Consider the following 55,111-nt stretch of genomic DNA (forward strand, 5'->3'; position numbering starts at 1 on the left):
CATAAAAGACTGCCGAGAGTCAGGGGTATCAACATATCTGGCGTTGACTTTTGGCACGCTGTTGAGTTCTCAAGGAACGGACACTTCCTTCGTACTCACCCCGACCATTCAGCCGAGGCTTTCCTCCGGGCGTTTCCCTTCGGTGTTTCCAACCTTACCAGACGCTTTCCGTCCCGATTTCCGGTCCGTATTTCATCCAGTGGCCGTTGGAGAGCCATACCTATTCAGTCGCCTTCCGGCTCCCTTTCGGTGTCCCTCACGTTAGCGGAATTCCCTCCGGACTCATAATCGAGTCCCTTCGGCAGATTTCGGCATGCGAAAGCTGCACCCGGTGAAGGGGATGTGCCTAGTGAGTGGGTTCGCCGCTCCCGGTGGTCGGCTGACTGCCGGACCGGTTCAAGCGGCTCGGAGTACATTACGGGGCCCCGAAGGTCGGGTCAAGTTCGGCGTTTACGCGGGGCGTGTGCGCGGTAGGGGCTGACGGTCGGGTCCCCGTCGATCCAGAACCGCCAGGGGTGCACCCCGCCTTCGCCCGCCACCCCGGTCCGGGGCCCCGTACGTACCAGGTCGGAGGGTGTGGGCGTACCCGCGAGGACGGACAGCGGCGCCTCGGTGGAGGCGCAGACATCGGCGCCGTCGAGCAGGCGGTCGACATCGAGGGCGGTGGCGAGCCGGGCGGGGCCTTTGGCCAGTTCCTTGTCGTTGCGGGCCGAGAGTCGCCGTCCCCGGGCGGCTTCGGTCCCGCTGAGGATCTCCCCGGCGCGCAGCAGCACCCCGCCGGCCACGCCCTCCTCGCCGCAGACCAGGTTGAGGCAGTGCCACATGCCGTAGGTGAAGTAGACGTACGCGTGTCCGGGCGGGCCGAACATCACCGCGTTCCTGGCGGTCCGGCCGCGGAAGGCGTGGGAGCCGGGGTCGATCTCCCCCGCGTAGGCCTCGACCTCGGTGAGGCGGAGCTCGATCGTGCCCTCCGGTGCGGTGCGGACGAGGGTCCGCCCGAGCAGGTCGGGGGCGACCTCCAGGACGGGGCGGTCGAAGAAGTCACGGCTGAGGGGCGTACGGTCGGGGGCCACGATCATGGCGCCCAAGCCTAACCCCGCCTCCGCGGCGGCCCTCGGGGCACGGAACCGGGGCCCGGTGGAGCGGAACCGCCCGGGCCCGTATCGCGTTCTAGGGTTTCGAGGATTGAGTCGTCACCACAGGCTGGGCCTGGGGAGGAGAAACATGGGGTTCAAGAAGCTGCTGGCGAGTCTGGGTGCCGGCGGGGCCTCGGTCGAGACGGTGCTGACCGAGGCGAACGTGGTGCCCGGCGGTGTGGTCCAGGGCGAGGTGCGGATCCAGGGCGGCTCGGTCAGCCAGGAGATCGAGGGGCTGTCGGTCGGCCTGCAGGCGCGGGTCGAGGTCGAGGGCAACGACCAGGAGTACAAGCAGGACATCGAGTTCACCAAGGTGCGGCTCGGCGGGGCCTTCACGCTGGCCGAGAACGCGGTGCACGCGGTGCCGTTCGCCCTGGAGATCCCCTGGGAGACGCCGATCACCAGCATCGACGGGCAGCAGCTGCGCGGCATGAACATCGGGGTGAGCACGGAGCTGGAGATCGCCCGCGCCGTGGACTCCACCGACCTGGACCCGGTGGACGTCCACCCGCTGCCCGCCCAGCAGGCCATCCTGGACGCCTTCATCCAGCTCGGTTTCCGCTTCAAGAGCGCGGACATGGAGCGCGGGCACATCCGCGGCACCCGGCAGAAGCTGCCCTTCTACCAGGAGATCGAGTTCTTCCCGCCGCAGCAGTACCGCGGGCTGAACCAGGTCGAGCTGAGCTTCGTCGCCGACGACCGGGAGATGGACGTCGTCCTGGAGATGGACAAGAAGCCGGGTCTGTTCAGCGAGAGCAGCGACACCTTCCGCTCCTTCAAGGTGGGGCTGAACGACTACCAGGCGACCGACTGGTCCGCCTATCTGAACCAGTGGCTCTCCGAGGTCGGCAGCCGCCGCAACTGGCTCTGACCTCACCGCGGTCCACCGCCTGAGCCCCGGCCCACGGCACGCAGCGAGTCCTGTGCCGTGGGCCGAGCGCTGTCCGGACTCCCGTACGACCGGCTCCCGTACGACCGCCTGCCGCGGGCACGGCGGGCGCGCGACCCTCTAGGCTCGGCCCGCAGAGTGTTTGCCGATCAGTGAGGTGCGAGAAGTGACCGAGCTCAACAGGCCGCCCCTTCCCCATGACTTCCACCCCGAGGTGCCCGCGTTCACCGTGGTGAGCGACGATCTGGCACCGGGTGGCACGCTCAAGGACGATCAGGTCTACGCGGCCGGGAACACCTCGCCGCATCTGCGCTGGGAGGGGTTCCCGGCGGAGACCAGGAGCTTCGCGGTGACCTGCTTCGACCCGGACGCGCCGACCGGCAGCGGCTTCTGGCACTGGACCGTCTTCGACATCCCGGTCTCGGTGACGGAGCTGCCGGTGGGCGCGGGCACCGGCTCCTTCGCGGGCCTGCCCGAGGGCGCCGTACAGGTGCGCAACGACTACGGCACCCACGACTTCGGGGGTGCCGCCCCGCCCGCGGGCGACCCGGCGCACCGCTATGTCTTCACCGTGTACGCGGTGGACCAGGAGAAGCTGGGTCCCGACGCCACGGGCTCGCCCGCCTTCGTCGGCTTCAACCTCCGCTTCCACACCCTCGCCCGGGCGCAGCTGCTCGGCGCGTACGCGGCGCCCGCCGGCGGCTGAGCCGTCATCGCACCGTTGCCCGTCCCCAGTCTTGAATCCGACCGGGGGCGGGCATTCTTCTGGCACCGGGACCGCCGCGCTGCCCGGAGGCCCGGATATTGCGTTGTCCATCCCGGCGTCCCCGGCCAGAGTTGATCCCGGCCCGCTCACCGATCGGGGGGACGGGCCTGTGCACACGGGAGGTGGGCGGGATGCGTGACACGCTGGTGCTGAATGCGAGCTTCGAGCCGTTGTCGACGGTGACGTTGAACCGGGCCGTCGTTCTGGTGCTCCAGGACAAGGCCGTGGTGGAGCAGGCCCACCCCGCCCTCCGTATGCGCGGCGCGGCCGTCGATCTGCCGGTGCCGCGGGTGATCCGGCTGTGCCGGTACGTACGGGTGCCCTTCCGAAGACAGGCTCCGTGGTCGCGGCGGGGTGTGCTGGTGCGTGACCGGCACCGGTGCGCGTACTGCGGGCGGCGGGCGACCACCGTCGACCACGTGGTGCCGCGTTCGCTGGGCGGCGCGGACGCCTGGCTGAACACGGTGGCCTCCTGCGCGGAGGACAACCACCGCAAGGCGAACCGGACTCCGGAGCAGGCGGGCATGCCGCTGCTGCGCCAGCCCTTCGAGCCGACTCCGGCGGACGCCATGCTGCTGACGCTGGCGCAGGACGACCTGGAGTCGCTGCCGGGCTGGCTGTCCAAGTCGGCGGCCTGAGGGGCCTGTCGGGCACCGGAGAGTGCGGATACGGGAAGGCGCCCGTCCCCTGAGGGGGCGGGCGCCTTCCCGTGTACGCGGTCGCGGGCCTCGGTGGAGAGCTCCGGATCGGCCGTGCCTCAGTCGATCGACGGCTTCTCCATGCGGTCCGAGCCGCTCGGGGACGGGGACGGGACGCTGGGCGAACCGCCGCCCATGGGGCCGAAGTTGCCGATGGCGCCGGAGAGGCCCTTGAGGGCGTCGCCGATCTCGCTGGGCACGATCCAGAGCTTGTTGGCGTCGCCCTCGGCGATCTTCGGGAGCATCTGGAGGTACTGGTAGGAGAGCAGCTTCTGGTCCGGGTCACCGGCGTGGATGGACTCGAAGACCGTACGGATGGCCTGGGCCTCGCCCTCCGCGCGCAGGGCGGCGGCCTTGGCCTCACCCTCGGCGCGCAGGATGGCCGACTGCTTCTCACCCTCGGCGCGCAGGATCTCGGACTGCCGGACACCTTCGGCCTGGAGGATCGCGGCGCGCTTGTCGCGGTCGGCGCGCATCTGCTTCTCCATCGAGTCCTGGATGGAGGTGGGCGGCTCGATCGCCTTCAGCTCGACGCGGTTGACGCGGATGCCCCACTTGCCGGTGGCCTCGTCGAGGACGCCGCGCAGGGCCGCGTTGATCTCCTCACGGGAGGTCAGGGTGCGCTCCAGGTCCATGCCGCCGATGATGTTCCGCAGCGTGGTGACGGTGAGCTGCTCGATGGCCTGGATGTAGCTGGCGACCTCGTAGGTCGCGGCGCGGGCGTCGGTGACCTGGTAGTAGATGACCGTGTCGATGTTGACGACCAGGTTGTCCTGGGTGATCACCGGCTGGGGCGGGAAGGGGACGACCTGTTCTCGCAGGTCGATCCGGTTGCGGATCGAGTCGATGAACGGGACGACGATGTTGAGTCCCGCGTTGAGGGTGCGGGTGTAGCGCCCGAAGCGTTCGACGATCGCGGCGCTGGCCTGCGGGATGACCTGGATCGTCTTGATCAGGGCGATGAAGACCAGCACCACCAGAATGATCAGGACGATGATGATCGGTTCCATCGTGGATGCCCGTACCCTTCGTGCCTAGAGGTTCGCGGAAGACCGTCCGTACGGACCGTGCGGACCGTACCGAAGATCTTGCTGGTCGAGTCTGTCAGAGAGCAACTCGGCTTGCCCGGTGTTCCGTTCACGTCCCGTCACATGACGATGGCGGTCGCGCCCTCGATGTCCACGACGTCGACTTCCTCACCGGCCTCGTAAGTCTGCCCCGAATCGAGCGAGCGGGCGGACCAGACCTCGCCGGACAGCTTGATCCGGCCACCGTGGCGGTCGACGCGCTCCAGGACGATGGCCTGTTTTCCCTTCAACGCCTCGACGCCGCTGGTGTGTTCGGGCTGCCGTCGGCGGCTGCGCGCGGCCAGCGGTCTGACCAGCGCGATCAGCGCCACCGAGACGACCACGAAGACCAGGACCTGCGCCACGGCTCCGCCGCCGGCCCCGGCCGTGATCGCGGCGGCCACGGCGCCGACGGAGAACATCCCGAACTCCGGCATCGCGGTGATCACCAGCGGGATACCGAGCGCCGCCGCACCTATGAGCCACCACACCCACGCGTCTATGTCCACCGGTTCATGGTAGGTCGACCGGTTGCTCCCGCGACAGGGTGCGATCAACTTCCGTATACGGCGGTGGACTTGGCGGAGCCTCAGCTCATCGGCAGGCCGCGGGCGGTCCAGCGGTCGCCGGACTGCTCGACGAGGAGCGGCAGTCCGAAGCACAACGACAGGTTGCGCGAGGTGAGTTCGAGTTCCAGGGGGCCCGCGGCCAGCACCTTGCCCTGACGGATCATCAGGACGTGGGTGAAGCCGGGGGCGATCTCCTCGACATGGTGGGTCACCATGATCATGGAGGGGGCGAGCGGGTCGCGGGCGAGGCGGCCGAGGCGGCGTACGAGGTCCTCGCGGCCGCCGAGGTCGAGTCCGGCGGCGGGCTCGTCGAGCAGCAGCAGCTCGGGGTCGGTCATCAGGGCGCGGGCGATCAGGGTGCGCTTGCGCTCGCCCTCGGAGAGGGTGCCGAAGCGGCGGTCGAGGTACTCGCTCATGCCGAGCCGGTCGAGGAAGGCGCGGGCGCGCTGCTCGTCGACGTCCTCGTAGGACTCCTGCCAGCTCGCGGTCATGCCGTAGGCGGCGGTGAGGACGGTCTGCAGCACGGTCTGGCGCTTGGGCAGCTTCTCGGCGAGGGCGATGCCCGCCATGCCGATGCGCGGGCGCAGCTCGAAGACGTCGACCTTGCCGAGCCGGTCGCCGAGGATGCTCACGCCGCCGCTGCTCGGGAAGAGGTAGCTGGAGGCGATGTTGAGGAGGGTGGTCTTGCCCGCGCCGTTGGGTCCGAGGATGATCCAGCGCTCGCCCTCCTTGACCGACCAGGAGACCTGGTCCACCAGAGCACGGCCCTCGCGGACCACGGAAACGTCCTCCAGCTCCAGTACATCGCTCATGAGCGCGTTGTCTCCCATTGCAGTCTCGTCCTCGCGTCCGCCTGTGTGCACGCGTTCCCCAGGGAAAACCTACGCCACCCGCGCCGGGGCCCGGTCCCCGAGGTCGCCCCGGGGTGCGGACGGTGGCGCCTCGGGCGGGCCCGCGGGGCCCGTAGGCTGAGGGGCATGTTCTTCGAACCACGCTCCGGCCGGCTCGCCGCGTGGGGCAACGCGCTCCTCGCCGGCCTGGTCTCGCCCGACGACGCGGTGGCGGCCGTGGTCGCCGAGGACGCGGTGCACCGGGTGGCGGGGCTGCCCGGGGAGAGCGGCCAGGTCGGCCTGACGCTGGCGCTCGGGCGGCTGCGGGCACTCGGGGTGCGCGGGCTGCGGGTGGCGCTGCCCGCGCCGGGGCATCCGCTCGGCCTCAGCGGGCCGCCCGAGTTCAACGCCCGTGCCCTGGAGGCGGAGGAGGCCGTGGTCTGCCACGGCACCGCGCTCGGTCTGGTGCCCGATGTGTACGAGGCCGGGCCGGTGGAGGGCCTGTCCACCGAGGTGGTCTGGCACTGCCTGGAGGTCAGGCAGGCGCCGCCCGCCGATGTGCCCTCCCTCGGCGAGGCCGAACGCGAGCTGGCCCAGGCGCTCAGGGAGGCCACCGAGACCCTGGCGCGGCTGGACGTGGCGGGCTCGGGGCCGGTGGCCGAGGCGGCCGTCGACGCCTACCGGGCGCGCGCCGAGCGCGGCCGGGAGCTGCTCGCGCCGGGTTATCCGCCGCGTGCGGTACGGGTGTTGGAGCTGGCCCAGCGGGTGGCGCTGCTGATCGACATGGCCGAGGAGCACGGCCCCGGCGCCGCCGTCAGCGCCTCCGCGATGGACGCGCGGTCGCGGGCGCTGCGGCCGGTGGAGCGCACGGCGCGCCGGGCCCAGGTCGCGGCGTACAACGCGTATGTGGAGGAGAGCGAGCGCGGCGTCCGCTGAGGTGGGGCGGGGGTCGTGCGCCCGTGTCCGTTCCGGCGGGGACCGGCCGGGCGGGCTCAGCCGGTGACGCCGTGGCGGACCGCCCACAGGGCGGCCTGGGTGCGGTCGGCGAGGTCCAGTTTCATCAGGATGTTGGAGACGTGCGTCTTGACGGTCTTCTCGGAGAGGACCAGGGCGCGGGCGATCTCCCGGTTGGAGCGGCCGTCCGCGATCAGCGAGAGCACCTCGCGCTCGCGCTCGGTCAGGGCCCCGGCCCGGCCGCTCGTCCCGCCGCCCGGCTCGTCCTCGGAGAGCAGCGCCCCGGCGACCTCGGGCTGGAGCAGTACGTGCCCGGCGTGCACGGAGCGGATCGCCCCGGCCAGCGCCTCGGGGTCGACGTCCTTGTAGACGTATCCGGCGGCGCCCGCGCGCAGGGCGGGGACGACGGTGCGCTGCTCGGTGAAGCTGGTGACGATCAGCACCCGGGCGGGGTTGGCGAGTTCGCGCAGCCGGCGCAGGGCGGCGACGCCGTCCATGCCGGGCATCTTCACGTCCATCAGGACCACGTCGGGGCGCAGCCGCTCGGTCTGGTCCACCCCCTCCTCGCCGTCCGAGGCCTCCCCCACCACCTCGATGTCGTCCTGGACCTCCAGGAAGGTGCGCAGGCCCCGGCGTACGACCTGGTGGTCGTCGACGAGGAGCACGCGGATCCGGCGGTCGTCCGGGGTGCGCCGGGCGGGCTCGCGACGGGGGTCCGGTCCTCGGGCCGGGGGCGGCGTGGTCTCAGTGTGCTCAGCCACCGGGGACCTCCATGTCGATCGTGGTGCCCTCGCCGGGCGTGGAGTGGACGGTGAGCCTGCCGCCGACCCCGCGGGCCCGGTCGCGCATGGAGACCAGTCCGAGGTGGCGTCCGGCACGGCGTACGGCCCGGGGGTCGAAGCCCTTGCCGTCGTCGGTGACCCGCAGGGCGGTGCCCGCGCCGCGGCGTCTGAGGGTGACGTCGACGCGGGTGGCCCCGGAGTGCCGCAGGGCGTTGTGCAGGGCTTCCTGGGCCACCCGGAGCATGGCCTCCTCCTGGGCGGCGGGCAGCGCGCGGACGCCGGTGCCGTCGAAGGTGACCTCGGCGCTGTGCGCGCGGTCCAGGACGCGGATCTGGGTGCGCAGGGTGGCGACGAGGCCGTCCTCGTCGAGGGCCGCGGGGCGCAACTCCACGACGGCGGCGCGCAGTTCGTCGGCGGCCTCGGCGGCGAGCGCGGCCACCTGCTGGAGTTCGCCCTTGGCGCGGGAGGGGTCGCGGTCGACCAGGGCGGCGGCGGCCTGCGCGGTCAGGCGCAGCGAGAAGAGCTTCTGGCTCACCGCGTCGTGCAGGTCGTGGGCGAGCCGGGAGCGCTCCTCGACGATGGTCAGCTCGCGGCTGCGTTCGTAGAGGCGGGCGTTGGTCAGGGCGATGGCGGCGTGCTGGGCGAGGATCGCGAGGAGTTCCTCGTCGTCCTCGGTGAAGCCGCAGTCGGCGTCCGGCGCGGGGCCCTTCTTCTTGTTGGCGAGGAAGAGGGCGCCGATGATCTCCTCGCCGTCCTTGATGGGCAGCCCGAGGAAGTCGCTCATGTCGGGGTGCGCGGCGGGCCAGCCGCCGAAGCGGGGGTCCTTGCGCACATCGTCGAGCCGCTCGCGCCGGGCGTCCCTGAGCATCGCCGCGAGCACCCCGTGCTGGCGCGGCAGCGGGCCGATGGCGCGCCACTGCTCGTCGCTGACCCCGTCCACCACGAACTGGGCGAAGCCGCCGTGGTCGTCGGGGACGCCGAGGGCCGCGTACTCGGCGTCGAGCAGCTCCCTGGCCGAGGCCGTGATCGTCTTGAGGACGTCGCGGACCTCCAGGTGGCGGCTCATGGCGAGCAGCGCGGAGCTGACCGCGGACAGGCCCGAGCGGGGGGCGTTGCTCATGGCCTCACCGTACCGGCGCCCGGTGACCGTGCGTATCGGACGTGTGGCGGCCAGGGCCTGCGACCTGCGGCCTAGGCCTCCGGCCCCGGGAAGGACCCCGGCGGCGCCGTGGAAGGGGGCGGGTCACCGGGGTCGCCGGACAGCCGTGGGCCCGGGACGAGCCCCATCCCGCGATTTCGGGAGAAAAGGGACGGAAGGTGTCCTGCGGCATCCCGGAATTCCCTCACGGAGCGAATTGCCACCGCAACAAGGAGCGAGAATCGCCGTTCCCGCCTGTGACGCCCGGCATAGGATCCAGGTCACGTACGAAGTCGGCTAGTGGAGACAAAAAGGACCGTAAAGCGGCCCCCATGCCCGTTCAAAAGGGACACCTCGGACCCCTGATCCACTAAGGCGGTTCGTACGTCACGCCTTTGCCACAAATTTTTGCGACCGCTAAGAATTACCCCGTCGCTCGGCGCTGCGGCTGTCTACCCGCGGCGTTGGTGCCGGAAACACCTGTCCCCCGCCGGACCGAGAGCGACCTCCGCTATTCGAAGAGGTCACTACTGCCATGCGCAAGAACATGACGATTCCCGGTCTACGCAAGCCGCTCACCCGGACCCACCAGAAGTACGGGGTCGCCGGAGTCGCCGCCCTCGGCGCGGCCGCCCTCGCCCTCTCGCTGGCCCCGAACGACTCCGGGGCCGAGACCGAGGACGTGTCCGCCGCCCCGGTGGCCGTCACCAGCGCCACCGGCGAGCGGCAGATCAAGGATGTGCACGCCGGCATCACCGACCAGCTGGCGCAGGCCGACCAGCGGGCCAAGGACGCCGAGGCCAAGCTGAAGGCCGAGCAGGCGGCGAAGGCGAAGAAGGCCGCCGCGGCGAAGGCGAAGGCCGACGCCGAGGCCAAGGCCGAGGCGAAGAAGAAGGCCGAGGCGAAGGCGAAGGCCGACCGCGAGGCGAAGCCCGCCGCCAACCGCTCGGTCGCGCGCAAGCCGGTCTACGCGAACAACCTGGACGGCTGGATCCGCGAGGCCCTCGCGGTCATGAAGGAGAAGGGGATCCCCGGCTCCTACGAGGGCATCCACCGCAACATCATCCGCGAGTCCGCCGGTGACCCCCAGGCCATCAACAACTGGGACATCAACGCCATCAACGGCGTCCCCTCCAAGGGCCTGCTCCAGGTGATCCCGCCGACCTTCCAGACGTACCACGTCGAGGGCACCTCCTGGGACATCTACGACCCGGTCGCCAACATCACCGCCGCCTGCAACTACGCGGCCGACCGGTACGGCTCGATGGACAACGTGAACAGCGCCTACTGAGCCCGGCCGCCGAGGCGGTACACGCATACGCCTCAGGGCGGCACCCCGTGCGGGGTGCCGCCCTGAGGCGCGTGGCGTGCGGGCGGATAGCGGCCCGTACCGGCTAGTTGCGCATGACCTCGGGCTCGTGGCGGCGCAGCAGGCGCTGCACGGCGAAGCCGCAGGCGAGGGCGATGACCACCATGGCCAGCATGTTGATGGTCCACTGCCCGGCCGAGGCCTCCCACAGCGGGTCGAGGTTGTCCTTGTCGCTGAGGTCCCAGGGCGTCATCACATGCGAGAGGTCCAGGGTGCTGCCCGCCGCGGCGAGCGCCCAGCGGGAGGGCATCAGCCAGGCCAGCTGCTCCAGGCCGAGCTTGCCGTAGATCTGGAAGAGCGTGCCGGTGAAGACGAGCTGGACGATCGCGAACATCACCAGCAGCGGCATGGTCTTCTCGGCGGTCTTCACCAGGGCGGAGATCACCAGGCCGAACATCATCGAGGTGAAGCCGATGGCGATGATCGCCAGGCAGAGCTCGGCGGCCGGCGGCAACAGCAGGCCCTCCTCGGGCAGCTCGCGCACCGAGAAGCCGATCGCGCAGATGATCACGCCCTGGAAGGCGGTGATCACCCCGAGCACGATCACCTTGGACATCAGATAGGCCGAGCGGGACAGGCCGACGGCGCGTTCGCGCTCGTAGATGACCCGTTCCTTGATGAGTTCGCGGACCGAGTTGGCCGCTCCCGAGAAGCACATGCCGACCACCAGGATCATCATGATCATGCCGGCACTGCTGTTGTACGTGTCCTTGTCGCCCTTGGTCGGATCCGGCTTGACCAGGCCGTAGTCCGAGGGGATCACCACGCTGACCACGCCGAGGACCACCGGCAGCACCACCATCAGGCCGATGAAGCCGGGGTCGGAGGCGATGACCGAGACATAGCGGCGCACCAGGGTCCACAGCTGGGAGCCCCAGGTCTGCTGCTTCTGGGTCCTGACCTGCTGGGGCTGGATGTAGGCGGGCTGCGGGGGCGCGACCGCGTCGATGTCCGCGGCGTACATCCGGTAGTGCTGCGAACCGCGCCAGCGGCCGGACCAGTCGTAGTCGCGGTAGTTCTCGAAGGCGGAGAAGACGTCGGCCCAGGTGTCGTAGCCGAAGAAGTTGAGCGCCTCCTCGGGCGGGCCGAAGTAGGCGACGGAGCCGCCGGGCGCCATGACCAGGAGTTTGTCGCAGATCGCCAGCTCGGCCACCGAGTGGGTGACGACCAGGACGGTGCGGCCGTCGTCGGCGAGGCCGCGGAGCAGCTGCATGACGTCGCGGTCCATGCCCGGGTCGAGGCCCGAGGTCGGCTCGTCCAGGAAGATCAGGGAGGGCTTGGTCAGCAGCTCCAGGGCGACCGAGACGCGCTTGCGCTGGCCGCCGGAGAGGGCGGTGACCTTCTTCTCCTTGTGGATGTCGAGCTTCAGCTCGCCGAGCACCTCGTCGATCCGGGCCTCGCGCTCGGCCTCGGCGGTGTCGCCGGGGAAGCGGAGCTTGGCCGCGTACCGCAGCGCCTTCTGGACGGTCAGCTCCTTGTGCAGGATGTCGTCCTGCGGGACCAGGCCGATGCGCTGGCGCAGTTCGGCGAACTGCTTGTAGAGGTTGCGGTTGTCGTAGAGGACCTCGCCCTGGTTGGCGGGGCGGTAGCCGGTGAGCGCCTTGAGCAGGGTCGACTTCCCGGACCCGGACGGGCCGATGACCGCGACCAGGGACTTCTCGGGTACGCCGAAGGAGACGTCCTTGAGGATCTGCTTGCCGCCGTCGACCGTGACGGTCAGATGGCGGGCCGAGAAGGAGACCTCACCGGTGTCGACGACCTCTTCGAGCTGCCCGCCGACCAGGCGGAAGGTCGAGTGGCCGACGCCGACGACGTCGTTCGGGCCGAGCAGGGCGGTGCTCGACTTCGCCATCGGCTGGCCGTTGATGTACGTGCCGTTGTGGGAGCCGAGGTCGCGGATCTCGAAGCGGCCGTCCGGCGTCGCCGTGAACTCGGCGTGCAGGCGCGAGACCTGGAGGTCGGAGACGACCAGCTCGTTCTCCAGGGCACGGCCGATGCGCATCTTGCGGCCGAGGGCGAGCTGGTGGAACGTCGTCGGGCTGCCCTGCGCGGGCGGCCCGCCCTCCGGCCGGCCGGCGCCCTGACCGGGGCCCTGCTGCTGCGGGACCTGCGGCTGCGCGTGCTGCTGCGGAACCGGGGCCTGCTGCTGGTGCTGCGGCTGCTGCCAGCCCTGCTGCTGCGGGGGTTGCTGGTGCTGCTGCTGCTGCCAGCCTCCCTGCTGCGGCTGCTGCTGGGGCGGGGCCTGCTGCGGCGCCTGCTGGGCCCAGCCCCCGGCCTGCTGCTGGTAGGCCTGCTGCGGCTGCGGCTGCTGCTGGGCCTGCTGCGGCGCGGCGGCCCCCGTGGTCAGGCGCGGGCCGTCGTTGGCGTTGCCGAGGTTCACCACGCTGCCGGGGCCGAGCTCCCACTGCTGCACGCGCTGGCCCTGCACGAAGGTGCCATTGGTGCTGCCGTGGTCCTCCAGGACCCAACTGCGCCCGTTGAAGCTGATCGTGGCGTGCCGCCACGAGACCCGCGCGTCGTCCAGCGCGATGTCACCCTGCGGATCGCGGCCGAGGGTGTACGGCCTGGACGGGTCGAGCGTCCAGGTCCTTCCGTTCAATTCCAGTACGAGTTCCGGCACTCCAGCCCCACTGATTTGTCCCCCGTGATGCCCCCGTCACGGGGAGCCAGGGTTGGCGAACATCGTGGGGAACTATTTCAGGCTCCGGCCCCTGACCGAAAGCCGGGCCTTGTGAAGACTGCGCACGAAGGTGTCGCGGTTTGACCTCGGCCAGTGCAAAACCACCCCGGTCGGTGGTAAGCGTCCCCACCGACGGGCGAATTGCCGCTACTTCGGACAAGAGGCGCGAATAGGCGGCAGTTGACGCGCGTCCACCGCTGTCCTTTTCTCCGTGGCCGGTACATCCGGGCGCTTTCGAGGGCCCGGAAGGGCTGGTCGATCGTGACGAGGTCGTGACGTGCGGGGCGCGGCGGGAACGGCGGGCGCGCGCCGGGCGGCGTGAGCGGCCTCGCGCTCGGCCGCGCTCCGGCTGTTCGGTGAGTGGGGTGCCGGCCGCGTCCGCAAGGCGGGCTCCGGCCATGATCGGGCCGCCCCGGCCCCTCACGGGCGGTACCGGTGACCGGCGCTGTCCGGTCCTCGGACCGCCGCCGCGCGCCGTCCCGGGCGGCGGATACGGTGGGAACACCATGAGCGCTTCGCAGAATCCCGACGCCCCCACGCTTCTCGTCAAGATCTTCGGCAAGGACCAGCCGGGGCTCACGGCGGGACTGTTCGAGACCCTCGCCGCCTACTCCGTGGACGTGATCGACCTGGAGCAGGTCGTCACCCGGGGCCGGATGGTCCTGTGCGCCCTGGTCACCCAGCCGCCCACCGGGGCCGAGGGCGATCTGCGGGCCACCGTGCACCACTGGGCGGAGACCCGCCGGGTCCAGGCCGAGATCATCTCCGGCACCGGCGACAACCGCCCGCGCGGCCTCGGGCGCTCCCATGTCACCGTCCTCGGGCACCCGCTGACCGCGAAGTCCACCGCCGCCATAACGGCACGCATCAGCGAGAGCGGCGCCAATATCGACCGTATCTTCCGCCTCGCCAAGTACCCGGTGACCGCGGTGGAGTTCGCGGTCTCCGGCACCGACACAGCCTCCCTGCGCAGCACCCTCGCCCCGGAGGCCGCCGCGCTCGGCGTGGACGTGGCCGTGGTCTCGGCGGGGCTGCACCGCAGGGCGCAGCGCCTGGTGGTGATGGACGTCGACTCCACCCTCATCCAGGACGAGGTGATCGAGCTCTTCGCCGCGCACGCGGGCTGCGAGGACAAGGTCGCCGAGGTGACCGCCGCGGCCATGCGCGGCGAGCTGGACTTCGCGGAGTCGCTGCACGCCCGGGTCGCGCTGCTCGCGGGCCTGGACGCCTCGGTGGTGGACGAGGTGCGCAGCGCGGTGCGGCTCACCCCGGGGGCGCGCACCCTGATCCGTACGCTGAAGCTGCTCGGCTACCAGGTGGGCGTCGTCTCGGGCGGATTCACCCAGGTCACCGACGCGCTCCAGGAACGCCTCGGCCTCGACTTCGCGCAGGCCAACACCCTGGAGATCGTCGACGGCAAGCTCACCGGGCGGGTCACCGGGGAGATCGTGGACCGGGCGGGCAAGGCGCGGCTGCTGCGGCGCTTCGCCGAGCAGGCCGGGGTGCCGCTCTCGCAGACGGTGGCGATCGGCGACGGCGCCAACGACCTGGACATGCTGAACGCCGCCGGGCTCGGGGTCGCCTTCAACGCCAAGCCGGTGGTCCGCGAGGCCGCCCACACCGCGGTGAACGTCCCCTTCCTGGACACCGTGCTCTATCTCCTCGGGGTCACCCGCGAGGAGGTCGAGGCGGCCGACGCCCACGCCGACTGAGCGGGGCGGGCCGGCCGGGCGGGGCTCGGCAGCCGGTGCGCCCGGCAGCTACGGGCACCCCGCCCTCGTAAGGATCCGGTACGCGAGCGGGCCCGGCGCCGCCTGCGCGGTGCCGGGCCCGTGGGTGTTCCGGGCGGGTTGCGGGAGGGGTCACTCGCCGCCGGGCGCCCAGTAGTCGACGAGGGTGCCGACGCCGGGTTCGAGGGACTTCCAGGGGCCGGTGAAGGTGAGCACGGCGTAGGCGGCGGTCGGGAAGCCGCGGGCGGCCATCCGGCTCGCGGCCTCCGGCTCGGACTCCCCGGCGAGGATCTCGGCGAGGGCCTGCACACCCGGGTTGTGGCCGACGAGGGCGAGGGTGCGCACCTCGTCGGGGGTCTCTTCGAGCAGGGCGATCAGCTGCCCCGGGGAGGCCTCGTAGACCCGCTCCTCGTAGACCGTCTTCGGGCGGGTGGGCAGTTCGGGGACCATGAGCTTGAAGGTTTCGCGGGTCCGGGTCGCCGTGGAGCAGACGACCAGGTCGGGGACGATGTCCGCGTCGGCCAGTTTCCGGCCGGTGACGGGGGCGTCCTTGCGGCCTCGCTCGGCGAGCGGGCGTTCGTGGTCGGAGACCTGGGGCCAGTCGGCCTTGGCATGCCGGACAAGAACAATCCTGCGGGATTCGGCGTCGCTCATGCACTCCAGCTTCGCACGAAACGCGCCACCGGGCGCTGGGAGTTGAGCGGCGGCGCCCACCGGGACCTGCCGGGGCGGCGGATCAGGCGCCGCGGCTGGCGACGGCCTCCTGGAGGCGTTCGAGGAGCTGGGTCAGGGCGGTGCTGCCGCCCGCGGCGTGCGCCTCGGCCGGGTTCAGGAGCAGGAGCAGCAGGGCGCCGAAGGCGACGGCGGGCAGCGCGACGGACCACCAGGGCAGCTGGATCTCGATACGGTCCTGTCCCTGGTCCCGTGCCGGGGTGTGCGCGGACATGACGCCTCCGTGGTCTTCGCTCCTGGTGCGCCGCGTCCTCGCGGGCACTCTTCGAAGCTACGGAATCCCGGGGCGGCGTCCCATCCGGTGACCCACCCACTCCACCCTGACCTGGCCCCCCTAGGGGACGGGGGGTTAACCCCACCATGGGGGCGGGGAGTTCGGCCTCCGGGGCCGGGGCGGGCGGGCCGCGTCCGGTGCCGGGATCAGGGCGAGGCGAGGGTGGCGATGATGCCGATGACCACGGTGATGCCGATCATGGCGCCGAAGACGAGCAGCAGCTTCTTCTGGCCGTTCGGGGGATGAGGTTCGAGCACTGGCATACCGGCAGTGTCCCACCCCCGGCCGGTGCGCGGGCCCTGGGGTCGGGATCCCGCGCACCCGGCGCCCGGCGCCGCGTCAGGCCCGGGCGCGCGCGGCCTCGTCCTCGATGACCCGGGGGCGGCCCGCGAGCACCCCGACCGCGATCTGCGGCAGCATCAGCGCGCCCATCAGCGCCAGCGGCAGGGACCAGCCGCCGGTGTGCTGGTAGAGCACGCCGACGAGGAGCGGGCCGGGCAGGGAGATCAGATAGCCGGTGCTCTGCGCGAAGGAGGACAGCTCCGCGACCCCGGCGCTGGTGCGCGCCCGCATGCCGATCATGGTCAGGGCCAGCGGGAAGGCGCAGTTGGAGGCGCCGAGCAGCACCGCCCAGAGCCAGGCACCGCCCGCGGGGGCCGCCCACAGCCCCAGGTATCCGGTGAGCCCGCACAGGCCGAGGGCGACCACGATCGGGCCCTGGTGCGGCAGCCGGGAGGCCAGGCGCGGGATGACGAAGGCCAGCGGCACCCCCATCACCATGGTGACGGCGAGCAGCAGTCCGGCCCGGCCCGCGGGGACCCCGGCGTCCCGGAAGATCTGCGCCATCCAGCCCATGGTCACGTAGGCGCCGGTGGCCTGGAGCCCGAAGAAGAGGGCCAGCGCCCAGGCGGTACGGCTGCGGAGCAGACCGAGGCTCTTGCCCGCGGCGGGGGCCTCGGCCGCCCCGGGCGCGGGGGCGGGCGCGGCCCCGGTGTCCGCGGGGTCGGCGAGGCCCTCGGCCTCCGCACCCGGGGCCGCGTCCCGCCGGAGCCGGGCCAGTGGCAGCCAGGCGACGAGGGCGAGGGCGGGGAGGGCGGCCCAGGTGGCGAGGCCGCGCTGCCAGTCGCCGCCGAGCGCCTCGGTGAGCGGGACGGTGGCGGCGGCCGCGGAGGCGGTGCCGAAGGCGAGGGCCATCGAGTACAGGCCGGTCATCGAGCCGACCCGCTCGGGGAACCAGTGCTTGACGATCACCGGCATCAGCACATTGCTGACCGCGATGCCCATCAGGGCGAGCGCGGTGGCGGCGAGGAAGCCGGGGGTGCCGCCCGCGTAGGGGCGGATGAGCAGGCCCGCGGCGATCGCGGCCATGCCCGCGCAGACCACGACAGAGGGGCCGAAGCGCCGGGCCAGCCGGGGCGCCATGATCCCGAAGACGGCGAAGCAGAGCGAGGGCAGCGAGGTGAGCAGCCCGGCGACGGTGCCGCTCATGCCGAGCCCGTCGCGGACCTCTTCGAGCAGGGCGCCGAAGCTGGTGATGGCGGGCCTCAGGTTCAGCGCGGCCAGCACGATGCCGGCCATGACCACCCGCGGCAGCCGGCCGGGCAGGCCCGTGCCGTCCGCTCGCGGGGCGGGCCCGGGGGTGCGGGAGCGGGGTGTCCGGGACTCGGCGGTCGCGTGGTCGGGTGCCATGTCGCCCATCATAGAATCATGGGATGATTGGTTGTCCAGGCATTTACAGTGAGTTCACACACGTACGAAACGTCCGTGCGGCACACTGTCCGCCACGCCGACCGCCCGAAGGACCGACATGCCTCTGAGCCACCCCCGCCGTTCGGCTCTGGCCGACCAGGTGATCGCCGAGCTGCGCCAGCAGATCTCCTCCGGTGAATGGCCCGTGGGCTCCCGCATCCCCACCGAGAGCGAGCTGGTCGAGCAGCTGGGGGTCGCCCGCAACACGGTCCGGGAGGCGGTCCGCGCCCTCGCGCACAACGGCCTGCTCGCCATCCGCCAGGGCTCGGGCACCTATGTCCTCGCCACCAGCGAGCTGGCCGGGGTGATGCACCGCAGGTTCGCCCAGACCGATCCGCGGCACATCGCGGAGCTGCGGGCCACCCTGGAGTCCGGGGCGGCCGGGCTCGCCGCCGAGCGCCGCACCGAGCGGGACCTGGACCAGCTGGAGTCGCTGCTCGGGCGCCGGGACGCGGCCTGGGAGGCCCGCGACCTGGAGGCCTTCGTCACCGCCGACGCCAGCTTCCACCTCGCGGTGGTGGCCGCCTCGCACAACGAGGCGCTGAGCGCGATGTACGCCGACCTCGGCGAGGTGCTGCGCGCCTGGCTGCGCGAGGACGTGGGCGAGGACCTGGCGCCGGAGGCCCTGATGAGCCACCGCCCGCTGGTCGAGGCGATCCGAGACGGCGACTCGGTCACCGCCGCCGCCGAGGCCGCCCACTACCCCCTGCAGTGCCGCAGCACCGTCGCCGCCCTCGGCCTCCCGGCGGCCGGCGTCACGGGCTGAACCCGGCGGCCCCGTACCTCCGCTCAGCGCTGGTGGCCGACCCAGGCCGCGCGGACCTCCTTCCAGCAGCGCCCGTCGAGCCGCACCGTCCGCGCGGGCCCCGCGGCCACCGCTGCCCCGTCGCTGTCCACGTCCCACCAGCGCGCGCACTCCAGATGCAGCCGCAGCCGGTCGGTCTCGGGGTACGGGTTGTGGCAGTCGGCGACGGTGTGCGGGCCCTCGGTGCGCAGCCGGCACTCGGCGCCGAAGGGCGCCTCGGCCCGGGCGGCGGGGCGGGGGTCGAGCCGGGGCACGGTGTCGCCCGGCAGCGCGAGCAGCAGGGCGAGTCCGGCGAGGACGGCGGCGGTGGCCTCGGTGTGTCTGCCGCGGGGCGTCCTGCCCGGCGGGGGCGGGTTCGGGCCCACAAGGGAACCTCCTCGGCCGTACTGCGGCAGGACGCTCGGCGCCGCCGCGGCTGCACCACAAGGGGAAACCGCTCGGAAGATCCGTGTCCCCAGCCTGCGCCGGACGGCCGCCCGCCGCCGCCCCGCCTGGCCCGAACGGGCGACGCCCCGCCCGGGCCGCGCAGGGCGGCCGGGCGGGGCGTCGGAGGGTGCCTGGGTTCAGGCGCCGATCATGTGCACGCCGCCGTCGACGTGCACGATCTCGCCGGTGGTCTTCGGGAAGAAGTCCGAGAGCAGCGCGACCACACCGAGGCCCGCGGGCTCCGGGTCGGCCATGTCCCACTCCAGCGGGGAGCGGGTGTTCCAGACGTCCGCCAGCTCGCTGAAGCCGGGGATCGACTTCGCGGCCATCGAGCCGATCGGGCCCGCCGAGACCAGGTTGCAGCGGATGTTCTGCTTGCCCAGATCCCGGGCGAGGTAGCGGCTGGTGGCCTCCAGGGCCGCCTTCGCCGGGCCCATCCAGTCGTACTGCGGCCAGGCGAACTGCGCGTCGAAGGTCAGGCCGACCACCGCGCCGCCCTGGTCCATCAGCGGCAGGCAGGCCATGGTCAGCGACTTCAGCGAGTACGCCGAGACGTGCATGGCGGTGGCCACCGACTCGAAGGGGGTGTTCAGGAAGTTGCCGCCGAGCGCGTCCTGCGGGGCGAAGCCGATGGAGTGCACGACGCCGTCGAGGCCGCCGAGCTTCTCGCGCACGATGCCCTCGACCCGGGCGAGGTGCTCGTCGTCGGTGACGTCCAGCTCGATGACCTCGACCGGCTTCGGGAGCTTCTTGGCGATGCGCTGGGTCAGGGTGGGCCGCGGGAAGGCGGTCAGGATGATCTCGGCGCCCTGCTCCTGAGCGACCTTGGCCGTGTGGAAGGCGATGGAGGACTCCATCAGCACTCCGGTGATGAGGATGCGCTTTCCGGCGAGGATTCCGCTCATGGCGTTCAGTGACCCATGCCCAATCCGCCGTCAACGGGGATGACGGCTCCAGTGATGTACGAGGCGTCGTCGGAGGCGAGGAACCGCACCACGGCGGCGACCTCGGCGACCGTGGCGTACCGGCCCAGCGGCACCTGCGAGACGATCGACTCGCGCTGCTCGTCGGTGAGCGCGGCCGTCATGTCGGTGTCCACGAAGCCCGGGGCGACGACGTTGAAGGTGAGGTTGCGGGAGCCGAGTTCACGGGCGAGGGAGCGCGCGAAGCCGACCAGACCCGCCTTGGACGCGGCGTAGTTGGCCTGCCCCGGCGAGCCGAGCAGTCCGACGACGGAGGAGATGAGGACCACGCGGCCCTTCTTGGCGCGCAGCATGCCGCGGTTGGCGCGCTTGACCACCCGGAAGGTGCCGGTGAGGTTGGTGTCCACCACGGAGGTGAAGTCCTCCTCGGACATCCGCATCAGCAACTGGTCCTTGGTGACACCGGCGTTGGCGACCAGGACCTCGACGGGACCGTGCGCGGTCTCGATCTCCTTGTAGGCCTGCTCCACCTGTTCCGCGTCGGTGATGTCGCACTTGACGGCGAGGAAGCCGGCCGGCGGCTCACCGGAGCGGTACGTGATGGCGACCTTGTCGCCGGCGTCCGCGAAGGCGCGGGCGATGGCGAGGCCGATGCCCCGGTTTCCTCCGGTGACGAGAACCGAGCGGCTCAACGGATCACCCTTTCCCTAGCGGTCTGGTACCCGAAACCTATCGGTTGGCCCGCAGGTCGAGGCAATCGGCCACCCGACAGTGGCTGCTCGGCCGCGCTGTCGGATCCCTACAGAAACCCCGCGGCCGCCGCCCGGCGAAAGAGGTGGTCAGCGGGGGCCGGGCACGACATGATCGGTTGCGGACTCCTCGGGTCCGCGTCCCGGTGCGCCCTCGCGGCGGGGCACCGGCCCGCACCCGGAACGTGCCCCTTCGAGTAGGAGAGACCGTGCCCCATCAGGTGGACGAATCCTTCACGGCGCTGCCCCTGCGGGCGCTCGCCGACGCGGCCCTGGCGCGCGCCCGCGCGCTCGGCGCCGACCATGCCGACTTCCGTTTCGAGCGGGTGCGTTCGGCCGGCCTGCGACTGCGCGACGCACGCCTCGCGGGCTCCTCGGACACCACCGACCTGGGCTACGCGGTGCGCGTGGTGCACGGCGGCAGCTGGGGCTTCGCCTCCGGTGTCGACCTGAGCATGGACGCCGCGGCCCGGGTGGCCTCGCAGGCGGTGGCGATGGCGAAGCTCTCCGCGCAGGTCATCAGGGCCGCCGGGTCGGACGAGTTCGTGGAGCTGGCCGAGGAGCCGGTGCACGCCGAGCGGACCTGGGTCTCCGCGTACGAGATCGATCCCTTCACGGTGCCGGACGAGGAGAAGACCGCGCTGCTCGCCGAGTGGAGCGCCCGGCTGCTGGCCGCCGAGGGCGTGGCGCACGCCGACGCCACCCTGCGCACGGTCCACGAGAACAAGTTCTACGCCGACACCGCGGGCACCGTCACCACCCAGCAGCGGGTGCGCCTGCACCCCGAACTCACCGCCGTCGCGGTCGACTCCGCCAGCGGCGAGTTCGAGTCGATGCGCACCCTCGCGCCGCCCGCGGGCCGCGGCTGGGAGTACGCGCGGGGCACCGGCTGGGACTGGGACGGCGAACTGGAGCGCATCCCGGGTCAGCTCGCCGAGAAGATGCGCGCGCCCAGCGTGCGGCCGGGCCTCTACGACCTGGTGGTGGACCCCTCGAACCTCTGGCTGACCATCCACGAGTCGGTCGGCCACGCCACCGAGCTGGACCGCGCCCTCGGCTACGAGGCCGCCTACGCCGGCACCTCCTTCGCCACCTTCGACCAGCTCGGGAAGTTGCGGTACGGCTCCGAGCTGATGAACGTCACCGGGGACCGCACCGCCGAACACGGACTCGCCACCATCGGCTACGACGACGAGGGGGTGGCCGCCCAGTCCTGGGACCTCGTCAAGGACGGCACCCTGACCGGCTACCAGCTGGACCGGCGCATCGCGAAGCTGACCGGCCAGGGCCGCTCCAACGGCTGCGCCTTCGCGGACTCCCCCGGCCGGGTCCCGGTCCAGCGGATGGCGAACGTCTCGCTGCGCCCGGACCCGGCGGGGATGTCCACCGAGGAGTTGATCGGCGGGGTGGAGCGCGGCATCTACGTGGTCGGGGACCGCTCCTGGTCGATCGACATGCAGCGCTACAACTTCCAGTTCACCGGCCAGCGCTTCTACCGCATCGAGAACGGGCGCCTGGCCGGGCAGCTGCGCGATGTCGCCTACCAGGCGACCACCACCGACTTCTGGGGCTCGATGACGGCCGTCGGCGGCCCCGCCACCTATGTCCTCGGCGGCACCTTCAACTGCGGGAAGGCCCAGCCCGGTCAGGGCGCGGCCGTCTCGCACGGCTGCCCCTCGGCCCTCTTCCGGGGCGTCAACATCTTGAACACCGCACAGGAGGCCGGGCGATGAGCAGGACCATCCGTACGCAGACCCCGCACGAGACCGTCGAGCGCGCCCTCACCCTCTCCCGCGCCGACGGCTGCGTGGTGATCGCCGACGAGACGTCCTCGGCCAATCTGCGCTGGGCGGGCAACGCCCTGACCACCAACGGCGTGACCCGCGGCCGCACCCTCACCGTGATCGCGACGGTGGACGGCGCCGAGGGCACCGCCTCCGGGGTGGTCTCGCGCTCCGCGGTCACCGGCGAGGACCTGGAGGCGCTGGTGCGGGCGGCGGAGGCGGCGGCCCGCGCGGCCGGGCCCGCCGAGGACGCCCAGCCCCTGGTCGAGGGGACCCCCGCCTCGCCGGACTTCGCCGAGCCGCCCGCCGAGACCACCTCCGCGGTCTTCGCGGACTTCGCCCCGGCGCTCGGCGAGTCCTTCGCCCGCGCCCGGGCCGGCGGCCGCGAGCTGTACGGCTTCGCGAACCACGAGATGGTCACCAGCTACCTCGGCACCTCCACCGGGCTGCGGCTGCGGCACGACCAGCCCAACGGCACCCTGGAGCTGAACGCCAAGTCCCCCGACCGCAGCCGCTCGGCCTGGGCGGGCCGCGCCACCCGCGACTTCCGGGACGTCGACCCGGCGGAGCTGGACGCGGAGCTGGCGGTCCGCCTCGGCTGGGCCGAGCGCCGGGTGGAACTGCCCGCGGGCCGGTACGAGACCCTGCTGCCGCCGAGCGCCGTCGCCGACCTCCTCGTCTACCAGATGTGGTCCTCCGCGGCCCGGGACGCCGCCGAGGGCCGGACCGTCTTCTCACGCCCCGGCGGGAGCACCCGGGTCGGCGAGCGGCTCAGCCCGCTGCCGCTGACCCTGCGCAGCGATCCGTACGAACCGGGCCTGGAATCGGCGCCGTTCGTGCTCGCGCACTCCTCCGGGGACGACTCCTCGGTCTTCGACAACGGCATGCCGCTGGCCCGTACCGACTGGATCCACGAGGGGGAGCTGGCCCGGCTGACCACCACCCGGCACAGCGCGCGGCTGACCGGGCTGCCGCTCGCGCCCCCGGTCGGCAACCTCGTCCTGGACGGCGGCGGCACCCGCTCGCTGACCGAGATGGTCGCTGCCACCGAACGCGGGCTGCTGCTGACCTGCCTCTGGTACATCCGCGAGGTGGACCCGGCGACGCTGCTGCTCACCGGGCTGACCCGGGACGGGGTCTACCTGGTGGAGAACGGCGAGGTCACCGCCGAGGTGAACAACTTCCGCTTCAACGAGTCGCCGGTGGACCTGCTCGGCCGGGCCACCGAGGCGGGCCGCAGCGAGCGGACCCTGCCCCGGGAGTGGGGCGACTGGTTCACCAGGGCTGCCGCTCCCCCGCTGCGGGTGCCGGATTTCCATATGAGCTCGGTCAGCCGGGGCGTATAACCTCGTACGCGGCCGCCTCACGGCGGCGGTCCGGCGAGCGGACCGGACCGGTGGACAGCAGCAACCTAGGAGACGCGACAAGGTGACGGACATCGTCGACGAGCTGAAGTGGCGGGGCCTGCTGGCCCTCTCCACCGACGAGGACGCATTGCGCAAGGCGTTCGCGGACGGCCCCGTCACGTTCTATTGCGGCTTCGACCCGACGGCGCCCAGCCTGCACCTGGGCAACCTGGTGCAGATCCTGACCATGCGGCGGATCCAGCGGGCGGGCAACCGTCCGCTGGGCCTGGTCGGCGGCGCCACCGGGCTGATCGGCGATCCGAAGCCGACCTCGGAGCGCACCCTGAACGACCCCGAGACGGTCGGCGAGTGGGTGGGCCGCCTGCGCGCGCAGATCGAGCCCTTCCTCGACTTCGAGGGCCCGAACGCCGCGCTGATGGTCAACAACCTGGACTGGACCTCGGGCCTGTCCGCGATCAGCTTCCTGCGCGATGTGGGCAAGCACTTCCGGGTCAACAAGATGATCGCGAAGGAGGCCGTCGCCCGGCGGCTCAACTCCGACGCGGGCATCAGCTACACCGAGTTCAGCTACCAGATCCTCCAGGCCATGGACTTCCTGGAGCTGTACCGCCGCTACGGCTGCACCCTGCAGACCGGCGGCAGCGACCAGTGGGGCAACCTCACCGCGGGCACCGACCTGATCCACCGGGTCGAGGGCGCCCCGGTGCACGCGCTCGGCACCCCGCTGATCACCAAGGCGGACGGCACCAAGTTCGGCAAGACCGAGTCGGGCACCGTCTGGCTGGACCCGGAGCTGACCACGCCGTACGCCTTCTACCAGTTCTGGCTGAACGCCGACGACCGGGACGTCCCGGGCTTCCTGCGGATCTTCAGCTTCCGCTCCCGCGAGGAGATCACGGATCTGGAGCGGCAGACCGAGGAGCGCCCGCAGGCGAGGGCCGCCCAGCGCGCCCTGGCCGAGGAGCTGACCACCCTGGTGCACGGCGCCGACCAGACGGCCGCGGTGATCGCCGCCTCGAAGGCGCTCTTCGGCCAGGGCGAGCTGGCGGACCTGGACGAGGCCACGCTCACCGCGGCCCTCTCGGAGCTGCCGCACATCCGGGTGGCGGCGCCGGCCCCCGTGGTGGACCTGTTCGCGGAGGTCGGGCTCGTGCAGAGCAAGTCCGCGGCGCGGCGCACCGTGAAGGAGGGCGGCGCCTACGTGAACAACGCCAAGGTCACCGCCGAGGACGCGGTGCCGGAGGCCGGGGACCTGCTGCACGGCAGGTGGCTGGTGCTGCGGCGCGGCAAGAAGAACCTCGCGGCGGTGGAGATCACCGGCTGAGGCCCCGGGCGCACGAGCGAGGAGAGGGCCGGTACCGCGTTTTCGTACGCGGTACCGGCCCTCTCGTACGTGCACCCGGGTGCGCCCGCCGACACGGCGGCGGGCGTACCGGAGCCCGCTCAGGCGCGTGAACGCCCTTGCCCGGCGCCCTTGTTGCGGTGCATGGCCAGCCAGGCCATCTCGCCGAGCCAGACCAGGAGCACCGCGCCCGCGAGCTGGAAGGCATGGCGCCACCAGTCGATGCCGGCGGTGGTGTCCACTCCGGCCCAGCGGGCGACCGCGTTGCCGAGCACGGCACCGCCGATACCCAGGATCGTCGTCATCCACAAGGGGATCTGCTGCTTACCGGGGATGATGGCCTTCGCGATGAGACCGAGCACGAAGCCCACGATGATGGCCCACAACCAGCCCATGTCGCCTCCTCAAGGTGGCGCTCTCGACGCATGTGGTGCCAGTGTCGGCCGATACCTCCTCCGGCGCATTCCGGGAGGCGCCGCACGGAGCGCCCGCGGCGCCCGTACGGCACCGGCCACGGTGCGGCGTGATGCGGACGAAGCGGCGCCCCGGTCTCGAATGCGGGCGGTACGCGGCGTACCGTGGTGCTGTTCGGGCCGTCGCGCGGTTCGGGCTGTGGGCAGGTCCGGGCGAGCGACGGCAGGTGAGGTCATCCATGCGCAGGCAGCAGAACAGCCCTCAGGTCTTCCGCATCACGGGCGCACGGCAGGGCCTCGCGGAGGATGTGCGCGGCAGGCAGCGCCGGTACGTGATCTCGATGGGCGTGCGCACCGTCTCCGTCATCCTCACCGCCGTGCTCTGGGACGTGCAGCGCCATATCGCGGTCGTCTGCCTGATCCTCGGGGTGCTGCTGCCGTACGCGGCCGTGGTCATCGCCAACGCGGGCCGCGAGAACGCCCCCGTACTCCCCAAGACCGTTCTGCCGCCGCCGAGTCGGCCCATGCTGGGCACGGTGATCCCCCGCGAGCCGACCGCCTCGGCGCCGCCCGCCGGGGCCTCGATGCCGGGTGCCGGAGCGCCCGGGACGGCGGCCGAACCGCACTGAACGGGGCCGACCGGGGCCTGAACCCGACCTGAACAGGGCTTTACCGGGGACCCCTGTCCAGCTCAAGAAAAGCTCAGATCAATGTGGTTGTTGGGGGGGTCGGCGCAGGGCACCCCGTGACATACTTCTTGAGCGCTCCGCATCCCCCGTCGGAGCGACTGACCGACGCCGGGCAGCTCCCCCCGTGGCTGCCCGGCGTCGCCGCGTTCCGGGGGTGGCAAAGCCCCTGGTGCCCCCGCGCGGCACAGGCCGTCACAGGGGCACCAGGAGCATGGGGGCAGGGGACCGGCGCCTCGCGGTGCCGGAGGACCGCGGCCGTGCCGCCGGTTCAGAAGTGGATGTCCTGGACCCAGCCCCAGCGCTGGGCGTTCGGGACGTAGACCTTGGTCCAGCCCGCGTTGCGCTCGGCGGTCCGGTGGACGTGCCAGCCCGGCTTGACGTTGCCGATGACGAAGCGGTTGGCGGCGTCGCGCAGGGTGCCCTTGCTGCGGATCTCCTGGCGGTCGTCGACCACGGTGCCGGGCGCGACCCGGAAGTCGACGGTGCGGTAGTGGTCCGCCTCGACGGCGCTGCGGCCCTCCAGGATCCGCTGCGGCACCGGCTCACCGGCCGGGTAGGAGCTGTCCGGGGTCGGGAAGGGCTCGCCGCCGATCGAGGTGCCGATGCAGCTCGGATCGACAAAGCCCCACCAGGCGTGCGTCGAGCTGCTGCGGTACTTCTTGTCGCTGATCATCGCGTAGTTGCCGTTGACGTTGTAGCGCCAGGCGACGACCTCCCCCGGGGCGATGCGCCAGGCCGGGTCGTTCCCGATGACGCCGTCCTTGGGATAGTTCTCGTACACCCGGCAGTCCTTGGCCACGGTGTAGTCGAGGATCAGGGCCACATCGCGGGCCGCGGTGGCCCCCGGGGCCGCCGTGACCGTGAAGGCCACGCCCGCGGCCAGACCCAGAACCGATGTGCGCAGCGTCCACCGACGCCTGCGTCCGAGAGTCGTACCGGCAGCCATACCGCTCCTCCTCTGGCGTTCACTTGACCGGAGCATGACATATCACACTCAGAAGAACTCTACCGTACTTCTGACTCTCCGGACGCCCGCCTACGGGCCGTGAACACCTGACCCGAACCAGAGCGCTCAAACCCGGGGGCGGGGAACTACGGGAACCTCGGCACAGGCTCAGGAACAGCTCAGATCAATCGCGAAGTCCCGTTGCACCCCGACGAATCCCCCGTGCCACACTTTCGCCGCGGTGAGGGGTGAGAGGGATGGATGACCGTCAGGAGAAGTCGGCCAAGTCCCGGACCGGCGCCGCGAAGTGGCAGGTCTGGATCGGACTGCTCGGCTTGCTCGTAGCGATCACACCGGATATGTGGGGCAGTTCGTCGAGGCGACATCCTTGTTCCCCCTTCCGCACGACGCGGCGCCTCCGGCCCCACCCGCCGCTGGTGACCGCCGGACCCCGCCCGCGCTCCTCTAGGCTTGCCGCGTGAACCTCCCGCTCTCCCCCGAGGAATCGCCCGCCGATCCGCAGTGCTCGGCCAAGGGCTGCCGCGCCGATGCCGTCTGGGTGCTCGCCTGGAACAACCCGAAGCTGCACACCCCCGAGCGCCGCAAGACCTGGCTGGCCTGCGAGGAGCACCGGGCGCACCTCTCGTCCTTCCTGGACGTACGCGGCTTCCTCAAGGACGTGGTGGCGCTGGAGGAGTGGGAGGACTCCGGCTCGTAGGGGCTTCTCTGCTTTTCGCCCCGGCCGGGGCGAAGAGCGAAAGACTCAACCGCCCTGCGCCGGGTGGGAGTTCAGCCGCCGATGGCGGACATCGGGCGCTCGGGCTGGAGGAAGGACGGGTCGTCGAGTCCGGAGCCCGCCTTCTTGCCCCACATCGCCTTGCTCCAGAGCGCGGCGAGCTCCGCGTCCCCGGCGCCGCCGCGCAGGGCCGCGCGCAGATCGGTCTCCTCGGTGGCGAAGAGGCAGGTGCGGATCTGGCCGTCGGCGGTGAGCCGGGTGCGGTCGCAGGCCGCGCAGAAGGGCCGGGTCACCGAGGCGATCACCCCGACGCGGCCCGGGCCGCCGTCCACCAGCCAGCGCTCGGCCGGGGCGGAGCCGCGCTCCCGCTCCCCCTCCGGGGTGAGCGTGAACCGGCGCCGCAGGGAGACCAGGATGTCCTCGGCGGTGATCATTCCGCTGCGCTGCCAGCCGTGCTGGGCGTCCAGCGGCATCTGCTCGATGAAGCGCAGCTCGTAGGCGTGGGCCAGGGCCCAGTCGAGGAGTTCGGGTGCCTCGTCGTCGTTGAGGCCGGGCATCAGGACCGCGTTGACCTTCACGGGGGTCAGTCCGGCCTCGTGGGCCGCGCGGAGGCCGGCGAGGACGTCGTGGTGGCGGTCGCGGCGGGTGAGGGTCTTGAAGACCTCGGGGCGCAGGGTGTCCAGCGAGACGTTGACCCGGTCGAGGCCCGCCTCGCGCAGCGCGCTCGCGGTGCGGGCGAGGCCGATGCCGTTGGTGGTGAGGGAGAGCCGGGGGCGCGGGGTGAGCGCGGCGGCCTCGGTGAGGATGGCGGTGAGCCCGGGCCGGAGCAGGGGTTCGCCGCCGGTGAAGCGCACCTCGGTGATGCCGAGCCGCTCCACCGCGATCCGTACCAGGCGGACGATCTCCTCGTCGGTCAGCAGATCGGGCTTGGCCAGCCACTGCAGGCCCTGCTCGGGCATGCAGTAGGTGCAGCGCAGATTGCAGCGGTCGGTCAGCGAGACGCGCAGATCGGTGGCGACCCGCCCGTAGGTGTCGGCAAGCAGTGCGGGCCCCCTTCCCTGGAAAGCCGTGTGGTGCCGGGCTCTGGTGTCGAGCGTACGTGACCGCGGTGACACCCCCCGGGTACGCGTCTCGGCCGGTGGAACCGCATCTGCCGCCCCCGGTCGGGCCGGGGGCGGCAGATGCGGTCGCGCGGGAGCCTCAGTGGGCGCCGGTGCCGGTGAGGGAACGGACCTCCAATTCGGCGTACTTGGCGGTGTTCGGCTCCTCCTTGGACAGGACGGTGCCGAGCCAGCCGAGCAGGAAGCCGACCGGGATGGAGATCAGGCCCGGGTTCTCCAGCGGGAACCAGTGGAAGTCGACGTCCGGGAACATCGAGGTCGGCTTGCCGGAGACGACCGGCGAGAAGAGCACCAGGCCGACCGCGGTGACCAGTCCTCCGTAGATCGACCAGAGGGCGCCCTGGGTGGTGAAGCGCTTCCAGAAGAGGCTGTAGAGGATGGTGGGCAGGTTCGCCGAGGCGGCGACCGCGAAGGCGAGGGCGACGAGTCCCGCGACGTTGAGGTCGCGGGCGAGGGCGCCGAGGCCGATGGAGACGATGCCGATGAGCACGGTGGCGTAACGGGCGGCCCGTACCTCCTGCTTCTCGGTGGCCTGGCCCTTCTTGATCACGTTGGCGTAGATGTCGTGGGCGAAGGAGGAGGACGAGGCCAGGGTCAGTCCGGCGACCACCGCGAGGATGGTGGCGAAGGCGACCGCCGAGATGGAGGCGAGCAGGATCGCGCCCCAGGTCGAGTCCACCCCGCCGAGATGCAGGGCGAGCAGGGGCGCCGCCGTGTTGCCCGCCTTGTTGGAGGCGATGATCTCGTCCGGTTTGATCAGTGCGGCGGCGCCGAAGCCGAGCGCGATCGTCATCAGGTAGAAGACACCGATGATGCCGATGGCCCAGTTGACCGACTTCCGGGCGGCCTTGGCGGTGGGCACCGTGTAGAAGCGGATCAGGATGTGCGGCAGTCCGGCGGTGCCGAGCACGAGCGCGATGCCGAGGGAGAGGAAGTCGAGCTTGGTGGTGGAGTCGATGCCGTACTTCAGGCCCGGCTCCAGGAAGGCCGAGTGCTTGCCGCTGTTGTCGGCGGCCGAGCCGAGCAGGTCGGAGACGTTGAAGTCGAACTTCAGGAGCACCAGGAAGGTGATCAGCAGGGCGCCCGCGATCAGCAGGACCGCCTTGACCATCTGCACCCAGGTGGTGCCCTTCATCCCGCCGATGGTCACGTAGACGATCATCAGCACGCCGACCAGGGCGACGATGCCGACCTTGCCCGCGTCGCTGGTGATGCCGAGCAGCAGCGAGACCAGGACGCCCGCGCCCGCCATCTGGGCCAGCAGGTAGAAGATCGACACCACGATGGTGGAGGTGCCGGCGGCGGTGCGCACCGGGCGCTGGCGCATCCGGTAGGCGAGGACGTCGCCCATCGTGTAGCGGCCGGAGTTGCGCAGCGGCTCGGCGACCAGGAGCAGGGCGACCAGCCAGGCCACCAGGAAGCCGATGGAGTAGAGGAAGCCGTCGTAGCCGAAGAGGGCGATGGCGCCCGCGATGCCGAGGAAGGAGGCCGCGGACATGTAGTCGCCGGAGACGGCGAGGCCGTTCTGGAAACCGGTGAACTGCCGTCCGCCCGCGTAGAAGTCGGCCGCGTCCTTGGTTTGGCGGCCCGCCCACACGGTGATGACGAGGGTGGCCAGGACGAAGACCGCGAAGAGCGAGATGATCAGCGGCCGGTGTTCGCTTGCCTCACCCGCGGCGAGGGTCATTGCCGGGTTCATGCGCCGCCCTCCATCCGGGACTTGATCGCCTCGGCCTTGGGGTCGAGCTTGGTCGCGGCGTGACGGGAGTACCACCAGGCGATGAGGAAGGTGGTCAGGAACTGGGCGAGGCCGAGCACCAGGGCGACATTGATGTTGCCGAAGAGCTTGGTGCCCATGAAGTCGCCCGCGTAGTTCGACAGCAGCACGTAGAGCAGGTACCAGGCGACGAAGGCGATCGTCAGCGGGAAGGCGAAGGAGCGGTGGGCATGCCGCAGTTCACGGAATTCGGCGCTGGCCTGCACCTCGGCGAACTCCTCTGCGGAGGGCAGCGGAGGCGTGCTGCCCGGACCGCCCTTCGACGGCGGTGGTGGTTGGGTGGCCACGGCTTCTCCTCGCGGTGCGGGCACAGGGGTACGTACGGATATCGGCGGGGCGGCGGGCGGGTCGGGGCGAAGGGCCCTGGCGCGGACGCACGCCCCGGGGCGGCGCAGTGAGCTGGATCACGGAACCGTCTGGCGATGTTAGGGCTCTACGGCGTGATCCAACAGGGGGTGGGGGGCAGCTCCTCGCAGCTGTTCGGTCCGGGCGGGCCCGGGCGGCTTTCGGCCGGACGTCCTGTTTTCTTCCGGGATTCCGTTGCTGGCCAGCGAGGACGGAGATAGCTTCACCCTGACCTTTCGGTCATGTACCTGCCCGGGCAGCATCCTGTCCGGGTCCTCGTTGTCCGGATGATGTGGAGACCCCACCCCATGACGCATCGCCGTTCCAGACGCGGCCTGGCACTCGCCGTGCCGCTCTCGCTGGCGTTCACCGCGGCCCTCACCGGCGCCCTGCCCTCGGCGGCCTCCGCCGGTCAGGCACCCGCGGCCGCCACCACCGGGGCGCAGGGCCCCGAGCTCGCCTACGTCGTCAACACCTGGCCCGGTCACGGCACGGCCGCCAGGGTGCAGAAGGCGATCACCGCGGCCGGCGGCACCGTCGTCGTCGCGCACGAGAAGATCGGCGTGATCGTCGCCCACTCGGCGGCGGCCGACTTCGCCCCCCGGCTGCGCGAGGTACCCGGCGTCCAGTCCGCCGGTGCCACCCGCACCACCCCGCTCACCCCGGCCGCCACCACCGAGGAGGGCGCGCCCCAGTACCTGTCGAAGGGCGCCGTCGCCCGGGCCCGCGCCGCCGAGGGCGCCGAGCCGCTCGAAGCCGACCAGTGGGACCTGCGCGCGATAGGCGCCGACAAGGCCGCCCGCGTCAACCCGGGCAGCCGCGAGGTGACCGTCGGCGTCATCGACACCGGCGTGGACGACACCCACCCCGACCTGGCGCCCAACTTCTCCGCCGCCCAGTCCGCCAACTGCGTGGGCGGCAAGGCCGATACGAGCCCCGGCGCCTGGCGCCCGTACAACCCGGACGAGGATTACCACGGCACCCATGTGGCCGGTGAGATCGCGGCCGCCCGCAACGGCGTCGGCGTCGCCGGAGTCGCCCCCGGCGTCAAGGTCGCCGGTATCAAGGTGAGCGACCCGGACAACGGGCTCTTCTACCCCGAGAACGTCGTCTGCGCCTTCGTCTTCGCCGCCGACCACGGCATCGAGATCACCAACAACAGCTATTACGTGGACCCTTGGCTCTACAACTGCCTGGCCGACCCCGACCAGAAGGCCATCGTCGACTCGGTGAACCGGGCGCAGCTCTACGCCCGCGGCAAGGGCACGCTCAGCCTCGCCTCGGCCGGGAACTCCAACCACGACCTCGCCTCGCACGAGATCCTGGACGAGTCGAGCCCGGACGACTCCACCCCGGTGCCGCGCACCGTCGACCCGCACAAGTGCTTTGACATTCCCACCCAGTTGCCCGGTGTGGTCACCGTCAGCGCGACGGGTGTGCAGGACCTCAAGTCGTACTACTCCAGTTACGGCAAGGGCGTGATCGACATCGCGGCCCCCGGCGGCGACAAGTACCAGATCCCGGACACCCCGGAGAAGAACGGCCGCATCCTGTCCACCCTCCCCGGCGGCAAGTACGGCTATCTGCAGGGCACTTCGATGGCCTCCCCGCACGCCGCGGGCGTCGCCGCGCTGCTGAAGTCGGCCCACCCGCGGGCCACCCCGGCCCAGCTCCAGTTCCGGCTCGCGGCCCAGGCCGACAACCCCGGCTGCCCGACCGAGCCCTACGACCCGGACGGCAACGGCACCGTCGACTCCACCTGCGAGGGCGGCAAGCGGGTCAACGGCTTCTACGGCCACGGAATCGTGGACGCGCTCGACGCGGTGCGCTGACCGGACGCGCAGCGCACGCCTCCACGTCTGCGGCGCTTCGGTCGCCGGGCCTTGAGCTGTGAGCTTCGGGCCTCGGGCCTTGCACCTCGGGCCTTGCGCCTCGGACGTGGTTCGGGAGGGGTGCGGCTGGACCTGGTATCCGGTCCGGTCGCGCCCCTTGCGCCCGCGGGCCGCTCACCGCCGCAGCTCCGCCGCAACGGCCTGCCGACCCGTCGGCCGGCCGGGTCCCGTTTCCTCTCGGACCCACCGCCTCAGCCCCCTTCACCCCTACGGAGAAGCCATGTCCCGTCCCCTGATCCGCTCCCGCAGAACCGCCGTACCGCTCGGCGTCGCCGTCGTCTCCGCGCTCGCCCTGTGGCCCGCGGTCAGCGCCTCCGCCGCGCCCGCGCCGGTGCCGAGCGCCACCGGGGCGAAGGGCGCCGCCGCCGAGGGCACGCTCAGCTATGTCGTCAACATCCGCCCCGGGCACGGGCCTTCGGCCGCCGTGCGCAAGGCGATAGCCAAGGCGGGCGGCACCGTCGTCGCCTCCTACGACCGGATCGGCGTCGTCGTGGCGACCTCAGCCGACCCCGCCTTCGCCGAGACGGTCCGCGCGGTACGCGGCGTGCACTCGGCCGGGGCGACCCGTACCGCCCCGCTGCCCGCGCAGTCCACCACCGACGTCGGCACCCCGAAGGTGCTCACCGAGAAGCAGACCAGGGCGCTCGCCGCCGAGGCGGAGCCGGGCCAGGACCCGCTGGAGCCGCAGCAGTGGGACCTGCCCGCCATCAAGGCGGACCAGGCGCACAAGAAGACCCTCGGCAGCGACCGGGTTACCGTCGCCGTCCTGGACACCGGGGTCGACGACACCCACCCGGACATCGCGCCCAACTTCGACCGCGCGGGCTCCGTCGACTGCGTCGGCGGCAAGGCCGACACGGCGGACGGCGCCTGGCGCCCGAAGAGCGGCGAGAGCCCGCACGGCACCCATGTCGCGGGCGAGATCGCGGCCGCCAAGAACGGCGTCGGCGTCACCGGAGTCGCGCCGGGCGTGAAGGTCTCCGGCATCAAGGTCGGCAACCCGGACGGCTTCTTCTACGCGGAGGCCGTGGTCTGCGGCTTCGTCTGGGCCGCCGAGCACGGCGCGGACGTCACCAACAACAGCTATTTCACCGACCCCTGGTACTTCAACTGCGTCGCCGACCCGGACCAGAAGGCACTGGTCGAGGCGATCACCCGGGCCACGCGCTACGCGGAGAAGAAGGGCGCGGTGAACGTCGCCGCCGCGGGCAACGAGAACTTCGACCTGGCCGCCGAGGAGCTGGTGGACCCCTCCAGCCCGAACGACACCACCCCCGGCGAGCGCACCGTCGACCCCTCGGAGTGCTTCGACATCCCGACCCAGCTGCCGGGCGTCGTCACCGTCGCCTCCACCGGAGCCAAGGGCCTCAAGTCCTCCTTCTCCAACCACGGCCTGGGCGTCGTCGACATCGCCGCGCCCGGCGGCGACTCCACCGCGTACCAGACCCCCGAGCCGCCCGCCACCAGCGGACTGATCCTCGGCCCGCTGCCCGGCGGCAAGTGGGGCTACATGGCCGGCACCTCGATGGCCTCCCCGCATGTCGCGGGCGTCGCCGCCCTCATCAAGTCCCGCCACCCCTACGCCCCGCCCGCCCTCGTCAAGGCCCTGCTCTACGCCGAGGCGGACGCGGTGCCCTGCACCGACCCGTACGACATCGACGGCGACGGCAAGATCGACGCGGTCTGCGAGGGCGGCAAGAACCGGAACGGGTTCTACGGGGTGGGGGTGGCGGACGCGCTGGACGCGGTTCGGCGGTAGGCGGGGGCCGTGCGGACGGCACGCGGACGCGGCGGCCAGTCGGGGGCGTGGACACTACTCCCGGGCGGGGTGGGGACACTGCTCCCGGGGGCTGCGCATGGGCCTTGCCCCGGAACTGCTCGGGCGGTGAGTTGGCGCTGTTCGGTGGCGAGTTGGCGCCGTTCGGTGGTTGGTCGCACGGCAGGTGACAGGTGACAGGCAACAGATGACGGATGACGGATGACGGATGACGGATATTGATATCTGTCATCCGTCATCTGTCATCTGCCACCTGTCAGTTGTCAATGGCCAGACGCCCGACGCCCGACGCCCGATGCCAACCGAGCCCGGCCTCACCTTGCCCGGCCTCACCCTGCCCGGCCCAGTCTTGCCCGACCCAGCCCGGCGCAACGCCAACTCCAACCCAGCCCGGCGCAACGCCAACTCCAACCCAGACACCGACCCAGCCCCAACCCCAGCCCCAGCCCCAGCCCCAGCCCCAGCCCCAAGCCGATCCCCCACCCACACGTCTGACCTTCACCGCTTGCCCACCCCCTCGGACCCCGGTGAAGATCGTGCGGTGAGCCGACCCCCGAACGCCGCCGCGCCCACCCCTGCGGTCCCCGGACCGGTCTCCACCCCGCCGCCGCCCACCGCCGTGCCGCGCGTCCTCGCCGTACTGGCCCTGGTGACCCTCGCGGCCCTGATACCCCTCTTCGGCCCCGCCGCCGCGCTGGACGGCACCGGCGAGGCGGCGGTACCCGCGACCCGTACCCTCTCGCTGCTGCGCGCCCTGCTCTTCGGGGCCCTCTGCCTCCAGATCGGCGAGGTCTTCGCGGAGTCGCTGGCCCGCCGGATCCCCGGGGCGCGGGCGCTTCCCGGTGTCCGGTCCTGGACCCCGTACGCGGCCGGGGCCGGAGTGCTCGCCGCGCTCGGGCTCGCCGCCATCGTCTCCACCGGCAATCTGCTGCCGCACCACCTCCACGACATCGACTTCGGCGCCCTCTCCCGCAGCCGCGAGGGGATGCTCGCGCTGGCCGAGGTCAACGCCTTCGTCTTCGCCTGGCTGCTCGGGGGCGCACGGAGCCCACTGGTGCGCCTGCTGCCGCCCGCCACGGTGGTGCTCGCCGAGGCCCTGCGCGCCCACCCGCCGACCGAGGAATCCGCCCTGTTCGGCAGCGCCCTGACGGTGGTGCACCTGAGCTGCGCGGCGGCCTGGGCGGGCGGACTGCTGTACGTACTGCGCCGTCAGCGGGCCTGGCGGGCCACGCACCCCGGGGAGGCGGTCGCCCTGCTCGGGCGGTACGCGCGGGCGGCGGGCCTGCTGCTCGCGGCGCTCACCGCGACCGGGGTGTGCAGCACGCTGCGCCGGATGCCGCCGGAGACCGTCCTCGACCAGCTCTTCACCACCGGGTACGGGCGGACCCTGTGCGCCAAGGTGCTGCTCGTCGCCGTGGTGGCGCTGCTCGCCCTCGCCGCCCGGCTGCGCCTGAGCCGCGCCGCCGACCCGCTGAGCGCCGGTGTCCCGGCCCGCGCCGAGGTGGTACTGCTCGCCGCGGTGGTCGTGGCGAGCGCACTCCTGACCGCGATGCCGCTGCCGATCCGCTGGTAGGCGGGCGGCGACTGCCGACCGCCGGCAACCCGCCGACAGGCCCGCCACCACCGATCACCGATACGCCCGCGACGCTTGCCGACCGCCCCGCCCCCGGACCTGCCGCGCCGTCAACTCACCTCTGAACAGACCGCCTTGGCACCCCGCGGGGCACCCGGCGCGCCGCCCACCCCCTCAAGTAGCCCCCCGGGGGCCCCTGCTGAGGCCGCGACAGAAAGGTCCGGGGTACGCGCTGTCGTATCGGGCCCTTATCCTCGATGACCATGCTCCACGACAACCGCACCGCCTTCGCCGGTTCCTGGCCCGAGTCGTACCCCTCGGGGTATGCCGTGGTCGACGTCGAGACGACCGGTCTCGCCCGGGACGACCGGATCGTGTCCGCCGCGGTCTACCGCGTGGACGCGCGCGGCGAGGTCGAGGACCACTGGTACACGCTGGTGAACCCGCAGCGCGACCCGGGCCCGGTATGGATCCACGGGCTGACGAGCGAGGTGCTCGCCGGTGCCCCGCTGTTCGAGGAGATCGCCCAGGAGTTCTCCGAGCGGCTCGCGGACCGGGTGCTCGTCGCGCACAACGCCGTCTTCGACTGGTCGATGATCGCCCGCGAGTACGCGCGGGCCGAGCGGACCCCGCCGGTGCGCAGCCGCCTGTGCACCATCGCCCTGTCCAAGGAGCTCGGCCTGCCGCTGCCGAACCACCGACTGGAGTCGCTGGCCGCGCACTTCGGCGTCGTACAGCAGCGCGCGCACCACGCCCTCGACGACGCCCGGGTGCTCGCCGAGGCCTTCCGGCCCAGCCTGCACGCCGCGGCGAGCCGGGGCGCCCGGCTGCCGCTGCTCGAATGCCGGCCGCTGACCGAGCTGCCCGCCGCGGCCTCCGCGGGCACACCCCGCATCGGCCGCCAGTCTTCGGGCGCCCCCGCGTCCGCTCCCTCCCCTTCCTCTCCTTCCTCTCAGTCCTCCCCCTCGTACTCCTCCTCGTACGGCCGGTCCTACGGGGCGGGCAGTTGGCGGCCCTCGCGCAAGCGGCCGCCGTGCCCCTATCCGAACCCGGGCCGGTACGAGCCGGGGCGGCCGCTGCGGCAGGGCATGCGGGTGGCCTTCTCCGGGGACACCTCCGTGGACCGCGAGCTCCTGGAGGACCGGGCCGTGGCGGCGGGGCTGCACGTGGCGACCAGCCTGTCGCGGCTCACCAGCCTGCTGGTCACCAACGACCCGGACTCGGCCACCTCGAAGGTGCTGCGGGCGGCGCAGTACGGCACCCCGGTGATCGACGAGGCGGCCTTCGGACAGCTGCTGCTGGACGTGGCGCCCGCCGGGTCCTGAGCCGCCGGGCGGCCGGGCCCGTGGCGTGCGCCCGCCCGGCCGTCAGACGGGTGATTATCGGCCCGGCCCGCGCCCGCGTGCTCGCATCGCGCCGCCACGCGCCCCACTCTGTGGCGCATGGCACGATGTGAGGTCTGCGGAAACGACTACGGCATGTCCTTCGAGGTGCACGCGCAGGGCGCGGTGCACGTCTTCGACTGCTTCTCCTGCGCCATCCACCGCATGGCGCCCATCTGCGAGCACTGCCGGTGCCGCATCATCGGCCAGGGTGTCGATGTCGACGGCCACTGGTACTGCGGGGCCCACTGCGCCCGCGCCGAGGGGATGGTGGGCATCGTCGACAAGGTCTGACCCCGGACGGCACCGCGGCACCGCAGCGCCACCCCTGCCCGACCGCACCCCGCGACCGAGTTGTACGGTCGTGGGGTGTACCGCTTCCTGTTGTCCCGGCAGTGGGTGACCCTCACCCTCCTGACTCTGCTCCTCATTCCGGTGATGGTCAGGCTGGGCTACTGGCAGCTCCACCGGCACGAGCACCGGGTCGCGCAGAACGAGCTGATCTCGCGCACCCTCGCCGCCAAGCCCGTACCGGCCGAGAAGCTGACCTCCCCGGGCCGCGAGGTCCCGCGCCGCGACCTCTACCGCCAGGTCACCGCCGAGGGCACCTTCGACACCGCGCACGAGGTCGTCGTACGCCGCCGCACCAACGGTGACGACGAGGTCGGCTTCCATGTACTCACCCCCTTCCTCCTCAAGGACGGCCGGGCGCTCCTGGTCAACCGGGGCTGGATTCCCGCGGACGGGCCGCAGACCGCCTTCCCCGAGATCCCGGCGCCGCCGCGCGGCGAGATCACCGTCAGCGGGCGGCTGATGCCGGACGAGTCGACGGCGGCGAGCGGCATCAAGAACGTCAAGGGGCTGCCCGACCGGCAGATCATGCTGATCAGCAGCCGCGCCGAGGCCCGGTCCCTCGGCCGCGAGGTGCTCGGCGGGTACGTCCAGCAGACCGCCCCCGAGCCCCGCGGCGACTCCCCCCAGCTGCTGCCCGCCCCGGACCACAGCAGCATCGGCCCGCACATGGCCTACGCGATCCAGTGGTGGCTGTTCGCCGCCGCGGTCCCGGTCGGCTGGGTCGTCCTGGTGCGCCGCGAGCGCCGCGACCGGACCGGTCCGCAGGAGGCCGCGCCCGAGGCGGAGAAGGCGCCCGCGCCCGCCTGAGCCCGGCGCGCGGCGACCCGCCCTTTGCCCGGCCGGACGGCCGGGGCAGGATGGGGCCATGGATCTTGGGCTGAAGGACCGTGTCTACCTCGTCACCGGCGCCACCCGCGGGCTCGGTCACGCCGCCGCGCGCGAACTGCTCGCCGACGGCGCGAAGGTCGTCATCAGCGGACGCGAGGAGCGGGCGGTGGCCGAGGCCGCCGCCGGGCTCGGCGCGGGCGCGCTCGGCGTGGCGGCGGACAACGCCGACCCGGAGGCGGCCTCGCGCCTGATCGCCGCCGCCCGCGGGGAGTTCGGGCGCTTCGACGGCGTACTGATCAGCGTCGGCGGCCCGCCCCCCGGCTTCCTCGCGGACAACACCGACGCGCAGTGGCAGGCCGCCTTCGACTCCGTCTTCCTCGGCGCGGTGCGGCTCGCCAGGGCCGCCGCGCAGGAGCTGGAGGAGGGCGGGGTGATCGGTTTCGTGCTCTCCGGTTCGGTGTACGAGCCGATTCCCGGGCTGACCCTCTCCAACGGGCTGCGGCCGGGGCTCGCGGGCTTCGCCAAGTCGCTCTCGCAGGAGCTGGGCCCGCGCGGCATCCGGGTCGTCGGGCTGCTGCCCGCCCGTATCGACACCGACCGGGTACGCCAGCTCGACGGGCTCTCTCCCGACCCGGAGGCGGCCCGCGCCGCCAACGAGGCCCGGATCCCGCTGCGCCGCTACGGCACCCCCGAGGAGTTCGGCCGCAGCGCCGCCTTCCTGCTCTCCCCCGCCGCCTCGTATCTGACCGGTCTGATGCTGCCGGTGGACGGCGGGGCGCTGCACTCCATCTGAGCGCGTGCTCCGCGTTCCCTCCGGAGCACGGGCGGGCGGCCGGGAGAGACCGTGCGGACCCGGCGGATTCCCTTGCGGGCAGGGTCAGTTGACGCGTTCGGCCCGATGGCCCACGGTACGCAGCCGGACCTCGGCGGGGAGTTCGCCGAGGCCCGCGCTGCGGCGGGCGTGGGCGAGCGCCTCGGTGCTGAAGCGCTCCAGGAGGTCGGCCGGTACCGCGTGCGGTTCGAGCCGGAGCCGGACCCGGGCCTTCGGGGACTGGCGCCGCCCGGTCAGCGAGACCTTCGCGTCGCTCACGCCCTCGTACTCCCCGGCCTCCGCCTCCATGGCCTGCTCCAGGGCGCGGCCGCGCAACCGGGCGCTCTCCTCGTCGTGGCTGTCGACGAGCAGTTCGGACAGCCGCCGGCGGCGTAGCGCGGAGACCAGCCAGCCGAGCGCGAGCAGCAGGCAGACGGCGAGCACCGCGATCACCGCCCACCACCACCAGCCCTCGTCGTGCCAGCGCTGCCGGTCGGCGGTGCTCAGCAGGACGTCCTTCTTGCCGTCGTGGATCCACCAGGAGGGCGACTTGGCGCCGAGCCCGACGGCGAACACCGAGCCGCCGAGGACAAGCAGCACGAGACCGCTCAGCGCGAGCAGGACGCGGTTGAGGGTGCCGGTCATCGCCGCCCGCCCTTCGCTCCAGGGGCCGCAGCCGTCCACCGCACGGGCTTCATCCCTTCCTGCCGGGGCGTGAGACCCGCACCGCGAGCGCGGGCGGATGTCCGAGGCCGAGCTGTCCGATGCCCCCGGCGAGGGCGGAGTGCAGATCGGCCCGTACCTCGTCGAGTTCGCGGAAGTGCGAGACGGCGTGCACCTTCGCCTTGCGCCGCTTCACCCGCACCCGCGCGGACTGCACCCCGGCGACCTCCATCGCCCGGTCCCGCAGCACCAGGGCCGCGGTGTCCCGGTGCAGGGCGCCGCGCACCCCGGGCCGGTAGCGGGTCATCGGCAGCAGTCGGCGGCGCCCCGGGGTCAGGGCGAGCAGCAGCAGCCACAGGCCGAGTACGGCGGCGATCCCGGCGCCGGTCAGCACCCAGGTGTCGTCCAGCGGGCGTTCGGCGAGTTCCCGGGCGAGCGTCTTGCGCCACTGCATGGCCTTGCGTCCGGCGCGTACCGCCACGATGTCGTAGAGCAGCAGGGCGAGTCCGAGCAGGAGCAGCAGCGAGAGCAGGGCGGCGGGCAGGCGGCGCCGGGACCAGAATCTGCGGGCCCGGCCCTGCGGCCCGGCCGGTGGCGCGGTGGCTCCCGCGGGCGGCTCGCCGGTTCCCTCGGGCGGGCCGTCCGGCTCGTCGAGGACGGGCATCCGCCGGGTGGCCGCCTGTCCGGTGCTCTCGGGGCCGGTGCTCTCGGGTCCGGTCACCGTACTCTCCGTCCCGCGCCCGGCTGGTCGGCCGGATGCAGCCGCTCCACCTGTACGGCGACCTCGGGGACCTCGAGACCGGCCAGCGAGCCGACCCGGCCGACCACCCGGCGCCGTACCGCGCCGCACTGCCCGCCGATGTCGGAGGGGTAGCCGAGTTCCAGGGAGATCCGGACCCGGGCGGCCCCGCGCCGTACCGAGACCGTGGCATGGGGTGCCGCGCCGGGGCGGGGGCCGCCCACGGCCTCCCGGGCAGCCTGCGCCGCGATCTTCGCCACGACCCGGTCGGCGATGCTGGTCGCCCCGCGCTCCGCGGGTGCGACGACCTCACCGGGCACCCCGGTCACCGCCGCCGGTCGCCGCGGTTGCGGAAGAAGTCACCGGGCTCCACATCGCCGTCGAGGTACTTGCCCGCGACGAAGCCGATGGCGCCCAGCGCCGCCACCAGCAGGAAGGCACCGAAGCCGCCGAAGTATCCGGCGAAGGCCAGGGCCATTCCCGCGATCATGCCGATCACGGCGTTGCTCATCTGCTGCGCTCCTCGTCGAGTCACTGCGCTGTGGGCCCGCCACCGGGCCGGGGGCCCCTTCGGCGCGACGTCCGAGAGGCTGTCCGGAGGCTACTGAACCCGGGACTCGCTCTCCTCGTCGTCCTCCTCGTCCGGCAGCTTCACGTCGCTGACGGCGATGTTGACCTCGACGACCTCGAGTCCGGTCATCCGCTCCACGGCGTTGATGACGTTCTCCCGCACATCGCGGGCGACATCGGCGATCGACACCCCGTAATCGACCACGATCTCCAGGTCCAGGGCGGTCTGCGACTCGCCGACCTCCGCCTTGACGCCCCGCGAGACGGACTTGGAGCTGCCCGGCACCCGGTCGCGCATGGCGCCGAAGGCGCGCGACATGCCACCGCCCATCGCGTGGACCCCGGCCACATCGCGTGCGGCGAGACCCGCGATCTTCTCGACCACGCCGTCGGCGATGGTGGTCTTGCCCCGCTCACCGGAGCCGCCGCCGCGCCTGCCGCCGGGGCGGCGGCCTGTCTCCTCGGCCGGGGCACCCTGCCCGGGCTCGTTCTTCTTCCAGTCGGTGGTCTCAGGCATCGCTCTACATCCTTTTCGGAAGGAGATCTGCTTCCTCGCACAGATTAGGAGCCTTTGCCGGGTTTCGCGCCATGGATGAGGCAGTCTGGGGCAATGACAGCGGACCAGTGGACGCGCAGGGTACGAGAGCAGCTGGGCCTCGGCAGGCTGCTGCCGCTCGGCGGCGTGCACGGCGGCGCCTGGCTGGCGGAGTCGGCGGCGCGCGGGGAGTTGCTGCGGGCCGCGGCCCACCTGGCGGGCGTACGGGTCGGCGCGCTGCGGGTGGGTCCATTGGAGGGAGCGGCCACCCGGGAGCCCGCGGTGCCGCCGCCCGCGAGCGCCCTGCGGCCGGGACCGCTCCGCCTCACCGCCGAGTTCGCGGCGGCCGGGACCCAGCCGCTGCCCGCGAGCGGGGCCCAGCTGCGTGCCGTACTGGAGGCGGCGGCCGGTGAGCGGCTGGGACTCGACCTCGCCCGGATCGATCTGCGCGCCACCGGGCTCCTCGACGTCGACGCCGAGGCGGCCGCGCCCCGCACCGAGGACGCGGCCGGTCGGGAAGCCGAGGATGCGCGCACCGCCGGGAGTCAGGACTCCGCCGCTGCCACCACCGGTCCGGGGGGCGCGAGCGCGGAGGAGGAGCGCGTCCGCCAGGCGGCCGTGCGGGTGCCGGGGGTGGCCCGGCTGACGGGGATGCTGGGCGGCCTCGGCCGGCCGGTCCATCTGGAGACGGTGGACGGCGGTTCGGCGGCGCTGCCCCGGCGCCATGCCCGGGTGGAGCTGGCGGTGGCCCGCGGACACCAGGCCCTGGAGGTGGCCCTGGCGGTCCGGCGGGCCGTGGGCGCGGCCCTGCCGGACGAGCCCTCGGTCGCCGTGGTGGTCACGGCCATCGACGGGGAACCGGCAGGGAAGTGACCGAGCACGGGCGGGAACCCGGGCACCCGGGATGCGCCCGCGCCGCGGTCGGCTCTGACGGGCGGTCGGTGAACCGGAGGCGATCGGCCCTGACGGGCGGTCACCGGACCGAGAGCGGACACGCCGGACAAGCGGTCGCGGGACCGGAAGCGGACACCCCTGACGGGCACTCGCCGGACCGAAAGCGGACACCCTTGACGGGCGGTCGGTGCATCGGAAGGAGAGCGGCCCGTCAGGGCCGGGGCCCGGGACGCCGACCGGGCCCCGGAGGAGTCACTCGCCGAGCCCGACCAGGTCCCGCAGCCGGCGGCCCTGGGCGGCGCGCTCGGCGGTCCGCTGGGTGTCCAGGTCCTTGGCGGTGGCGGCCTTCTGGAGCAGGGCCTTGGTCTCGATGACCGCGTTGCGGGGCGCCTGGAGCAGGGCCGCGGCGAGGTCCTTGGCGGCGGCGTCCAGTTCCTCGCGGGGAACGACCAGGTTGGCGAGACCGGTGCGCTCCGCCTCCTCGGCGTGGACGTAGCGGCCGGTGGCGCAGATCTCCAGGGCGCGGGCGTAGCCGACGAGGGAGACGAGCGGCTGGGTGCCGGTCAGGTCGGGCACCAGGCCGAGGCTGGTCTCCCGCATGGCGAACTGCACGTCCTCGGCGACGACACGCAGATCGCAGGCGAGCGCGAGCTGGAAACCGGCCCCGATGGCATGCCCCTGAACGGCGGCGACGGTCACCAGGTCGGTCCGCCGCCACCAGGTGAAGGCCTCCTGGTACTCGGCGATCGTCGCGTCGAGTTCCGCCTCGGGACCGCGCCCGAGGTCGACGAAGGAGGGCTCGCCCTCGAAGCCCTCGGGCGTGAAGGCCTGCCGGTCGAGACCGGCGGAGAAGGACTTGCCCTCGGCGCGCAGCACCACCACGCGCACACTGCCGGGCAGCGCGCGGCCGGCCTCGACAAGGGCACGCCAGAACGCGGGGCTCTGGGCATTGCGCTTGTCGGGATTGACGAGGGTCACCGTCGCCAGGTCGTTCTCGACGGTGAGCCGCACGCCGTCCTTGTCCAGTACAGGTGCGAGCGAAGTCATGGGCCCCTCCGGTGGGTGCAGTCGGGCACGGGTTCCCGCGGAAACCCGTAAGTGACTGCACAGTAACCACCCGGCGGCCCGCAGGACCGACCGGGTGACCACCGCCGAAGGCAGTCGTGCCGCCCGGAATCAGCCGGCCGAGGCCTTCTTGCCCCGCGTCGCTCCGCCACGACCACGCAGAACCACACCGGATTCGCTCAGCATCCGGTGCACAAAGCCATACGAGCGGCCGGTCTCCTCGGCCAGCGCTCGGATGCTCGCACCGGAGTCGTACTTCTTCTTCAGGTCTGCCGCGAGCTTGTCGCGCGCGGCGCCGGTAACCCGGCTGCCCTTCTTGAGAGTCTCGGCCACCCGGTCCTCCTCATGGGAAGTGCGCTCTGGGTTCTCATGATCACCCCTCCCGGGCTTCCTGGCCACCCATTCGGCAAGGTCTCTCCGACAAACATGGAACCCGGGAGGCCTCGGCGACGTCCGCCGAATTCCGGGAGGCGGCCGGGATAAAGAAACAGAGTTGCCGGTTTGTCGAGTGAATTACCAGGTCAGCGCGGTACGGCCGCGGAATTTCCCGGAGCGCGGCGGCGCCGGGGAAATTCCGTGTACGACACACCGCGGAGCCGGCGGGCCTCACACAGATGAGGGATCACTTGTCGGCCGAATGATCCATAAGCCGGGGATCAGCTATTCGATCAAGCAAAGGCGACCCCGGGAAGGGGGCCGCCGCCGCCCGCCGCCGGCCCTCAGGCCAGCGCGACGAGGTCCGCGTAGTCCGCGCCCCAGAGGTCCTCGACGCCGTCCGGGAGCAGAATGATCCGCTCCGGCTGGAGCGCCTCGACGGCGCCCTCGTCGTGGGTGACCAGGACGACGGCGCCCTTGTAGGTGCGCAGGGCGCCGAGGATCTCCGCGCGGCTCGCCGGGTCGAGGTTGTTGGTGGGCTCGTCGAGGAGGAGGACGTTGGCCGAGGAGACCACCAGGGTGGCGAGCGCGAGCCGGGTCTTCTCGCCGCCGGAGAGCACGCCCGCGGGCTTGTCGACGTCGTCACCGGAGAAGAGGAAGGAGCCGAGCACCTTGCGCACCTCGACCAGGTCCAGGTCGGGCGAGGCCGAGCGCATGTTCTCCAGGACCGAGCGCTCCGGGTCGAGGGTCTCGTGCTCCTGGGCGTAGTAGCCGAGCTTGAGTCCGTGACCCTCCAGGACCTGCCCGGTGTCCGGCTTCTCGACGCCGCCGAGCAGGCGGAGCAGGGTGGTCTTGCCGGCGCCGTTGAGGCCGAGGATGACGACCCGGGAGCCCTTGTCGATGGCGAGGCCCACGTCGGTGAAGATCTCCAGGGAGCCGTACGACTTGGACAGGCCCTCGGCGGTGAGCGGGGTCTTTCCGCAGGGCGCGGGCTCGGGGAAGCGGAGCTTGGCGACCTTGTCGCTGCGGCGCTCGTCCTCCAGGCCCGCGAGGAGCTTCTCGGCGCGGCGGGCCATGTTCTGCGCGGCGACGGTCTTGGTCGCCTTCGCCCGCATCTTGTCGGCCTGCGAGTTGAGGGCGGCGGCCTTCTTCTCGGCGTTCTGCCGTTCGCGCCGGCGGCGCTTCTCGTCGGCCTCGCGCTGCTGCTGGTACAGCCGCCAGCCCATGTTGTAGACGTCGATCGCGGAGCGGTTGGCGTCCAGGTAGAAGACCTTGTTGACGACCGTCTCGACCAGGTCGACGTCGTGGGAGATCACGATGAAGCCGCCGCGGTAGGTCTTCAGATAGTCGCGCAGCCAGACGATGGAGTCGGCGTCGAGGTGGTTGGTCGGCTCGTCGAGGAGCAGGGTGTCGGCGTCGGAGAAGAGGATCCGCGCGAGTTCGACGCGGCGGCGCTGGCCGCCGGAGAGGGTGTGCAGGGGCTGGCCGAGCACCCGGTCGGGCAGGTTGAGCGCCGCGGCGATGGTGGCCGCCTCGGCCTCGGCCGCGTAGCCGCCCTTGGTGAGGAACTCGGTCTCCTGGCGCTCGTACTGGCGCAGCGCCTTCTCGCGGGTGTTGCCGCTGCCGCTCGCGATGCGCTGCTCGTTCTCGCGCATCTTGCGCAGCAGGGTGTCGAGCCCGCGCGCGGAGAGGATGCGGTCGCGCGCGAAGACGTCGAGGTCGCCGGTGCGCGGGTCCTGCGGGAGGTAGCCGACCTCGCCGGAGCGGGCGACGGTGCCGGCGGCGGGAATGGCCTCACCGGCGAGGACCTTGGTGAGGGTGGTCTTGCCCGCGCCGTTGCGGCCGACGAGGCCGATGCGGTCGCCCTTGGCGACGCGGAAGGTGGCGGACTCGATGAGGATGCGGGCGCCGGCTCGCAGCTCGACGCCAGAGGCGGTGATCACGGTCATACTCCGGGCAGGGTGGAAGGACGGCGGGCGGACGGACGGGGGCGTCGGACGCCGTCTAATGCACAAGGAGAATGGCCATGGGCCAATCCTAACGGCGGCGGCAAGCGCTTTTTCCCGGGCCCGGCGGCCCAACAGGCGCCCGGACCGGGCCGATACGCCCTCCGGCGCGGCTCCCGGCCGCCGGGCGAGGCCGCGCCCGAGGCCGGGCGGCGGGTGGCTGCCCGCGGAGTCCGGGCCGTTGTCAGTACCGGGTGCCAGACTGTGGAACCGGTCACATCAGGACCGTACGACGCACGAGGCGCACGAGGAGACAGACCATGGCAAACCCTCCGGCGGGAACCGCGAGCATCTACCCCACCCTGCTCTACGCCGACGCCAAGGCGGCCATCGCCCAGCTCAAGGAGGCCTTCGGCTTCACCGAGGTGGCCGTGTACGAGGACGAGGACGGCACCGTGCTCCACGCCGAGCTGGCCCAGGGCAACGGCGCGGTGATGCTGGGCTCCAAGGGCCGCGGCGGCGCCTTCGACGCCGCGATGAAGAACGCGGGCCCCGCGGGGGTCTACATCGTGGTGGACGAGGTGGACGCCCACCACGCGCGGGCGGCCGCGCAGGGCGCGGAGATCCTGATGCCGCCGACCGATCAGGACTACGGCAGCCGGGACTACATGGCCCGCGACCTGGAGGGCAATGTGTGGAGCTTCGGTACGTACGCGCCCGAGCTGCCCCGGTAGCACTCGGCGGCGGGCGGTCCGGACACCCCGGAGGCGGGCTCAGGCGCCGCCGGTGTGCACCTGGAAGGCGGCCCGGCGCACGGCCTTGGCCAGCGCAGGGTCGGGGTGCGCGGCGGCCAGGGCGACGAGCACCTGCACGGTGCGCGGGTGGCCCACCGCCTGGACCGCCTTGAGGAAGGCCGGGATGGAGGGTTCGAGCGCCGACTCCAGGTGGCGGACGAGGAGTTGGGCCTCACCGTGGTCGGCCACGGCGGCCGCGGTGTCCACCCAGAGCCAGGTGGCCTCGGTACGGGTCAGCGCGAGCTGGGCGTCCTCCGGGTCGGCACCGGCGAGTTCGGCGAGCCACAGCAGGGCGTAGGGCCGCAGCGAGATCTCACCGAGCACCGCGCGCACCTCGCCCTCGGCGGGGGCGCCCACCACCCGCAGGGCGTCGAAGGCGAGCCCGCGGAGCAGGGCGTCCTCCCCTCGGGCGGCGGCGAGGAGTTCGTGGACGGCGCTGCCGACGGGGCGGGCGGCGAGCCAGGCGCGGTACTCCGCGCGGGCCGCGTTCGGCCGCAGCGGGGCGCAGCCGCGGAGCATGTCCTCGGCGGACTGCTCGATATTGCCCGCCGGGCTCTGCGCGGCGACGCAGATCTGCTCCAGCTTGACCCACACCGCCCAGTTGCCGAGCGGGGTGAGGGCGGCCTGCCCGTCTGCGCAGGTGAGCGCGCCCACCGCGGTGAGCGCGCCGAGGGCCCAGTCGAGCAGCGGGGCGAGCTGGGCCTGTTCGGCGCCCTCGGGCAGCGGCTCCGGCTGCGGCCCGTAGGGGATCTCGCAGCGGCCGCTGCGCAGTTCGCTGACCCGCTGGTCGAGGAGGTCGAGGAGCTGCTCCACGGGGACCGGCCCCGCGGAGAGCTGGAGAAGGGAGAGCACCTGGGGCATGGCGCCGACGACCTCGCCGACGGCGGCCCCGCCGATGCCCTCCGGGCCCTGGCGCACCAGCGACCAGGCGTCGAAGAGCGCCACCCAGCCGCGCAGCACGGCGCTGTCGTCGCGGTCCCAGGCCCGCAGCCGCCAGCCGGGGCGGGCGGTGCCGTCCTGCGCCTCGACCAGACCGGCCAGCCGCGCGGTGTCCCAGTCGGCCCGTACCTGAGCGGGGGTCAGGCCGAGGGTGCGCGCGGCGAGTTCGACGGCGTCCTCGGTGAGGGCGCCGCCCGCGTCGGCCGGGGTCTGGCTGCCGGAGCGCACCCGGGTCCCGGCCCAGCGGGCGAGCCGGGCCGCACCGGCGAGGGAACGGCGCGCGAGCCCGGCCAGCTCGCCCTGTGCCGGGGTGCCCTCGGGCGGCCGTGGCGCGGGGCGCTTGGAGGCTCGCTGGGCCGCCGGGCGTGACGCGGCAGCGAGGGGACGGGAGCGGACGAGTCGGAGTCTGGAGTCGCGCGGGGTACGGGACGTCACAGGTGCAGTCTTCCGGTTGACGGTCCGAAAACCCAAACGGAATGACGTACACCGCTCCCTGGACCCCCGGATGAACGGGGTGAGGACCGCCCCGGACAGGGCGAAACGGAAGTGCCACTACTGGCCGGTTTCCGCCCCCTGCCCGCCGCCTGTCCGCCGTGCGGGACGGCCCGGCAAGATCGTCGGGGAGGCACCGGAGGAATGCCGGAGGAGGCCTGGAGGGAGAGGAGACCGGAAGAGGAGTGACGCGAGGGAGCCGCGGGGAAGCGGCGAGCACGCCCCGCCCGGAGAGGGAGGACACCCCGGCCGGAGGGGAGAGCCCCCGGGCGGAGACCTCAGACGAGCGGAGTGAGGAAGCGCCGCAGGGCCTCCTCGTACTCGGCGGGGGCCGCGTTCCACAGCGCCGCGTGCGAGGCGCGCGGGACCGTGTGCAGGCTGACCAGGTCCGGCCGCCGCTCGGCGAGCGCCAGGGAGAGGGCGTACGGGGCGAGCCGGTCCTCGGGGCTGTGGAAGAGCAGGGTGGGGGTGTCGAGGGCGGCCGCGGCACCGGCGGCGAGCCCGTCGCCGCGCAGTCCGGCGCGCCCCTGGGCGGCGCGCACCGCAAGCGGCAGGATCGGCGCCGGGGTGCGGCGCGCGGCGGCGAGCCCGCGCAGCGCGGCCTGCCAGCTGAGCACCGGGGAGTCGAGCACCAGGCCCACCACGCGCTCGCGCAGCGGGGAGTGGGTGACCGCGTGCAGGGCCATCGCGGCGCCGGTGGACCAGCCGAGGAGGATGACCCGCTCGGCGCCGTAGCGGACGGCGTAGCGGATGGCCGCGTCCACATCGCGCCACTCGCGCTCGCCGAGCCTGCTCACGCCGTCCGGATTGCGCGGGGCGCCGAGGTCGCCACGGTAGGAGAGGGCGAGCACCGGCAGGCCGAAGTGCTGGAGCTGCTCCATCAGCACCATCGGGTGCTCCCGGGTGGTGCCGAGCCCGTGCACCGCGATCACCCAGGTGGTCCGGGGGGCGGGCACGAACCAGGCCGGGAGGTCGCCGAGTTCGCCGGGCACGTCCACATCGGCGTAGTCGAGGCCGAGGGCGCTCAGCGGATCGCCGCGATAGACCTGCGGCGTGAACCGGACCCGGGTGCCGGACCGGACGCTGCCGTGCGTGACGGCGTCCAGCCGCCGCACCACGGTGTCGGCGGGCGAAGCGGGGTCCGCCTCCAGGACCGGGCCGGTGACCGCGTGGCAGCCGTCGCCGGTGAGGCCGAAGACGCCGGGGCGCAGCGAGGCCAGGGAGCGGGTGAGCATGATCCGTCCGGCTCCCGCCGCGTGGACGGTCAGCCGGGGTTCGGTGGGCAGCGGTCTGCCGGGCTCGGCCCGTAGGGCGGGCTCGCTGGCGAGGCGGCCGGCAGCCAGTGCCGCCGCGCCCACGCCGAGTACCGCGGAGACGGTCGCCGCCGTCGCTGTGACAGTGCGCACCGCTCCAGTGTGGGTGCGGGACGCGGGGTCGGCCAGCGGAGGAAGTCCCGCGGGGCGCCGCCGGGGGACGCGATCCCCGCCCGCGGGACCGCGCGGGCGGTACGGGACCTGCACCCGCGATGCGAGGTCCGACCGGTACGCGGCGTACGCCCACGACCCGGCGCCAGGTCGATACGGGACCGGCATGTGCGGTCCGGCGCTCGACCGACACCCGGACCTGCGACTACGACCCGGCGCTCCGCCGGTACGGGACCCGCATGGGCTCCGCCTGCGCGGGACCCGCACGTGCGACCCGGCACCCGGTCGGCAGGGGGCCCGCACGTACGCCCCGCCGCCCAGCGGGCCCCACCTCGGCCTCGTCCGCTCGGCCCCGTCCGCCGCAGCGCCGGAAGCGGTCCCGTTCAGCCCGGCTCCCCGCCCCCCGCGTCGACTCCCTGCCCGTACCCCCCGAGCCGCTCCCCCGCCTCGTCGAGTTGGGCCTCGGTCAGGAGGGTGGGGGCGCGGCCGGGGACGGTGCTGGCGGTGAGCCAGAGGCGGCACATCCACTCCAGCTGGGCGGTGCGGTCGTAGGCCTGGTCGAGGCTCTCGCCGTAGGTGAGGGCGCCGTGGTTGCGGAGCAGGCAGCCGGTGCGGCCGCGCAGGGCGCGCAGGGCGGCCTCGGCGAGTTCGGGGCTGCCGTAGAGGGCGTAGTCGGCCACCCGGGGCGGGCCGCCGAGGGCGGCTGCCATGTAGTGGATGGGCGGGAGCCGGTCCACCAGGGTGGAGACGGCCGTCGCGTGGACGGCGTGGGTGTGGACGATCGCGGCGGCGTCGGTCGCGGCGTACACGGCGAGGTGCAGGGGGAGTTCGCTGGTCGGCTTGAGGTGGCCGTGGACAGTGCGCCCCCGGAGGTCGACGGCGAGGAGGTCCGCCGCGGTCAGCCGGTCGTAGGGCACGCCGGTCGGGGTGACCAGGACGGTGTCGCCGAGCCGGACCGAGACATTGCCGGAGGTGCCGACGACCAGCCCCTCGGCCACGGTCCTGCGCGCGGTCGCCACCAGCGCGGCCCAGGCCGCGTCGAGCGCGGGGCGCCCGGCCGCCGGGAGCCGCGCGGCCGATGCCGCCGGGACCCCTCCGGCCGGAACCGCCCGGGCGTCCGCGCCCGGTGCCGATGCGGATACGGATGCGGATGCCGCCTGAGCCTCCGCGCCCGATGCCATCCGGGCTTCCGCGTCCGGTGCCGCCGGAGCTTCCGCGTCCGGTCCCGTCGTGCGCTCGTCTCCGGTCCTTGCCGGGGGTGTGTCCTCGTCCATGGCGGTGATCCTGCCAGGCGGGCGGCCGCCGGGCTCCTGCCGGGCGGGGACCGGCGACCTGGGCGTACTCCCGTGACGGGGCCTCACCACGCCCCGTACGCCCCATTTATGAATATTGATCAGATAAGCGTGTTACTCCACAGAATCTAGACAAACCATGACTAATCTCGCCGAAGATTTGTCCTGCACATCGCGACCCGGGGGCAACATGGCTCACGTCCCGCAACCCACTCGCCGCCGCGCCCGCCTCCTCTCGGTGGCCGTGGCCTCCCTCGCCATCACCGGCAGCACGCTCGCCACGTCCTCCGAAGCCGTGGCGGCGGCGAAACCACGAGGCCACGACGTGTCCTCGCACCAGGGAAAGATCAACTGGCCCCAGGCCAAGAAGAACGGCGCCCGGTTCGTCTACATCAAGGCGACGGAGGCCACGAACTACCGGAACCCCTACTTCGCGAGCCAGTACAACGGCTCGTACAAGGCGGGGATCCTGCGCGGCGCCTACCACTTCGCCCTGCCGAACAAGTCCTCCGGCAAGACACAGGCGCAGTACTTCCTCAAGCACGGCGGAGGCTGGAGCGCGGACGGCAAGACGCTGCCGCCCGCGCTGGACATCGAACACAATCCGTACGGCGCCAACTGCTACGGGCTGAGCACCGGTTCGATGGTCAGCTGGATCAAGTCCTTCAGCGACGAGATCAAGCGGGTCACCAAGCGCCGCCCGGTCATCTACACCAGCGCCAAGTGGTGGAACACCTGCACCGGCCGGAGCAGCGCCTTCGCCAAGGACCACCCGCTCTGGCTGGCCAACTGGGCCTCCACACCCGGCCCGATGCCCGCGGGCTGGTCCTTCCAGACCTTCTGGCAGCACGCCACGAAGGGCTCGCTGCCCGGGGACCAGAACGTCTTCAACGGCGCGATGTCGCAGCTGCAGAGGTTCGCCTCCCGGTAGCAGGCGGCAGACACCGCCGAGGGCCGCGGACCGGCGCCGACCGGCCCGCCGTCCGCCTCCGCCGCCGTCCGCCTTCCGCGGGCGGCGGCGGTGCGCCGTCCGGGCCGCGGGCGACGCGCACGCGGAACCCTCGATGCGGTCACCTCAGGGCCCTGGTCAGTTCATCTGGTGTTCACTCAGGCTGCTTACGTTCATCGAGCCAATGACGTCCACTCGAAGCCTGGGTTAATGGAACACTTCACCCTCCTGCTCGGGGTCGTGATCATCACCGCCCTCGTGTTCGACTTCACCAACGGTTTCCACGACACGGCCAACGCGATGGCCACCACCATCTCGACGGGCGCACTCAAGCCCAAGACCGCGGTGGCCATGTCCGCCGTGCTGAATCTCGTAGGCGCCTTCCTCTCCGTGGAGGTCGCCAAGACGATCTCCGGTGGGATCATCGACGAGGACGGCATTCGCACCGAAGTGATCTTCGCGGCGCTGGTGGGCGCCATCCTCTGGAATCTGCTGACCTGGCTGCTGGGCCTGCCGTCGAGTTCCTCCCACGCGCTCTTCGGCGGCCTGATCGGCGCCGCGGTGATGTCGGCGGGCTGGTCCTCGGTCAACGGCTCCACGGTCGTCACCAAGGTCCTGCTCCCCGCGCTCGCCGCACCCCTGGTCGCCGGGATCGCGGCGGCCTTCGCCACCCGGCTCACCTACCGGCTCGGCAGGGGCACCGACGAGAAGGCCACCGCGAAGGGGTACCGCGCCGGGCAGATCGCCTCCGCCGGTCTGGTCTCCCTCGCGCACGGCACCAACGACGCGCAGAAGACGATGGGCATCATCACCCTCGCCCTCGTCACCGGCGGCGTGCTCTCCCCCGGCTCCAACCCGCCGGTCTGGGTGATCACTTCGGCCGGTCTGGCCATCGCGCTCGGCACCTACCTCGGCGGCTGGCGCATCATCCGCACCATGGGCAAGGGCCTGACCGATCTCGCGCCGCCGCAGGGCTTCGCCGCCCAGACCAGCGCGGCGACCGTGATCCTCGCCTCCTCGCACCTCGGCTTCTCGCTCTCCACCACCCAGGCCTGCTCGGGCTCGGTGATGGGCGCGGGGCTCGGCCGCAAGGGCGGGGTGGTCCGCTGGTCGACCGCGACCCGGATGTTCGCCGCCTGGGGGCTCACCCTCCCGGCCGCGGGCCTGGTCGGCGCGGGCGCCCAACTCCTCACCGAACAGGGCACCTGGGGCACCGTCCTCACCGGCGCGCTGCTCGTCGGCGGCTCCGGGACCATCTGGCTGCTCTCCCGCAGGCAGCCGGTGGACCAGCACAACGTCAACGACATCGGCAGCGCCGAACCCGCCGGGGTGGTGACCACCGCGATCGCGGCCGTCACCCCGCCGCCCACCGCCGCCCAGGCCGCCGAGGCGGCCGCGACCACCGACACCGCCACCGCGGAGCAGGCACCCCCGCTCCGCGCGACCGCCTGAGGAGCCGGCATGAACATCGACTGGGCAGCGCTCGGTTCCGTCTTCGGAGTCAGCCTCGTGGTGACCGTCGCCATGGTCGGCGTCTTCACCCTCGGCGTCGTCGGCCTCGCCCGCCGCGAGGCCGCCGTGAGCCGGCAGGGGGGCACGGCACTGGCCACCACCGGCGCCTGCCTCTGCTTCGCGGTCTGCGCCGCGGTGGTCGGATACGGAATCCAGCTGATCGTCGCCTGATACACCGACGGGCCGCCCTCCGCGCGGCCCGTGCACGACGCGCGCCCCGGAACCCCGTCTGCCGGGGACCGGGGCGCCCGTACGTCGGTGCCCGGCGCCAAGTAGCCCGCCGGGTCCCGGCTGTGGGGATCGGCACACTCTTCCCGCCCAGGTCAGCGGCCAGTTGACGGGGGTGGCGGTGCGTGGTGGACTGCCCCGAGCCGAAGTACGGCGGCAGAGAGGAAGCCGGTGCGAGTCCGGCGCGGTCCCGCCACTGTCACCGGAGAGCACGCTCCCCCCGTACGAGCCGCGGCCCACCCAGGGTGGTCCCGGCCCGCGGGGAGCCGCCGATCCGGAAGCCAGGAGACTCTCGCCGTCGTCATCACGTCGAACCGGGGCGCGGACCCTGAGTGAGGACACATAGCGATGCCGGGCCGCCCGCCTGTGGATTCCCCCGCCGAACGCGCCCCGCGCGCCACCGCACCCCGCCGAGGCGAGCCGGCGGCCTGAGCGATGGGTGCCGAACGGGTCTTCGCCTGCGGCGCCGCCACCGGTCTCCTCGGTGACCTCCTGTTCGGCGATCCCCGCCGCGGGCATCCGGTCGCCGTGTTCGGACGCGGCGCGGCGGCGCTGGAACACCTCCTGTGGCGCGACCACCGGGGCTGGGGCGCACTGCACACCGCCCTCTGCGCCGGAAGCGCCGTGGGCGCCGGCGCGCTGGCCGCCCGGCTGGTGCGCCGCTCCCCCGCCGCCGCCACCGCGCTGACCGCGGCGGCCACCTGGGCGGTGGTCGGCGGCACCTCGCTGGCCCGGGAGGCCACCGCGATCGGCGAGGCGCTCGCCGCCGGTGACACCGGTGCCGCCCGCGCCCGGCTGCCGCATCTGTGCGGCCGGGACCCGGAGTCCCTCGACGCGGCGGGCATGGCGCGCGCGGTCGTCGAGTCGGTGGCCGAGAACACCTCCGACGCGGTGGTCGGCGCCCTGGTCTGGGGCGCCCTCGCCGGGGTGCCGGGGCTGCTCGGCTTCCGCGCGGTCAACACCCTGGACGCGATGGTCGGCCACAAGTCGCCCCGCCACCGCCGCTTCGGCTGGGCCGCCGCCCGCCTCGACGACCTCGCGGGCGCGCCCGGGGCCCGGCTCACCGCCGCCCTCGCCGTGCTGGCGGGCGGGGACCCGCGGGGCGCCGCCCGGGCCTGGCGCGCGGACGCGGGCGCGCACCCGAGCCCCAACGCGGGCCCGGTGGAAGCCTCGTTCGCGGGCGCGCTCGGCGTACGGCTCGGCGGCACCCTCTCCTACGGGGGCCGGATCGAGCACCGCCCCGTGCTGGGCGGCGGCGGCCGGGAGGTCGAGGTGGCCGACATCCGGCGGG

Annotated in this window: 55 protein-coding genes and 1 riboswitch (1 of these 56 cut by a window edge); of the genes, 25 read left to right on the forward strand and 30 right to left on the reverse strand. The window is 72.6% G+C overall.

Annotated features, from left to right (window positions below):
* Window positions 1-437: 437 nt before the first annotated feature.
* Window positions 438-1,079, reverse strand: a complete 642-nt coding sequence (locus tag HFV08_RS07830) for a DNA-3-methyladenine glycosylase (RefSeq protein WP_168537239.1) — start codon at window positions 1,077-1,079, stop codon at window positions 438-440.
* Window positions 1,080-1,224: 145 nt separating this feature from the next.
* On the opposite strand from HFV08_RS07830, the gene HFV08_RS07835 reads away from it, so the two are divergent.
* From HFV08_RS07835 to HFV08_RS07845, 3 genes are all read left to right on the forward strand, one after another.
* Window positions 1,225-2,007, forward strand: a complete 783-nt coding sequence (locus HFV08_RS07835; protein ID WP_168537241.1) for a sporulation protein — start codon at window positions 1,225-1,227, stop codon at window positions 2,005-2,007.
* 184 nt (window positions 2,008-2,191) lie between these two features.
* Window positions 2,192-2,731 carry a YbhB/YbcL family Raf kinase inhibitor-like protein gene (locus HFV08_RS07840; RefSeq protein WP_168537243.1) on the forward strand — a complete coding sequence of 180 codons (540 nt, stop codon included), beginning with the start codon at window positions 2,192-2,194 and terminating at the stop codon, window positions 2,729-2,731.
* A 191-nt stretch (window positions 2,732-2,922) separates the two neighbouring features.
* Window positions 2,923-3,429 (forward strand): HNH endonuclease, encoded by a 507-nt coding sequence (locus tag HFV08_RS07845; RefSeq protein WP_168537245.1) that lies wholly within the window; start codon window positions 2,923-2,925, stop codon window positions 3,427-3,429.
* Between the two features lie 119 nt (window positions 3,430-3,548).
* On the opposite strand, the gene HFV08_RS07850 is transcribed toward HFV08_RS07845, so the two are convergent.
* The 3 genes from HFV08_RS07850 to HFV08_RS07860 all read right to left on the reverse strand — a co-directional run bounded on the left by HFV08_RS07850 (window position 3,549) and on the right by HFV08_RS07860 (window position 5,937).
* The gene (locus HFV08_RS07850; protein ID WP_168537247.1) at window positions 3,549-4,499 is read right to left on the reverse strand and encodes an SPFH domain-containing protein; all 951 of its coding nucleotides are present in this window, start codon (window positions 4,497-4,499) and stop codon (window positions 3,549-3,551) included.
* Between the two features lie 137 nt (window positions 4,500-4,636).
* The gene (locus tag HFV08_RS07855) at window positions 4,637-5,065 is read right to left on the reverse strand and encodes an NfeD family protein (RefSeq protein ID WP_312885471.1); all 429 of its coding nucleotides are present in this window, start codon (window positions 5,063-5,065) and stop codon (window positions 4,637-4,639) included.
* Between the two features lie 80 nt (window positions 5,066-5,145).
* A complete protein-coding gene (locus HFV08_RS07860) occupies window positions 5,146-5,937 on the reverse strand; it encodes an ABC transporter ATP-binding protein (protein WP_040258395.1) in 792 nt (263 codons plus the stop codon).
* A gap of 165 nt (window positions 5,938-6,102) precedes the next feature.
* Here HFV08_RS07860 and HFV08_RS07865 point away from each other — a divergent pair, with 165 nt between their 5' ends.
* A complete protein-coding gene (locus tag HFV08_RS07865; RefSeq protein ID WP_168537249.1) occupies window positions 6,103-6,891 on the forward strand; it encodes an Rv1486c family protein in 789 nt (262 codons plus the stop codon).
* Between the two features lie 56 nt (window positions 6,892-6,947).
* On the opposite strand, the gene HFV08_RS07870 is transcribed toward HFV08_RS07865, so the two are convergent.
* Window positions 6,948-7,580: a response regulator gene (locus HFV08_RS07870; RefSeq protein ID WP_040258394.1), complete on the reverse strand. Its 633-nt coding sequence runs from the start codon at window positions 7,578-7,580 to the stop codon at window positions 6,948-6,950.
* Between the two features lie 82 nt (window positions 7,581-7,662).
* Window positions 7,663-8,811, reverse strand: a complete 1,149-nt coding sequence (locus HFV08_RS07875; RefSeq protein WP_168537251.1) for a GAF domain-containing sensor histidine kinase — start codon at window positions 8,809-8,811, stop codon at window positions 7,663-7,665.
* Window positions 8,812-9,364: 553 nt separating this feature from the next.
* Between HFV08_RS07875 and HFV08_RS07880 the strand changes: the two genes are divergently transcribed.
* On the forward strand, window positions 9,365-10,120 hold the full coding sequence (locus HFV08_RS07880; RefSeq protein WP_168537256.1) for a transglycosylase SLT domain-containing protein: 756 nt from the start codon (window positions 9,365-9,367) through the stop codon (window positions 10,118-10,120).
* Between the two features lie 103 nt (window positions 10,121-10,223).
* On the opposite strand, the gene HFV08_RS07885 is transcribed toward HFV08_RS07880, so the two are convergent.
* Window positions 10,224-12,818, reverse strand: a complete 2,595-nt coding sequence (locus HFV08_RS07885) for an ABC transporter ATP-binding protein/permease (protein WP_168537258.1) — start codon at window positions 12,816-12,818, stop codon at window positions 10,224-10,226.
* 566 nt (window positions 12,819-13,384) lie between these two features.
* On the opposite strand from HFV08_RS07885, the gene serB reads away from it, so the two are divergent.
* Window positions 13,385-14,590, forward strand: coding sequence for a phosphoserine phosphatase SerB (serB, locus tag HFV08_RS07890; RefSeq protein ID WP_168537260.1), 1,206 nt, complete (start codon window positions 13,385-13,387; stop codon window positions 14,588-14,590).
* 150 nt (window positions 14,591-14,740) lie between these two features.
* On the opposite strand, the gene HFV08_RS07895 is transcribed toward serB, so the two are convergent.
* The 4 genes from HFV08_RS07895 to HFV08_RS07905 form a co-directional block, all read right to left on the reverse strand.
* Complete coding sequence (locus HFV08_RS07895; protein WP_168537262.1) at window positions 14,741-15,262, reverse strand: SixA phosphatase family protein; 522 nt, start codon at window positions 15,260-15,262, stop codon at window positions 14,741-14,743.
* Window positions 15,263-15,344: 82 nt separating this feature from the next.
* Window positions 15,345-15,554: a hypothetical protein gene (locus tag HFV08_RS07900; RefSeq protein WP_168537264.1), complete on the reverse strand. Its 210-nt coding sequence runs from the start codon at window positions 15,552-15,554 to the stop codon at window positions 15,345-15,347.
* Between the two features lie 206 nt (window positions 15,555-15,760).
* Entirely contained in the window at window positions 15,761-15,877 is a 117-nt protein-coding gene (locus HFV08_RS32080; protein ID WP_281373451.1) for an SGM_5486 family transporter-associated protein, read from the reverse strand.
* A 76-nt stretch (window positions 15,878-15,953) separates the two neighbouring features.
* Window positions 15,954-17,303 (reverse strand): CynX/NimT family MFS transporter, encoded by a 1,350-nt coding sequence (locus HFV08_RS07905; RefSeq protein WP_246341601.1) that lies wholly within the window; start codon window positions 17,301-17,303, stop codon window positions 15,954-15,956.
* Between the two features lie 118 nt (window positions 17,304-17,421).
* Between HFV08_RS07905 and HFV08_RS07910 the strand changes: the two genes are divergently transcribed.
* A complete protein-coding gene (locus HFV08_RS07910) occupies window positions 17,422-18,129 on the forward strand; it encodes a FadR/GntR family transcriptional regulator (RefSeq protein WP_168537268.1) in 708 nt (235 codons plus the stop codon).
* A gap of 23 nt (window positions 18,130-18,152) precedes the next feature.
* On the opposite strand, the gene HFV08_RS07915 is transcribed toward HFV08_RS07910, so the two are convergent.
* From HFV08_RS07915 to fabG, 3 genes are all read right to left on the reverse strand, one after another.
* Window positions 18,153-18,533 (reverse strand): hypothetical protein, encoded by a 381-nt coding sequence (locus HFV08_RS07915; protein WP_376770579.1) that lies wholly within the window; start codon window positions 18,531-18,533, stop codon window positions 18,153-18,155.
* A 198-nt stretch (window positions 18,534-18,731) separates the two neighbouring features.
* Window positions 18,732-19,499, reverse strand: coding sequence for an enoyl-ACP reductase FabI (fabI, locus tag HFV08_RS07920; RefSeq protein WP_040254748.1), 768 nt, complete (start codon window positions 19,497-19,499; stop codon window positions 18,732-18,734).
* Window positions 19,500-19,504: 5 nt separating this feature from the next.
* Window positions 19,505-20,209 carry a 3-oxoacyl-[acyl-carrier-protein] reductase gene (gene fabG, locus HFV08_RS07925; RefSeq protein ID WP_040254745.1) on the reverse strand — a complete coding sequence of 235 codons (705 nt, stop codon included), beginning with the start codon at window positions 20,207-20,209 and terminating at the stop codon, window positions 19,505-19,507.
* A 266-nt stretch (window positions 20,210-20,475) separates the two neighbouring features.
* Here fabG and HFV08_RS07930 point away from each other — a divergent pair, with 266 nt between their 5' ends.
* The 3 genes from HFV08_RS07930 to tyrS all read left to right on the forward strand — a co-directional run bounded on the left by HFV08_RS07930 (window position 20,476) and on the right by tyrS (window position 24,741).
* Complete coding sequence (locus HFV08_RS07930; RefSeq protein ID WP_168537270.1) at window positions 20,476-21,999, forward strand: TldD/PmbA family protein; 1,524 nt, start codon at window positions 20,476-20,478, stop codon at window positions 21,997-21,999.
* A complete protein-coding gene (locus HFV08_RS07935) occupies window positions 21,996-23,396 on the forward strand; it encodes a metallopeptidase TldD-related protein (RefSeq protein WP_168537272.1) in 1,401 nt (466 codons plus the stop codon). Before HFV08_RS07930 ends, HFV08_RS07935 begins: the two co-directional genes overlap by 4 nt.
* An 82-nt stretch (window positions 23,397-23,478) precedes the next feature.
* Complete coding sequence (gene tyrS / locus HFV08_RS07940; RefSeq protein WP_168537274.1) at window positions 23,479-24,741, forward strand: tyrosine--tRNA ligase; 1,263 nt, start codon at window positions 23,479-23,481, stop codon at window positions 24,739-24,741.
* A gap of 119 nt (window positions 24,742-24,860) precedes the next feature.
* On the opposite strand, the gene HFV08_RS07945 is transcribed toward tyrS, so the two are convergent.
* On the reverse strand, window positions 24,861-25,154 hold the full coding sequence (locus HFV08_RS07945) for a GlsB/YeaQ/YmgE family stress response membrane protein (RefSeq protein ID WP_040254737.1): 294 nt from the start codon (window positions 25,152-25,154) through the stop codon (window positions 24,861-24,863).
* 257 nt (window positions 25,155-25,411) lie between these two features.
* Between HFV08_RS07945 and HFV08_RS07950 the strand changes: the two genes are divergently transcribed.
* The gene (locus HFV08_RS07950; protein WP_168537276.1) at window positions 25,412-25,801 is read left to right on the forward strand and encodes a DUF3099 domain-containing protein; all 390 of its coding nucleotides are present in this window, start codon (window positions 25,412-25,414) and stop codon (window positions 25,799-25,801) included.
* A gap of 328 nt (window positions 25,802-26,129) precedes the next feature.
* On the opposite strand, the gene HFV08_RS07955 is transcribed toward HFV08_RS07950, so the two are convergent.
* Complete coding sequence (locus HFV08_RS07955) at window positions 26,130-26,807, reverse strand: hypothetical protein (RefSeq protein ID WP_168537278.1); 678 nt, start codon at window positions 26,805-26,807, stop codon at window positions 26,130-26,132.
* A gap of 478 nt (window positions 26,808-27,285) precedes the next feature.
* Here HFV08_RS07955 and HFV08_RS07960 point away from each other — a divergent pair, with 478 nt between their 5' ends.
* Complete coding sequence (locus tag HFV08_RS07960) at window positions 27,286-27,525, forward strand: hypothetical protein (protein ID WP_168537280.1); 240 nt, start codon at window positions 27,286-27,288, stop codon at window positions 27,523-27,525.
* Between the two features lie 71 nt (window positions 27,526-27,596).
* On the opposite strand, the gene moaA is transcribed toward HFV08_RS07960, so the two are convergent.
* The 3 genes from moaA to HFV08_RS07975 all read right to left on the reverse strand — a co-directional run bounded on the left by moaA (window position 27,597) and on the right by HFV08_RS07975 (window position 30,728).
* Window positions 27,597-28,586, reverse strand: coding sequence for a GTP 3',8-cyclase MoaA (gene moaA, locus HFV08_RS07965; protein WP_246341612.1), 990 nt, complete (start codon window positions 28,584-28,586; stop codon window positions 27,597-27,599).
* Between the two features lie 157 nt (window positions 28,587-28,743).
* Window positions 28,744-30,363 (reverse strand): monocarboxylic acid transporter, encoded by a 1,620-nt coding sequence (locus tag HFV08_RS07970; protein ID WP_168537284.1) that lies wholly within the window; start codon window positions 30,361-30,363, stop codon window positions 28,744-28,746.
* The gene (locus HFV08_RS07975; protein WP_168537286.1) at window positions 30,360-30,728 is read right to left on the reverse strand and encodes a DUF485 domain-containing protein; all 369 of its coding nucleotides are present in this window, start codon (window positions 30,726-30,728) and stop codon (window positions 30,360-30,362) included. The genes HFV08_RS07970 and HFV08_RS07975 overlap by 4 nt, the downstream gene beginning before the upstream one ends.
* A gap of 366 nt (window positions 30,729-31,094) precedes the next feature.
* On the opposite strand from HFV08_RS07975, the gene HFV08_RS07980 reads away from it, so the two are divergent.
* The 7 genes from HFV08_RS07980 (at window position 31,095) to HFV08_RS08010 (ending at window position 39,385) form a co-directional block, all read left to right on the forward strand.
* Complete coding sequence (locus tag HFV08_RS07980; protein ID WP_168537288.1) at window positions 31,095-32,618, forward strand: S8 family peptidase; 1,524 nt, start codon at window positions 31,095-31,097, stop codon at window positions 32,616-32,618.
* 280 nt (window positions 32,619-32,898) lie between these two features.
* Window positions 32,899-34,437 (forward strand): S8 family peptidase, encoded by a 1,539-nt coding sequence (locus HFV08_RS07985; RefSeq protein ID WP_168537290.1) that lies wholly within the window; start codon window positions 32,899-32,901, stop codon window positions 34,435-34,437.
* A gap of 559 nt (window positions 34,438-34,996) precedes the next feature.
* A complete protein-coding gene (locus HFV08_RS07990; RefSeq protein ID WP_376770581.1) occupies window positions 34,997-36,028 on the forward strand; it encodes a CopD family protein in 1,032 nt (343 codons plus the stop codon).
* Between the two features lie 263 nt (window positions 36,029-36,291).
* Complete coding sequence (locus tag HFV08_RS07995) at window positions 36,292-37,353, forward strand: DEDDh family exonuclease (protein WP_376770582.1); 1,062 nt, start codon at window positions 36,292-36,294, stop codon at window positions 37,351-37,353.
* A gap of 117 nt (window positions 37,354-37,470) precedes the next feature.
* Window positions 37,471-37,704, forward strand: coding sequence for a metallothionein (locus HFV08_RS08000; RefSeq protein ID WP_078845261.1), 234 nt, complete (start codon window positions 37,471-37,473; stop codon window positions 37,702-37,704).
* Window positions 37,705-37,779: 75 nt separating this feature from the next.
* Window positions 37,780-38,571 (forward strand): SURF1 family cytochrome oxidase biogenesis protein, encoded by a 792-nt coding sequence (locus tag HFV08_RS08005; RefSeq protein ID WP_168537296.1) that lies wholly within the window; start codon window positions 37,780-37,782, stop codon window positions 38,569-38,571.
* Window positions 38,572-38,629: 58 nt separating this feature from the next.
* Window positions 38,630-39,385 carry an SDR family oxidoreductase gene (locus HFV08_RS08010; protein WP_168537298.1) on the forward strand — a complete coding sequence of 252 codons (756 nt, stop codon included), beginning with the start codon at window positions 38,630-38,632 and terminating at the stop codon, window positions 39,383-39,385.
* An 84-nt stretch (window positions 39,386-39,469) separates the two neighbouring features.
* Here HFV08_RS08010 and amaP read toward each other — a convergent pair whose 3' ends face one another.
* The 5 genes from amaP to HFV08_RS08035 all read right to left on the reverse strand — a co-directional run bounded on the left by amaP (window position 39,470) and on the right by HFV08_RS08035 (window position 41,892).
* The gene (amaP, locus tag HFV08_RS08015) at window positions 39,470-40,048 is read right to left on the reverse strand and encodes an alkaline shock response membrane anchor protein AmaP (protein WP_168537300.1); all 579 of its coding nucleotides are present in this window, start codon (window positions 40,046-40,048) and stop codon (window positions 39,470-39,472) included.
* Between the two features lie 49 nt (window positions 40,049-40,097).
* The gene (locus HFV08_RS08020; protein WP_168537889.1) at window positions 40,098-40,730 is read right to left on the reverse strand and encodes a DUF6286 domain-containing protein; all 633 of its coding nucleotides are present in this window, start codon (window positions 40,728-40,730) and stop codon (window positions 40,098-40,100) included.
* Window positions 40,731-40,783: 53 nt separating this feature from the next.
* Entirely contained in the window at window positions 40,784-41,134 is a 351-nt protein-coding gene (locus tag HFV08_RS08025; protein ID WP_168537302.1) for a hypothetical protein, read from the reverse strand.
* Entirely contained in the window at window positions 41,131-41,316 is a 186-nt protein-coding gene (locus HFV08_RS08030; protein WP_168537304.1) for a DUF2273 domain-containing protein, read from the reverse strand. Before HFV08_RS08030 ends, HFV08_RS08025 begins: the two co-directional genes overlap by 4 nt.
* Window positions 41,317-41,406: 90 nt before the next feature.
* On the reverse strand, window positions 41,407-41,892 hold the full coding sequence (locus tag HFV08_RS08035; protein ID WP_168537306.1) for an Asp23/Gls24 family envelope stress response protein: 486 nt from the start codon (window positions 41,890-41,892) through the stop codon (window positions 41,407-41,409).
* 93 nt (window positions 41,893-41,985) lie between these two features.
* Here HFV08_RS08035 and HFV08_RS08040 point away from each other — a divergent pair, with 93 nt between their 5' ends.
* Complete coding sequence (locus tag HFV08_RS08040; protein ID WP_168537308.1) at window positions 41,986-42,783, forward strand: nucleopolyhedrovirus P10 family protein; 798 nt, start codon at window positions 41,986-41,988, stop codon at window positions 42,781-42,783.
* 273 nt (window positions 42,784-43,056) lie between these two features.
* On the opposite strand, the gene HFV08_RS08045 is transcribed toward HFV08_RS08040, so the two are convergent.
* The 3 genes from HFV08_RS08045 to HFV08_RS08055 all read right to left on the reverse strand — a co-directional run bounded on the left by HFV08_RS08045 (window position 43,057) and on the right by HFV08_RS08055 (window position 46,187).
* Complete coding sequence (locus HFV08_RS08045) at window positions 43,057-43,851, reverse strand: enoyl-CoA hydratase/isomerase family protein (RefSeq protein WP_168537310.1); 795 nt, start codon at window positions 43,849-43,851, stop codon at window positions 43,057-43,059.
* A gap of 129 nt (window positions 43,852-43,980) precedes the next feature.
* Complete coding sequence (locus HFV08_RS08050) at window positions 43,981-44,202, reverse strand: helix-turn-helix domain-containing protein (RefSeq protein ID WP_040254708.1); 222 nt, start codon at window positions 44,200-44,202, stop codon at window positions 43,981-43,983.
* Between the two features lie 386 nt (window positions 44,203-44,588).
* Entirely contained in the window at window positions 44,589-46,187 is a 1,599-nt protein-coding gene (locus tag HFV08_RS08055; RefSeq protein ID WP_168537314.1) for an ABC-F family ATP-binding cassette domain-containing protein, read from the reverse strand.
* A gap of 323 nt (window positions 46,188-46,510) precedes the next feature.
* Between HFV08_RS08055 and HFV08_RS08060 the strand changes: the two genes are divergently transcribed.
* Window positions 46,511-46,924: a VOC family protein gene (locus HFV08_RS08060; RefSeq protein ID WP_168537316.1), complete on the forward strand. Its 414-nt coding sequence runs from the start codon at window positions 46,511-46,513 to the stop codon at window positions 46,922-46,924.
* Window positions 46,925-46,963: 39 nt separating this feature from the next.
* On the opposite strand, the gene HFV08_RS08065 is transcribed toward HFV08_RS08060, so the two are convergent.
* From HFV08_RS08065 to HFV08_RS08075, 3 genes are all read right to left on the reverse strand, one after another.
* A complete protein-coding gene (locus HFV08_RS08065) occupies window positions 46,964-48,358 on the reverse strand; it encodes a hypothetical protein (protein ID WP_168537318.1) in 1,395 nt (464 codons plus the stop codon).
* 335 nt (window positions 48,359-48,693) lie between these two features.
* The gene (locus HFV08_RS08070) at window positions 48,694-49,821 is read right to left on the reverse strand and encodes an alpha/beta hydrolase (RefSeq protein ID WP_168537320.1); all 1,128 of its coding nucleotides are present in this window, start codon (window positions 49,819-49,821) and stop codon (window positions 48,694-48,696) included.
* 401 nt (window positions 49,822-50,222) lie between these two features.
* Window positions 50,223-51,020: a class II aldolase/adducin family protein gene (locus tag HFV08_RS08075; RefSeq protein WP_168537322.1), complete on the reverse strand. Its 798-nt coding sequence runs from the start codon at window positions 51,018-51,020 to the stop codon at window positions 50,223-50,225.
* Window positions 51,021-51,321: 301 nt separating this feature from the next.
* Between HFV08_RS08075 and HFV08_RS08080 the strand changes: the two genes are divergently transcribed.
* From HFV08_RS08080 to HFV08_RS08095, 4 genes are all read left to right on the forward strand, one after another.
* Complete coding sequence (locus HFV08_RS08080) at window positions 51,322-52,062, forward strand: lysozyme (protein WP_168537324.1); 741 nt, start codon at window positions 51,322-51,324, stop codon at window positions 52,060-52,062.
* A 228-nt stretch (window positions 52,063-52,290) separates the two neighbouring features.
* On the forward strand, window positions 52,291-53,532 hold the full coding sequence (locus HFV08_RS08085; RefSeq protein ID WP_168537326.1) for an inorganic phosphate transporter: 1,242 nt from the start codon (window positions 52,291-52,293) through the stop codon (window positions 53,530-53,532).
* Window positions 53,533-53,541: 9 nt separating this feature from the next.
* On the forward strand, window positions 53,542-53,763 hold the full coding sequence (locus HFV08_RS08090) for a hypothetical protein (protein ID WP_168537328.1): 222 nt from the start codon (window positions 53,542-53,544) through the stop codon (window positions 53,761-53,763).
* Between the two features lie 159 nt (window positions 53,764-53,922).
* A riboswitch (cobalamin riboswitch) is annotated at window positions 53,923-54,134 on the forward strand.
* A gap of 121 nt (window positions 54,135-54,255) precedes the next feature.
* Window positions 54,256-55,111, forward strand: the 5' portion of a protein-coding gene (locus tag HFV08_RS08095; protein ID WP_168537330.1) for a cobalamin biosynthesis protein. 89 nt of this gene lie beyond the right edge of the window; the window shows 856 of its 945 coding nt (coding positions 1-856); its start codon is at window positions 54,256-54,258; its stop codon lies beyond the right edge, outside the window.

The sequence above is a fragment of the Streptomyces physcomitrii genome, from assembly GCF_012273655.1.
Taxonomy (GTDB): Bacteria; Actinomycetota; Actinomycetes; order Streptomycetales; family Streptomycetaceae; genus Streptomyces; species Streptomyces physcomitrii.

What these genes read in the sequence shown, in the direction of transcription:
- HFV08_RS07830 (WP_168537239.1), bottom strand. Translation starts at nt 1,079, where the DNA reads ATGATCGTGGCCCCCGACCGTACGCCCCTCAGCCGTGACTTCTTCGAC.
- HFV08_RS07835 (WP_168537241.1), top strand. Translation starts at nt 1,225, where the DNA reads ATGGGGTTCAAGAAGCTGCTGGCGAGTCTGGGTGCCGGCGGGGCCTCG.
- HFV08_RS07845 (WP_168537245.1), top strand. Translation starts at nt 2,923, where the DNA reads ATGCGTGACACGCTGGTGCTGAATGCGAGCTTCGAGCCGTTGTCGACG.
- HFV08_RS07850 (WP_168537247.1), bottom strand. Translation starts at nt 4,499, where the DNA reads ATGGAACCGATCATCATCGTCCTGATCATTCTGGTGGTGCTGGTCTTC.
- HFV08_RS07860 (WP_040258395.1), bottom strand. Translation starts at nt 5,937, where the DNA reads ATGAGCGATGTACTGGAGCTGGAGGACGTTTCCGTGGTCCGCGAGGGC.
- HFV08_RS07865 (WP_168537249.1), top strand. Translation starts at nt 6,103, where the DNA reads ATGTTCTTCGAACCACGCTCCGGCCGGCTCGCCGCGTGGGGCAACGCG.
- HFV08_RS07875 (WP_168537251.1), bottom strand. Translation starts at nt 8,811, where the DNA reads ATGAGCAACGCCCCCCGCTCGGGCCTGTCCGCGGTCAGCTCCGCGCTG.
- HFV08_RS07880 (WP_168537256.1), top strand. Translation starts at nt 9,365, where the DNA reads ATGCGCAAGAACATGACGATTCCCGGTCTACGCAAGCCGCTCACCCGG.
- serB (WP_168537260.1), top strand. Translation starts at nt 13,385, where the DNA reads ATGAGCGCTTCGCAGAATCCCGACGCCCCCACGCTTCTCGTCAAGATC.
- HFV08_RS07895 (WP_168537262.1), bottom strand. Translation starts at nt 15,262, where the DNA reads ATGAGCGACGCCGAATCCCGCAGGATTGTTCTTGTCCGGCATGCCAAG.
- HFV08_RS07900 (WP_168537264.1), bottom strand. Translation starts at nt 15,554, where the DNA reads ATGTCCGCGCACACCCCGGCACGGGACCAGGGACAGGACCGTATCGAG.
- HFV08_RS32080 (WP_281373451.1), bottom strand. Translation starts at nt 15,877, where the DNA reads ATGCCAGTGCTCGAACCTCATCCCCCGAACGGCCAGAAGAAGCTGCTG.
- HFV08_RS07905 (WP_246341601.1), bottom strand. Translation starts at nt 17,303, where the DNA reads ATGGCACCCGACCACGCGACCGCCGAGTCCCGGACACCCCGCTCCCGC.
- HFV08_RS07910 (WP_168537268.1), top strand. Translation starts at nt 17,422, where the DNA reads ATGCCTCTGAGCCACCCCCGCCGTTCGGCTCTGGCCGACCAGGTGATC.
- fabI (WP_040254748.1), bottom strand. Translation starts at nt 19,499, where the DNA reads ATGAGCGGAATCCTCGCCGGAAAGCGCATCCTCATCACCGGAGTGCTG.
- HFV08_RS07935 (WP_168537272.1), top strand. Translation starts at nt 21,996, where the DNA reads ATGAGCAGGACCATCCGTACGCAGACCCCGCACGAGACCGTCGAGCGC.
- HFV08_RS07945 (WP_040254737.1), bottom strand. Translation starts at nt 25,154, where the DNA reads ATGGGCTGGTTGTGGGCCATCATCGTGGGCTTCGTGCTCGGTCTCATC.
- HFV08_RS07950 (WP_168537276.1), top strand. Translation starts at nt 25,412, where the DNA reads ATGCGCAGGCAGCAGAACAGCCCTCAGGTCTTCCGCATCACGGGCGCA.
- HFV08_RS07955 (WP_168537278.1), bottom strand. Translation starts at nt 26,807, where the DNA reads ATGGCTGCCGGTACGACTCTCGGACGCAGGCGTCGGTGGACGCTGCGC.
- HFV08_RS07970 (WP_168537284.1), bottom strand. Translation starts at nt 30,363, where the DNA reads ATGAACCCGGCAATGACCCTCGCCGCGGGTGAGGCAAGCGAACACCGG.
- HFV08_RS07980 (WP_168537288.1), top strand. Translation starts at nt 31,095, where the DNA reads ATGACGCATCGCCGTTCCAGACGCGGCCTGGCACTCGCCGTGCCGCTC.
- HFV08_RS07985 (WP_168537290.1), top strand. Translation starts at nt 32,899, where the DNA reads ATGTCCCGTCCCCTGATCCGCTCCCGCAGAACCGCCGTACCGCTCGGC.
- HFV08_RS07995 (WP_376770582.1), top strand. Translation starts at nt 36,292, where the DNA reads ATGCTCCACGACAACCGCACCGCCTTCGCCGGTTCCTGGCCCGAGTCG.
- HFV08_RS08000 (WP_078845261.1), top strand. Translation starts at nt 37,471, where the DNA reads ATGGCACGATGTGAGGTCTGCGGAAACGACTACGGCATGTCCTTCGAG.
- HFV08_RS08010 (WP_168537298.1), top strand. Translation starts at nt 38,630, where the DNA reads ATGGATCTTGGGCTGAAGGACCGTGTCTACCTCGTCACCGGCGCCACC.
- amaP (WP_168537300.1), bottom strand. Translation starts at nt 40,048, where the DNA reads ATGACCGGCACCCTCAACCGCGTCCTGCTCGCGCTGAGCGGTCTCGTG.
- HFV08_RS08020 (WP_168537889.1), bottom strand. Translation starts at nt 40,730, where the DNA reads ATGCCCGTCCTCGACGAGCCGGACGGCCCGCCCGAGGGAACCGGCGAG.
- HFV08_RS08030 (WP_168537304.1), bottom strand. Translation starts at nt 41,316, where the DNA reads ATGAGCAACGCCGTGATCGGCATGATCGCGGGAATGGCCCTGGCCTTC.
- HFV08_RS08035 (WP_168537306.1), bottom strand. Translation starts at nt 41,892, where the DNA reads ATGCCTGAGACCACCGACTGGAAGAAGAACGAGCCCGGGCAGGGTGCC.
- HFV08_RS08040 (WP_168537308.1), top strand. Translation starts at nt 41,986, where the DNA reads ATGACAGCGGACCAGTGGACGCGCAGGGTACGAGAGCAGCTGGGCCTC.
- HFV08_RS08045 (WP_168537310.1), bottom strand. Translation starts at nt 43,851, where the DNA reads ATGACTTCGCTCGCACCTGTACTGGACAAGGACGGCGTGCGGCTCACC.
- HFV08_RS08060 (WP_168537316.1), top strand. Translation starts at nt 46,511, where the DNA reads ATGGCAAACCCTCCGGCGGGAACCGCGAGCATCTACCCCACCCTGCTC.
- HFV08_RS08075 (WP_168537322.1), bottom strand. Translation starts at nt 51,020, where the DNA reads ATGGCATCGGGCGCGGAGGCTCAGGCGGCATCCGCATCCGTATCCGCA.
- HFV08_RS08080 (WP_168537324.1), top strand. Translation starts at nt 51,322, where the DNA reads ATGGCTCACGTCCCGCAACCCACTCGCCGCCGCGCCCGCCTCCTCTCG.
- HFV08_RS08085 (WP_168537326.1), top strand. Translation starts at nt 52,291, where the DNA reads ATGGAACACTTCACCCTCCTGCTCGGGGTCGTGATCATCACCGCCCTC.
- HFV08_RS08090 (WP_168537328.1), top strand. Translation starts at nt 53,542, where the DNA reads ATGAACATCGACTGGGCAGCGCTCGGTTCCGTCTTCGGAGTCAGCCTC.